At 59.0% G+C, this 57,671-nt stretch carries 50 protein-coding genes and 1 pseudogene (1 of these 51 only partly in view); 41 read left to right on the forward strand and 10 right to left on the reverse strand.

What is annotated here, in order from left to right:
* From GE107_RS17190 to sufB, 3 genes are all read left to right on the forward strand, one after another.
* Nucleotides 1–738, forward strand: the 3' portion of a protein-coding gene (locus tag GE107_RS17190; RefSeq protein WP_219641221.1) for a cysteine desulfurase. 477 nt of this gene lie to the left of the window's left edge; only the last 738 of its 1,215 coding nucleotides appear in the window; the start codon falls outside the window, past its left edge; its stop codon occupies nucleotides 736–738.
* The gene (gene sufU / locus GE107_RS17195) at nucleotides 735–1,184 is read left to right on the forward strand and encodes a Fe-S cluster assembly sulfur transfer protein SufU (protein ID WP_219641222.1); all 450 of its coding nucleotides are present in this window, start codon (nucleotides 735–737) and stop codon (nucleotides 1,182–1,184) included. Before GE107_RS17190 ends, sufU begins: the two co-directional genes overlap by 4 nt.
* A gap of 104 nt (nucleotides 1,185–1,288) precedes the next feature.
* On the forward strand, nucleotides 1,289–2,683 hold the full coding sequence (gene sufB, locus GE107_RS17200) for a Fe-S cluster assembly protein SufB (protein ID WP_219641223.1): 1,395 nt from the start codon (nucleotides 1,289–1,291) through the stop codon (nucleotides 2,681–2,683).
* Nucleotides 2,684–2,860: 177 nt separating this feature from the next.
* Here the strand turns inward: sufB and GE107_RS17205 are convergent, their stop codons facing one another.
* The gene (locus tag GE107_RS17205; protein ID WP_219641224.1) at nucleotides 2,861–3,634 is read right to left on the reverse strand and encodes an N-acetylmuramoyl-L-alanine amidase; all 774 of its coding nucleotides are present in this window, start codon (nucleotides 3,632–3,634) and stop codon (nucleotides 2,861–2,863) included.
* 387 nt (nucleotides 3,635–4,021) lie between these two features.
* Between GE107_RS17205 and GE107_RS17210 the strand changes: the two genes are divergently transcribed.
* The 11 genes and pseudogenes from GE107_RS17210 (at nucleotide 4,022) to GE107_RS17255 (ending at nucleotide 18,161) form a co-directional block, all read left to right on the forward strand.
* Nucleotides 4,022–6,286 carry a helix-turn-helix domain-containing protein gene (locus GE107_RS17210; RefSeq protein ID WP_219641225.1) on the forward strand — a complete coding sequence of 755 codons (2,265 nt, stop codon included), beginning with the start codon at nucleotides 4,022–4,024 and terminating at the stop codon, nucleotides 6,284–6,286.
* A gap of 226 nt (nucleotides 6,287–6,512) precedes the next feature.
* Nucleotides 6,513–8,141 (forward strand): extracellular solute-binding protein, encoded by a 1,629-nt coding sequence (locus tag GE107_RS17215; protein ID WP_219641226.1) that lies wholly within the window; start codon nucleotides 6,513–6,515, stop codon nucleotides 8,139–8,141.
* Nucleotides 8,142–8,231: 90 nt separating this feature from the next.
* A complete protein-coding gene (locus GE107_RS17220) occupies nucleotides 8,232–9,128 on the forward strand; it encodes an ABC transporter permease (protein WP_255570582.1) in 897 nt (298 codons plus the stop codon).
* Between the two features lie 27 nt (nucleotides 9,129–9,155).
* Complete coding sequence (locus tag GE107_RS17225; RefSeq protein ID WP_219641228.1) at nucleotides 9,156–10,028, forward strand: carbohydrate ABC transporter permease; 873 nt, start codon at nucleotides 9,156–9,158, stop codon at nucleotides 10,026–10,028.
* A 39-nt stretch (nucleotides 10,029–10,067) separates the two neighbouring features.
* On the forward strand, nucleotides 10,068–11,018 hold the full coding sequence (locus GE107_RS17230) for a sugar phosphate isomerase/epimerase family protein (protein ID WP_219641229.1): 951 nt from the start codon (nucleotides 10,068–10,070) through the stop codon (nucleotides 11,016–11,018).
* Between the two features lie 6 nt (nucleotides 11,019–11,024).
* Nucleotides 11,025–11,726, forward strand: a complete 702-nt coding sequence (locus tag GE107_RS17235) for a hypothetical protein (RefSeq protein WP_255570564.1) — start codon at nucleotides 11,025–11,027, stop codon at nucleotides 11,724–11,726.
* A 57-nt stretch (nucleotides 11,727–11,783) separates the two neighbouring features.
* Nucleotides 11,784–13,568 carry a hypothetical protein gene (locus GE107_RS17240; RefSeq protein WP_219641230.1) on the forward strand — a complete coding sequence of 595 codons (1,785 nt, stop codon included), beginning with the start codon at nucleotides 11,784–11,786 and terminating at the stop codon, nucleotides 13,566–13,568.
* A gap of 4 nt (nucleotides 13,569–13,572) precedes the next feature.
* On the forward strand, nucleotides 13,573–15,804 hold the full coding sequence (locus GE107_RS17245; RefSeq protein ID WP_219641231.1) for a glycoside hydrolase family 88/105 protein: 2,232 nt from the start codon (nucleotides 13,573–13,575) through the stop codon (nucleotides 15,802–15,804).
* A 25-nt stretch (nucleotides 15,805–15,829) separates the two neighbouring features.
* Nucleotides 15,830–15,919: pseudogene (locus GE107_RS26640) on the forward strand (5-deoxy-glucuronate isomerase); the annotation flags it as partial.
* A 105-nt stretch (nucleotides 15,920–16,024) separates the two neighbouring features.
* A complete protein-coding gene (locus GE107_RS17250; protein WP_219641232.1) occupies nucleotides 16,025–17,038 on the forward strand; it encodes a LacI family DNA-binding transcriptional regulator in 1,014 nt (337 codons plus the stop codon).
* 145 nt (nucleotides 17,039–17,183) lie between these two features.
* On the forward strand, nucleotides 17,184–18,161 hold the full coding sequence (locus GE107_RS17255; RefSeq protein WP_219641233.1) for a C40 family peptidase: 978 nt from the start codon (nucleotides 17,184–17,186) through the stop codon (nucleotides 18,159–18,161).
* A 47-nt stretch (nucleotides 18,162–18,208) separates the two neighbouring features.
* Here GE107_RS17255 and GE107_RS17260 read toward each other — a convergent pair whose 3' ends face one another.
* Both GE107_RS17260 and GE107_RS17265 read right to left on the reverse strand, forming a co-directional pair.
* Nucleotides 18,209–19,252, reverse strand: a complete 1,044-nt coding sequence (locus tag GE107_RS17260; RefSeq protein ID WP_219641234.1) for an HD-GYP domain-containing protein — start codon at nucleotides 19,250–19,252, stop codon at nucleotides 18,209–18,211.
* A gap of 163 nt (nucleotides 19,253–19,415) precedes the next feature.
* Nucleotides 19,416–20,138, reverse strand: a complete 723-nt coding sequence (locus tag GE107_RS17265; protein ID WP_219641235.1) for a molybdenum cofactor biosynthesis protein — start codon at nucleotides 20,136–20,138, stop codon at nucleotides 19,416–19,418.
* 114 nt (nucleotides 20,139–20,252) lie between these two features.
* On the opposite strand from GE107_RS17265, the gene GE107_RS17270 reads away from it, so the two are divergent.
* The 18 genes from GE107_RS17270 (at nucleotide 20,253) to GE107_RS17355 (ending at nucleotide 40,274) form a co-directional block, all read left to right on the forward strand.
* On the forward strand, nucleotides 20,253–20,735 hold the full coding sequence (locus tag GE107_RS17270) for a molybdopterin-binding protein (RefSeq protein ID WP_255570565.1): 483 nt from the start codon (nucleotides 20,253–20,255) through the stop codon (nucleotides 20,733–20,735).
* A gap of 25 nt (nucleotides 20,736–20,760) precedes the next feature.
* Nucleotides 20,761–22,215 (forward strand): bifunctional metallophosphatase/5'-nucleotidase, encoded by a 1,455-nt coding sequence (locus tag GE107_RS17275; protein ID WP_255570566.1) that lies wholly within the window; start codon nucleotides 20,761–20,763, stop codon nucleotides 22,213–22,215.
* A gap of 31 nt (nucleotides 22,216–22,246) precedes the next feature.
* Nucleotides 22,247–23,098, forward strand: coding sequence for an undecaprenyl-diphosphate phosphatase (locus GE107_RS17280; RefSeq protein ID WP_219641236.1), 852 nt, complete (start codon nucleotides 22,247–22,249; stop codon nucleotides 23,096–23,098).
* Nucleotides 23,099–23,288: 190 nt separating this feature from the next.
* Nucleotides 23,289–24,407, forward strand: a complete 1,119-nt coding sequence (locus GE107_RS17285; protein WP_219641237.1) for an HD-GYP domain-containing protein — start codon at nucleotides 23,289–23,291, stop codon at nucleotides 24,405–24,407.
* Nucleotides 24,408–24,536: 129 nt separating this feature from the next.
* A complete protein-coding gene (yfkAB, locus tag GE107_RS17290; RefSeq protein ID WP_219641238.1) occupies nucleotides 24,537–25,694 on the forward strand; it encodes a radical SAM/CxCxxxxC motif protein YfkAB in 1,158 nt (385 codons plus the stop codon).
* 66 nt (nucleotides 25,695–25,760) lie between these two features.
* Nucleotides 25,761–27,128 (forward strand): hemolysin family protein, encoded by a 1,368-nt coding sequence (locus GE107_RS17295; RefSeq protein ID WP_255570567.1) that lies wholly within the window; start codon nucleotides 25,761–25,763, stop codon nucleotides 27,126–27,128.
* Between the two features lie 28 nt (nucleotides 27,129–27,156).
* Nucleotides 27,157–28,191, forward strand: coding sequence for a sporulation integral membrane protein YtvI (ytvI, locus tag GE107_RS17300; RefSeq protein WP_219641239.1), 1,035 nt, complete (start codon nucleotides 27,157–27,159; stop codon nucleotides 28,189–28,191).
* A 149-nt stretch (nucleotides 28,192–28,340) separates the two neighbouring features.
* Nucleotides 28,341–28,562 (forward strand): spore coat associated protein CotJA, encoded by a 222-nt coding sequence (locus GE107_RS17305; protein WP_219641240.1) that lies wholly within the window; start codon nucleotides 28,341–28,343, stop codon nucleotides 28,560–28,562.
* Nucleotides 28,563–28,565: 3 nt separating this feature from the next.
* Nucleotides 28,566–28,877 carry a spore coat protein CotJB gene (locus tag GE107_RS17310; protein WP_219641241.1) on the forward strand — a complete coding sequence of 104 codons (312 nt, stop codon included), beginning with the start codon at nucleotides 28,566–28,568 and terminating at the stop codon, nucleotides 28,875–28,877.
* A gap of 12 nt (nucleotides 28,878–28,889) precedes the next feature.
* On the forward strand, nucleotides 28,890–29,459 hold the full coding sequence (locus GE107_RS17315) for a manganese catalase family protein (protein WP_219641242.1): 570 nt from the start codon (nucleotides 28,890–28,892) through the stop codon (nucleotides 29,457–29,459).
* 305 nt (nucleotides 29,460–29,764) lie between these two features.
* On the forward strand, nucleotides 29,765–30,781 hold the full coding sequence (locus tag GE107_RS27220; RefSeq protein WP_370636450.1) for a flotillin family protein: 1,017 nt from the start codon (nucleotides 29,765–29,767) through the stop codon (nucleotides 30,779–30,781).
* A 590-nt stretch (nucleotides 30,782–31,371) separates the two neighbouring features.
* The gene (locus GE107_RS17325; RefSeq protein WP_219641244.1) at nucleotides 31,372–32,922 is read left to right on the forward strand and encodes a sugar ABC transporter ATP-binding protein; all 1,551 of its coding nucleotides are present in this window, start codon (nucleotides 31,372–31,374) and stop codon (nucleotides 32,920–32,922) included.
* Complete coding sequence (locus GE107_RS17330) at nucleotides 32,919–33,959, forward strand: ABC transporter permease (protein ID WP_219641245.1); 1,041 nt, start codon at nucleotides 32,919–32,921, stop codon at nucleotides 33,957–33,959. Before GE107_RS17325 ends, GE107_RS17330 begins: the two co-directional genes overlap by 4 nt.
* A gap of 79 nt (nucleotides 33,960–34,038) precedes the next feature.
* Complete coding sequence (locus GE107_RS17335; RefSeq protein ID WP_219641246.1) at nucleotides 34,039–35,016, forward strand: ABC transporter substrate-binding protein; 978 nt, start codon at nucleotides 34,039–34,041, stop codon at nucleotides 35,014–35,016.
* A gap of 148 nt (nucleotides 35,017–35,164) precedes the next feature.
* On the forward strand, nucleotides 35,165–36,775 hold the full coding sequence (locus GE107_RS17340) for a helix-turn-helix domain-containing protein (protein WP_219641247.1): 1,611 nt from the start codon (nucleotides 35,165–35,167) through the stop codon (nucleotides 36,773–36,775).
* 1 nt (nucleotide 36,776) lies between these two features.
* A complete protein-coding gene (locus tag GE107_RS17345) occupies nucleotides 36,777–38,552 on the forward strand; it encodes a cache domain-containing sensor histidine kinase (protein WP_219641248.1) in 1,776 nt (591 codons plus the stop codon).
* On the forward strand, nucleotides 38,549–39,532 hold the full coding sequence (locus GE107_RS17350; RefSeq protein WP_219641249.1) for a substrate-binding domain-containing protein: 984 nt from the start codon (nucleotides 38,549–38,551) through the stop codon (nucleotides 39,530–39,532). The genes GE107_RS17345 and GE107_RS17350 overlap by 4 nt, the downstream gene beginning before the upstream one ends.
* Before the next feature lie 67 nt (nucleotides 39,533–39,599).
* A complete protein-coding gene (locus tag GE107_RS17355; RefSeq protein WP_219641250.1) occupies nucleotides 39,600–40,274 on the forward strand; it encodes an HAD family hydrolase in 675 nt (224 codons plus the stop codon).
* A 59-nt stretch (nucleotides 40,275–40,333) separates the two neighbouring features.
* Here the strand turns inward: GE107_RS17355 and GE107_RS17360 are convergent, their stop codons facing one another.
* From GE107_RS17360 to GE107_RS17380, 5 genes are read right to left on the reverse strand one after another with little or no spacing between them, the layout of a single operon-like run.
* Entirely contained in the window at nucleotides 40,334–41,506 is a 1,173-nt protein-coding gene (locus tag GE107_RS17360) for a YheC/YheD family endospore coat-associated protein (RefSeq protein WP_219641251.1), read from the reverse strand.
* Nucleotides 41,507–41,513: 7 nt separating this feature from the next.
* Nucleotides 41,514–42,671 carry a YheC/YheD family endospore coat-associated protein gene (locus GE107_RS17365; RefSeq protein ID WP_219641252.1) on the reverse strand — a complete coding sequence of 386 codons (1,158 nt, stop codon included), beginning with the start codon at nucleotides 42,669–42,671 and terminating at the stop codon, nucleotides 41,514–41,516.
* Entirely contained in the window at nucleotides 42,671–44,047 is a 1,377-nt protein-coding gene (locus GE107_RS17370; protein WP_219641253.1) for a YheC/YheD family endospore coat-associated protein, read from the reverse strand. The genes GE107_RS17365 and GE107_RS17370 overlap by 1 nt, the downstream gene beginning before the upstream one ends.
* Nucleotides 44,028–45,173 carry a YheC/YheD family endospore coat-associated protein gene (locus GE107_RS17375; protein ID WP_219641254.1) on the reverse strand — a complete coding sequence of 382 codons (1,146 nt, stop codon included), beginning with the start codon at nucleotides 45,171–45,173 and terminating at the stop codon, nucleotides 44,028–44,030. The genes GE107_RS17370 and GE107_RS17375 overlap by 20 nt, the downstream gene beginning before the upstream one ends.
* A complete protein-coding gene (locus tag GE107_RS17380) occupies nucleotides 45,148–46,515 on the reverse strand; it encodes a YheC/YheD family endospore coat-associated protein (protein ID WP_219641255.1) in 1,368 nt (455 codons plus the stop codon). The genes GE107_RS17375 and GE107_RS17380 overlap by 26 nt, the downstream gene beginning before the upstream one ends.
* Before the next feature lie 228 nt (nucleotides 46,516–46,743).
* Here GE107_RS17380 and fni point away from each other — a divergent pair, with 228 nt between their 5' ends.
* From fni to GE107_RS17395, 3 genes are all read left to right on the forward strand, one after another.
* Nucleotides 46,744–47,787, forward strand: a complete 1,044-nt coding sequence (fni, locus tag GE107_RS17385) for a type 2 isopentenyl-diphosphate Delta-isomerase (protein WP_219641256.1) — start codon at nucleotides 46,744–46,746, stop codon at nucleotides 47,785–47,787.
* A 347-nt stretch (nucleotides 47,788–48,134) separates the two neighbouring features.
* The gene (locus GE107_RS17390) at nucleotides 48,135–49,112 is read left to right on the forward strand and encodes an MBL fold metallo-hydrolase (RefSeq protein ID WP_255570568.1); all 978 of its coding nucleotides are present in this window, start codon (nucleotides 48,135–48,137) and stop codon (nucleotides 49,110–49,112) included.
* Between the two features lie 668 nt (nucleotides 49,113–49,780).
* Nucleotides 49,781–51,205, forward strand: coding sequence for a flavin monoamine oxidase family protein (locus GE107_RS17395; RefSeq protein WP_219641355.1), 1,425 nt, complete (start codon nucleotides 49,781–49,783; stop codon nucleotides 51,203–51,205).
* 85 nt (nucleotides 51,206–51,290) lie between these two features.
* On the opposite strand, the gene GE107_RS17400 is transcribed toward GE107_RS17395, so the two are convergent.
* A complete protein-coding gene (locus GE107_RS17400) occupies nucleotides 51,291–51,839 on the reverse strand; it encodes a phosphatidylglycerophosphatase A family protein (protein ID WP_219641257.1) in 549 nt (182 codons plus the stop codon).
* A 169-nt stretch (nucleotides 51,840–52,008) separates the two neighbouring features.
* On the opposite strand from GE107_RS17400, the gene GE107_RS17405 reads away from it, so the two are divergent.
* The 3 genes from GE107_RS17405 to GE107_RS17415 all read left to right on the forward strand — a co-directional run bounded on the left by GE107_RS17405 (nucleotide 52,009) and on the right by GE107_RS17415 (nucleotide 54,668).
* Nucleotides 52,009–53,187 carry a GerMN domain-containing protein gene (locus GE107_RS17405; protein ID WP_219641258.1) on the forward strand — a complete coding sequence of 393 codons (1,179 nt, stop codon included), beginning with the start codon at nucleotides 52,009–52,011 and terminating at the stop codon, nucleotides 53,185–53,187.
* Between the two features lie 99 nt (nucleotides 53,188–53,286).
* On the forward strand, nucleotides 53,287–54,033 hold the full coding sequence (gene rph, locus GE107_RS17410; protein ID WP_219641259.1) for a ribonuclease PH: 747 nt from the start codon (nucleotides 53,287–53,289) through the stop codon (nucleotides 54,031–54,033).
* Nucleotides 54,030–54,668: an XTP/dITP diphosphatase gene (locus tag GE107_RS17415; protein WP_219641356.1), complete on the forward strand. Its 639-nt coding sequence runs from the start codon at nucleotides 54,030–54,032 to the stop codon at nucleotides 54,666–54,668. Before rph ends, GE107_RS17415 begins: the two co-directional genes overlap by 4 nt.
* Nucleotides 54,669–54,734: 66 nt before the next feature.
* Here GE107_RS17415 and asnB read toward each other — a convergent pair whose 3' ends face one another.
* Nucleotides 54,735–56,591 (reverse strand): asparagine synthase (glutamine-hydrolyzing), encoded by a 1,857-nt coding sequence (asnB, locus tag GE107_RS17420; RefSeq protein ID WP_219641260.1) that lies wholly within the window; start codon nucleotides 56,589–56,591, stop codon nucleotides 54,735–54,737.
* Nucleotides 56,592–56,724: 133 nt separating this feature from the next.
* Here asnB and GE107_RS17425 point away from each other — a divergent pair, with 133 nt between their 5' ends.
* The 3 genes from GE107_RS17425 to GE107_RS26655 are packed head-to-tail and all read left to right on the forward strand — an operon-like array spanning nucleotide 56,725 to nucleotide 57,556.
* Nucleotides 56,725–57,075 (forward strand): hypothetical protein, encoded by a 351-nt coding sequence (locus GE107_RS17425; protein WP_219641261.1) that lies wholly within the window; start codon nucleotides 56,725–56,727, stop codon nucleotides 57,073–57,075.
* Nucleotides 57,069–57,416, forward strand: coding sequence for a hypothetical protein (locus GE107_RS17430; RefSeq protein ID WP_219641262.1), 348 nt, complete (start codon nucleotides 57,069–57,071; stop codon nucleotides 57,414–57,416). The genes GE107_RS17425 and GE107_RS17430 overlap by 7 nt, the downstream gene beginning before the upstream one ends.
* 8 nt (nucleotides 57,417–57,424) lie before the next feature.
* Nucleotides 57,425–57,556, forward strand: a complete 132-nt coding sequence (locus GE107_RS26655) for a hypothetical protein (RefSeq protein ID WP_255570570.1) — start codon at nucleotides 57,425–57,427, stop codon at nucleotides 57,554–57,556.
* Nucleotides 57,557–57,671 lie beyond the last annotated feature (115 nt).

The following is a 57,671-nucleotide window of genomic DNA, read 5'->3' on the forward strand; positions in this document are numbered from 1 at the left end:
ACCGAGCGCACGAAGATTGTGGCGATCGCCTACGCCTCGAACGTGCTCGGAACGATTCACCCGATCGCCGAAATCGCGAAAATCGCCCATCGGAACGGAGCCGTCATCGTCGTGGACGGAGCCCAAAGCACGCCGCACAAGCGGGTGGACGTCCGTGCGCTGGACGTCGATTTCTACGCTTTCTCCGGCCACAAAATGTGCGGACCGACCGGTATCGGCGCCCTGTACGGCAAGGCTCAGCTGCTGGAACGCATGGAACCGTTCGAATTCGGCGGCGAAATGATCGACTTCGTCGAGCTGTACGACTCTACATGGAAAGAAATTCCATGGAAGTTCGAGGGCGGGACGCCGATCATCGCGGGCGCGGTCGGTTTGGCCGCGGCGATCGATTTTCTCGAGCAAGTCGGCTTGGAGGAAATCGACGTCCATGAACGGAAGCTCACGCGATATGCGTTGGAACGCCTTTCGTCGATCGACGGATTGAAGATTTACGGGCCGCGCGAAAATCGCGTCGGGCTCGTTACTTTTAATCTCGGCGACGTGCATCCGCACGACGTGGCGACGGTGCTGGATACTTACGGCATTGCCGTCCGCGCCGGACATCACTGCTGCCAGCCGCTCATGAGATGGCTCGAGGTCAGCGCCACCGCGAGGGCGAGCTTTTATCTCTACAACACGGAGCAGGATGTCGATCGGCTGGCGGATGCGCTGGTCAAGACAAAGGAGTTTTTCGGATGAGCCAGCTGGACGACCTGTATCGCCGAGTCATTATGGATCATTATAAAACCCCGCGCAACCGCGGAACGATGGAGGACGGTTCCGTCACCGTGAACCTGAACAACCCGACGTGCGGAGACCGGATCAGCCTGCAGCTGCAAATCGCGGACGGCATCGTCAAGGACGCCAGGTTCACCGGCGAAGGCTGCTCGATCAGCATGTCGTCGGCATCCATGATGACGGACGCGGTGAAGGGGAAACGGACGGAAGAAGCGCTCGAATTGGCGGAGAAGTTCTCCGCCCTCATGAAGGGCGAGGACGTCAGCTTCGACGAATATGAAGATCTTGAGGCTTTGTCGGGCGTGAACAAGTTTCCCGCCAGGATCAAATGCGCGACGCTCGCCTGGAACGCGCTCCGCAAAGGCGTCGAGCACGGGCACGGTCAGCACGAGGGCATCGAACAATAAAACCTCGGGAAGAGGGGAGAGTTTGACTCCGTCAAACTCCCTATTCGCATCAGCGGGGAGAGTTTGACGGAGTCAAACCCCCTATTAGAGGAGGGACTGCCGACATGGCGAAGCAAATCGAATTCGAAGAGTACAAGTACGGTTTCCGCGACGAGCATAAAGCGATTTTCCAGTCCGGCAAGGGCTTGACGGAGGAGATCGTGCGCACGATTTCCCAAATGAAGGGCGAACCGGAATGGATGCTCAAGTTCCGCCTCAAATCGCTGGAGCAGTTCAACAAAATGGCGCTGCCGCGCTGGGGCGGAGATCTGGACGATCTGGACTTCGACGACATCCAGTACTACGTGAAGCCTTCCGAGAAACAAGGGAAGACGTGGGAAGAGGTGCCGGAGGAGATCAAGGCCACGTTCGACAAGCTCGGCATTCCGGAAGCGGAGCAGAAGTTTCTGGCCGGCGTGTCCGCCCAGTACGAGTCGGAAGTCGTTTACCACAGCATGCAGGAAGACCTGGAGAAGCAGGGCGTTATTTTCATGGACACGGACACCGCCCTTCGCGAGCATCCGGAAATCTTCAAGGAACATTTCGGCACGGTCGTACCGCCCGCGGACAACAAGTTCGCCGCGCTGAACAGCGCCGTATGGTCCGGGGGAAGCTTCATCTACGTTCCGAAAGGCGTCAAATGCGAAATCCCGCTGCAGGCGTACTTCCGGATCAACTCCGAGAACATGGGCCAATTCGAACGCACGCTGATCATCGCCGACGAGGGCAGCTTCGTTCACTACGTCGAAGGCTGCACGGCTCCGATCTACAGCACGAACTCGCTGCACAGCGCGGTCGTCGAGATCATCGTGAAGAAGGACGCCCGCGTCCGCTACACGACGATCCAGAACTGGGCGCCGAACATTTACAATCTCGTCACCAAACGCGCGGTCGCCGAAGAGAACGCGACGATGGAATGGGTCGACGGCAACATCGGCTCCAAGCTGACGATGAAATATCCGGCCGTCGTGCTCAAAGGCCGCGGCGCCAAAGGCATGGTGCTCTCCATCGCCGTCGCCGGCAAAGGCCAGCACCAGGACGCCGGAGCGAAGATGCTTCACCTGGCCCCGGACACGACTTCGACGATCGTCTCCAAGTCCATTTCGAAGCACGGCGGGAAAGTCACGTACCGCGGACTCGCCTCCTTCGGCCGGCAGGCGGAAGGCGCCAAAGCGAACATCAAATGCGACACGCTGATCCTGGATAACCAGTCTACCAGCGATACGATTCCGTATAACGAAATTCTGAACGACAACATTACGCTCGAGCACGAAGCGACCGTCTCCAAAGTGTCCGAGGATCAGCTCTTCTACTTGATGAGCCGCGGCATGTCGGAAGCGGAAGCGACGCAGATGATCGTCATGGGCTTCATCGAGCCGTTCACCAAGGAACTGCCGATGGAGTACGCGGTCGAGATGAACCGACTGATCAAGCTCGAAATGGAAGGCAGCATCGGTTAAGTCCGATATTCCAGAATTTCCCTGCTCTTCCTGGTCCGTTTGCATGCAAATACGTGTCTGCGGTGACTTTGACGCTCGCGTGTCCTAGTCGCTCGGACACGTTTTTTATTTGCGCCGGCTTCGGGCAGATGCAGGGCATGGCGCAATAGGCGAAAATCTGGATGAAGGCTGACGCCTTTAGGGAATCTTCAATTGCTGGCCGACGTACAAATCGACGTTTGGATCGATACGGTTCCATTTTGCGAGGGATTGTACGGACGTCCCGTATTTTCGGGCGATGAGCCATAAGGATTCTCCTTTTTGAACGGTGTGAATCCCGCCGGCAGCCGGAGAAACCTGGACGCGGGACCAGTCAAACAGCTTCCCGGGATCTTTTTTTCGTCCCGGAGCATACTCGTTATGCCCCACAATATGTTTTCTGTCCCGTTGAATGGCAGGGTGGCGTGACAAAATCGCGTTCAATAAGCGGTTTAAAGAGCGATACTGCGCATCGGTAAATCCGATATTCGTTTGGGCGATCGTTCCGTACTTCGCTAAAGGCATCATGGACTGCATTTCATCCGATGTTCCAATGGCCAGTAACTCAATTCCGATCGAATGCTCGTTCAAATGGTTTCGGTACTCCGGGAATCCGGGGAGATTCCCTTGGCCGGCGTGATAAGCAACGCGATCTTCGCTGACCAACCGGTATATTTCTCCGTTTCGCCCGATCATGTAGTGAGCGGAGACCTTCGTTTTGACGAACAACTGATACACATCGTTAAGATCGTACGGGTTTTGCGGTTTCTCAGCGGCATTCGAAATAAAATGAACCATCACATGCGTGACTTTTCCGGCGCGTTGCTTCGAATTTTGCGCTGGAAGATACAAATCCTGAATGGGAACCGTCCTTGTATTTGCTTTCATTTGCGTAAAACGGTCCTGAACGGCGTACTGCCCGCTTTCCGGCATCGGGGAAGGCTCCGCGTTCTGGTAGCGGCATCCGGACAAGAGCAAACATCCCGCCATGAGAGAAAATAATCTTCTCCGTTTCATGCTTCGCGCTCCTCTGCAATGAATCCTTATCGCTATTTCGATTACGGAAGGCCCAATCGGTTGGGAGATCGAGACCCATTCCGAGGTTCCTTTAGTTTGGATTACCGGGGACTCCATCATTCCGGCACATGACGATGTAAACCCTTTCATAAAAGGTAAAGGAAACAACGCATGATCTTGATGAAAGCGATTACGTGTTGTATAATTTGAAAAAGGTTAATCGCTTTACCCATCATGCTCAGCCCGTTTTCGTTCAGATGAACCGAAGCGGGTTCTATTCTTTTTAGGGGGCCATCTCGGATCATGAATCATAATTGGTATCGCCGGTTGTTGTTTTCTTACATGCCGACCCTTTTGGTTTCGTTCAGCATCCTGATCTTTCTGGCCGTTTCCATGATCAGCGAATTATCGGCCAAAGAAACGGCAAATGCGAACCGAGTCTTTGCCAAATATGTGACCGATTCCATGGAGACTTCCCTGAAAGGAATAGAGAGGGTCGTACTGGAGAAAATCGGGTATGACGATACGCTGTATCGTTTCTTCACGATGCAGGCTGCGGACGATTCGGGGCCGATCTATTATGACGCTTCCATCGTGCTGAGCCATATCTTGAGCGACAATCCCCTGATCGATTCGATCTATTTGTATCGAACCAAAGACAAGCTCGTCTTGACCCCAAACAAGATCTACCATCTGGACGATTTTCCGGACAAAGATTATATCGTTCAGTCGTTGAACCCTGCCGCCCCTACCCGTTGGTCCGCTGTAAGGGAGTACGCCGGTTTGGGCGAGGAAACGAAGGACAAGGTCATCTCGATCAGCAAGCATGCGCTGCTGCCGTTCGGCACGGAAGGAATCGTCGTCGTCAATGTCAAGGTGGATAACGTTCTGCGTATTGTCGACGAGATGATCAATCCCGACATCACGTTCATGAACGTCTACGCCGCCGACGGGAAACGGGTCTATCCGTTCAAGGAACCGGCCGCCGGCGTCCCATCGTCCGAGACCGCTCCCGATGCGGGGAAAACGATCAACCGTATCCACTCTGCTTATCTCGGCTGGGATTTTGAAAGCGGCGTGAAGGCCGGACGGATGTTCGGTTGGATGTCGGCGATTTCAAGCGTATGGATCGCGATCGGAATCGTCACCGTCCTGGGTGCGGTGGGGACCGTCCTATACGTAACCCGAAGAAACTACAAGCCCATCCAGAGCATCATGGGACAAATTTATGGCTTGCAGAGCCGTGGTCCGATGAAAGGAAAAGACGGCGACGAGTTCGCTTACATCGGAAAAGTGCTGGAAAATTTAATGGAGCAAACGTCGAAATACGAAAAGCAGTACAAGGAAGACCTGATCGTCCGCCGCAAGCAATTTTTCCAGGAGCTGATCTCGGACCGGAAGCCGCCCTCCCCCGCAGCTTGGGAATCTTATGCAAACCGGTTCCAGTTGCCGAACCGTTATCGCCATTTGCTGCTGGCCGTTGCGGAAATCGACCGTTATGCGGATTTCCGGGAAAATTACCGCGCGGAAGATCAGAGCTTGTTGAAGTTCGCGCTCACGAACGTCGTGCATGAATTTTCGGTTCCCGGGCGGTTAACGTTCTGGGCGGAGTGGGTGACCGACAAACGGCTCGCCCTCCTTCTCTTCATCGATCAACCGGACAATGCGGATACCGGGGATATCGCCGAAATACTGGACAAAATCCGCACCTGGGTCGCCGTCAATTTGAAATTCTCGATCACGATCGGTGTCGGCAGTCGGGTAACCGGGTTCACCGAGCTATCCCGCTCGTTCGATGAGGCCGTATTTTCGCTGCAGTATAAAATGCCTCTGGGGAATAACCGGACGATCCGTTACGACGAAGCGGCCGGGCGGCATCAGCTCGGGGATACGCAGAAATATTACGAGCAGATCGAGACGATGTGTCAGGAATTCCGGATTTCCGACGATTCCTGGCCGCTTCGGGTCGAACAATTCAGCCGCGATCTGCAGCAGGACTTGCTTAGGCATGATGAAGCGGACCTGCTGGTGCGGCATCTGATGCGCCTTTTCCGTCATTTGGCGGAAGGTCTTCCCCGGGAAATCCAGGCGCACTGGAGCGAGAAAACGCAGCCGTCGCTCGAACGCGCGCTGGAACGGGCCGAAACGTTGGAGGAGCTGATGCCGGAAGTGGCCGGTTCCTTGAAACAGCTGCACCAGCAATACGCCTCCATGCGAGATTCGAAGAACAACCGCCAATTGGTGAAGGAGATTCGGAACTATATCGAGGACGAATTCGGGAATCCGGATCTGTCCCTCAATTTGATCAGCGAGAAATTCGACTTAAGCGCCAAATATGCCAGCCAGTTGTTCAAAGAGCAATACGGCATGAAGTTCGTCGACTTTCTGGTCCATCTGCGCATGGAGCAGGCCAAGAAGCTGCTGCTCGAGACGGATGGCTCGATCCAGGACATTTCGGAGCAGGTGGGCTATACCCATCCGATCTCCTTCGGCCGGACGTTCAAGAAAGAGGTAGGCGTCACGCCGGGCGATTTCCGCAAATATATGCGGCCCGGCCAAGCGGAATAAGGAGATCGGCGGAGTTGCCGACAAAAGGTTAGTCCCCGGATTCCGGTTTGTTCCCGCAAGTAACGGTCATTTCCGTTTCGGTTTGCCGGGCCGAATCATGTTGATTGACCCCCGGCAGCCGGAAGCGATATAACTGAGCTCGAATCCGGCAGGCGGACCGCATCGGACGAACCAGCAAGCGAAAGCGCACCCGGTCGGAGGATACCTGATAAGGGAGTTGAAAGGGATGGGTAGAAAGATGTTCGGCAAAAAAATGGCGTCAACCCTTCTGGCAGCGCTTACGGCAATCGGTTTTTTGGCCGGCTGCTCAGGCAATGGCGGGAAAGACGCTGCAACAGGTACGTCGGGAAACGGCGGCAGCTCCGCCGGCGCGGCGAAAGAAGCCGTCACGTTGAAAGTCGAAGTGTTCGAGCGCGGCAATTCTCCAGCAGGCATGAGCGTCACGAATAACTATTTGACGAAATTCGTTCAAGACCATTTCGGAAAACCGAACAATATCAACGTGGAATACGTTCCGGTTCCCCGCTCCGAAGAAGTGGAGAAGCTGAACGTCCTGATGGCCAGCGGCGGCGACGTGCCGGACATCGTCTTCACCTACGACCAGAATGTGTTTTACCGTTATGCTCAGCAGGGAGGTTTGACCGATCTTACGGAGCTGCTCGACCAACAGGGGACGAACCTGAAAAAGTTCCTGGGAGAAGACACGCTCGCCTACGGCAAATTCGAAGGAAAGCAGTTTGCGATTCCGGCGAAGCGGGCGAATTTGGGCAAATACGCGTCCGCCATCCGCCAGGATTGGCTGGATAAGCTGGGGTTGCCGGTTCCGAAGACGACGGAAGAATTGTACAACACGTTGAAAGCGTTTAAAGAGAAGGACCCCGGCGGCACGGGCGGCAAAGTGATTCCGCTCGGCATGACGATCGCTCCCGCGCAGATCGACCCGCTCGTCTGGTCTTTCATCCAACCGACGACAGACGAACAGAAATTCACGCTGACCCAGCGGCTGGGCTCCAACGATTATCCGATCCTGCTGCCGGGCTTCAAAGACGCGCTTCAGTTCATGAACAAGCTTTACAACGAAGGGCTGATGAGCAAGGATTTCGGCCTCGACAAAGACAAGAAACAATTGTATCAGGACGTATCGAACGGTAAGGTCGGCTTCCTGAGCGAGGACGACACGAACCTTTACGACGACGGAAATAAAATCTCCTCCACGCTGGAGCAGAACGTTCCGGGCGCCAACCTGAAACCCGTGGACGTTTACACGAATTCGGAAGGCAAGCATGCGAAGCCGAGATACGCGCCGAACGGCATGTATATCATGATTCCGAAATCGAGCGAACGTGCGGCGGAAGCAATCAAATACTTGGATTGGATGGCAATCCCCGACAACCTGTTCCACATGCAGAACGGCGTTGAAGGAGAGAACTACACCCTGAATGAGAACGGCGTTCCCGTAGCGCCCGCGAACGTGACGGAAGAGACGAAAAACCGGTTGTACAACTCCGGAGATATGGCGATCATCTCCAACGGCCAGCAGCTCGGAAGCGATGACAAGAATCGGGAGGCGACAGTGCAGGCGATGAGTCCGAAATATCAGGACAAAGCGCGCGAATCGCTGAAAATCTCGAATTCGGACACGTTCCCGCCGGTTCTGCTGAGCAAACCGATCGAAGCGCAAACGAAATACGGTACGACGCTTCAAGACAAATACTTCGAAATTATCGTCAAGACAACGATGGTGAAACCGGACAAGTTCGAAAGCACCTACGAGTCGATGATGAAAGATTATATGGCAAGCGGCGGCCAAGCGATTTTGGACGAGCGGACCGCGCTGTATAAAGAATCGAAATAAGGGCAGTCAGCGGGCCGATGTTTGCGGGTGCGGGGGGCATTCCCCCGCCCCGTCTACGTCCGGTCGTGAAAGGAGGCACACCCCGTGAGCATGACCGTCTATTTACGCAGATATTGGCAGTTGTATGCGCTGCTTGTTTTGCCGCTTGCCTACTTTCTCGTATTCAAATACGGCCCGATGTACGGCATCCAGATCGCATTCAAGGATTTCAACTTTTTCCAGGGCATTAACGGCAGCGAATGGATCGGGCTGGAAGCCTTCAAAGAAGTGTTCGGAATGCGAGACTTTTATATCACGCTGCGCAACACGCTGATGCTGAATGGGCTTGATCTGCTCGTCTCGTTCCCGGCACCGCTCCTTCTGGCCATTATGCTGTACGAGTTGAAATCCATCTGGTTCAAGAAGCTGTCCCAAACGATTCTGTATATCCCGCATTTTATTTCCTGGGTCATCATCGGCGGCATCGTCTCACAAGTGTTCGGCACGCAGTCCGGCATGGTGAATAATTTCATCGCCGGTCTGGGCTTCGGCGAGATTCCGTTTCTGCTGGACAAACATTACTGGCTGTTTACCTATCTGATCGTCGGCGTCTGGCAAAGCGCGGGCTGGGGGACGATCATTTATTTGGCAGCGCTCACCGGCATCAACAAGGAATTGTTCGAAGCCGCCGAAGTGGACGGGGCCGGACGTTTGAAACGGATTTGGCATATTACGGTACCGGGTTTGAAACCGACGATCATTACGCTGCTGATTATCAACTTGGGGCACATGATCTCCATCGGCTTCGAAAGGCCGTTTAACATCGGCAACACGGCGGTACGCGAATATGCAGACGTGCTCAGTACGTTCGTCTACCGCGTCGGGCTTCAGTCCGGCCAGTACACGATCGCGACCGTCGTGGGCTTGTTCCAGGCCGTCGTCGGGCTCGTGTTCGTTCTCGGCGCGAATTACGCGTCCAAAAAATTGACGGATGAAAGCATTTTATGATCCGGAATCGGTGAAAGGAGGGGCGACATGAGGGCTCATACCGCGAACCGGGTCTTCGACACGGTCAACATTATCGTGCTTGCGGCCGGCGTCCTGCTGTGTCTGGCTCCGTTTTTTCATATCATCGCGATTTCGCTAAGCTCGAAAGAGGCGATCTTGTCCGGCAAGGTTAGCCTGTTTCCGGTCGCGTTCAACCTGGAAGCCTACAACCAGGTGATCAGCGACGCTTCCATGATCCGCTCGCTCGGGTTTACGGTGCTTCTTACGTGCGCGTTTACCCTTTCATGCATGCTCATGACGATCGCCGCCGGATATCCGTTATCGAAACGGAATTTGAAAGGCCGCAAAACGTTCATGTTCGTCATCGTGATTACGATGTTTTTCAGCGGCGGCGTCATCCCGGAATACGTGCTGGTCCGCAATCTGCATTTGCTCGATTCGATGGGGGCGCTTATTTTTCCGGGGTTGATCAACCCGTTCTATCTGATCATTCTGATCACGTTCTTTCACAATATCCCGTCAAGTTTGGAGGAATCGGCGGAAATCGACGGAAGCAGCCACTTCCGCACTCTTGTGAGCATCGTTCTGCCGCTCTCGATGCCGGTCATCGCGACGCTCAGCCTGTTCTATGCGGTGGGCCGCTGGAACGGGTTTACCGATACCCTCATGTATATCACGAGTCCGGAATTATACCCGCTGCAGCTCAAGCTGTACCAGCTCATTCAAAACAACTTGATTAACGATCTGGTGCAACAGGAAGGTACGCAATTCGTGAGATTGATGCCGGAAAGCTTGAAGGCGGCCAGCGTCGTATTCGCGACCGTGCCGATATTGCTTGTCTATCCCTGGCTGCAGCGGTATTTCGTAAGCGGCGTGATGCTCGGTGCGGTAAAAGGGTAACGCCGTTTCCTGACGGAGGACCGCGAACAGGAGGCGCTTATGGGGAAATCGAAAGGGGACTATTCGTTTTCCACCTGCTGGAACGTCAAACGGCATACCGTCGGCCGCGAAATGGTGGAGGAAATCCGCTCGCTCGGCTTCCGGCAGGTGGAACTGAATTATAACGTGACGACGGAGCTGCTGGCCACGATCGAGCCGATGATCGAACGCGGGGAGATCGGCGTCTCCAGCGTGCACAATACGTTTCCGCATGTCGGCGATCCCGACTACGGGACCGATTCCGTGCTGCTCGGCTTCGACGACGAGGAGAAACGGAAGCGGGCGGTCGAACTGCTCGTGAAATCCGCGGAGTATGCCGATCGATACGGAGCCAAGGCGGTCGTCGTCCATCCGGGCGAGGTGCCGTTCGACTACAACATCGATCACGAGCTGAAAGCCATTTACGAGGAGCAGGGACGGGATTCGGAAGCGTACCGGAACTTGTGGAAGGAAATGCTCGTCCGCCGGGAGTCGCTCAGCGGCCGGTATTTGCAGCGCATCCGTCGCAGTTTGGAAGAAGCGTGCGAGCGGATCGCCTCCCGCGGCTGGGACGTCGCGATCGGTATCGAAACGCGTTCCCGGTGCTACCAAATACCGACCTTGCGGGAGGCGAAAGCGGTCATCGATGGAATGATAGGCGCGCCGGTCGGATTATGGTACGATTTCGGCCACGGCATGATGATGGAACGAATGGGGCTGTACGATAACGCCCAGGACATCGATTTGATCAAGGACCACGTCGTCGGCGTTCATATTCATGAAACGATCGGGCTGTCCGACCATTGGTGTCCCTACGTGCAAAGCGGCGACAACACGTACTTCGACCGCTTTCTCCCGATTATCGCGGCGGCTCCGGTGAAAGTTTACGAGTTGAAAGCGGCGTGCCGGCCGGAAGAGATCGAGGAAAGCCACGATTTGTTGACCTCCAAGCTGGCAGCGTTTGGGGTGTAGGCGGCTATGGTACCTTCGTCGAAGTCCGGGATGGAGCCTATTCTTGCCTACACGCCGAAACTCTTTTTTGACCGGAAGGAACCGTTCTATCCGGCGCGGGTCGGCGTGTCGGTGCTGCGGGACGGGGAATCATCTCCGTCGTTTCGGCGCCGATTCGCGTTCAAGGACGATGCCGTCGATCATGTCATCGAATTCGCGATATATTGGGACTACGACATTCAGCATCTGTACGATTTGGAGCATGTCTGGGTGTACGTCCGAACGGACGGCAGCGTGGCGGACGGCGAAGCGAGCTTTCACGGCCGGTATTTGAAGGCGCTCTTGCCCGACCGGAGCAACCTGCACGGAACGAGACTGAAGCTATACTCGCAGCCCGGCAAGCATGCGTTTTCGCCTCTGCCGCTATTGTTCGAGCTGCTGCCGGACGCCCGCATCTGCACGAACGAGGAAGCGGGGAAGGACGGATTGACGCTTCCCGATTGGTATGGGGGACGCGTGAGAGCCGATGGAGAAACCGACCGGCTGATTCGAACCTATTTGCACACGTTTCGAAGGTTTACGCCTTCCTTCGAATTTATCGAATACGAGTTTGGCGAACCCGCCGAGACTTTCGTTCCTTGGGAACGGCTGTACGAGGAAATACCCGCGCGGATCGAACGGGAGCTGGCCGTCATTCGGGGCGAGCTGGAACGCGGTTCGAAGCGGTGAGAGTTTGAGCGGGGAGAGTTTGACTTCGACAAACTCCCTATTAGAGGAGAGAAAAAGATGTACGTGAAGCTGGTCGCGGTCAACGATCATTGGGCGAGAAACGGCATGGAGAACCAGGTGACGGACAGCGGCAGCCGCTATTTCGGGGGAGTGGCCGATCCCGAGAACGGCATCCCTTGGCCGAGCCACGGAGGCACTCCTATGGTCATGGCGCTCTGGGCAGCCGCTCTGATCAACAAGGACTCGGTTTACTACCACGATCAACAACTGTTATCCCGCTTGGCGTTAGGCGCTAAGTTCATGTTGCGGTTTCAGCATGGCGACGGGACGATTTCGCCGGGCTGGACGAACATGCACTCGCCTCCGGATACCGCCTTCGTCGTGGTCGGGCTGGCGCAGGTTTATCAGCTGCTGACCGCTCATGATTGGGAACCTCTGCGGGATGCGGCTGCAGACATCCGGCTGTTTCTGGAGCGCGCGATTCCGGCGCTGCTGACCGGTGGCTGCCATACGCCGAACCACCGTTGGGTGCTGGTTGCCGCGCTCGGGTTCATGTTCAGGCTGACGGGGCGGCCGGAATTGCGGGAACGTGCGCGGGAGTGGCTGGCGGAAGGAATGGACAACACGGAGGACGGAGAATGGACGGAGCGGAGCAACGGCATCTACAACGGGGTCAGCGACATCATGCTCGTCCATGCCGCCGATCTGTTCGACCTCCCCGAGCTCTTGGAGCCGGTTCGGCGCAATTTGCGGATGATGGCTTATCTGGTCCATCCGGACGGGGAAGTGGTGACCGACTATTCCGGCCGGCAGGATTTCGGACACCGCTACGATATGTCGAGCTATTTTCTCGTCTGCAGGCGGCTGGCGCACCGTGACCGGGATCCGTTGTTCGCCGCATTGGCGAAGCTCGCGGGAGAGGCGCTGGATCATCCGGGGTGGCTTCCCAACAATGCTTTGCTGGGGTTCTTGCTTCATCCGGAGCTGCGGGAAGAAGCGGTAGAACCGGGCGAATTGCCAGACCGTTATCGCGTCGTGATCAATGGGAATTTTCCGCGGGAGCGATATTTGAGCGGAATGGAGGCGGCCGGACACGGCGGACGGATCTACCATAGCAAGCTCCATCCCGAATTCGGCGCTCCGGTCGCCCGTCAGCGGGACGGTTCGACAAGCGTCACCGTCATGACCGAGACGAATTCATTCTTTGCGCTGCGTCACGGGGCGGCGCGTCTGCTTGCCGTGCAGATCGGCACGTCTTTCGAGCCCGGCTACGTCAAGATGGAGCGGCTTACGCCGACCGAGCGAGGCTACCGTTTGTCGGCGTCCGAAGCGAAAGGCTATTACGGTCCCGTTCCCGCGGTGTCGTTGCCCGAAACGGCAAGCGGTCCGGTGAGCCCGTGGTATTTGCTTCCCCATCATCTCCGCGTCGTTACCCACCTGCAGCATCACCGCGTCGAGGTCGAGCTGACGGAAAGCGAGGAAGGGTGGAAGCTGAGGGTCCATTGCGCGGTGCCGGATCCGATCCTGACGCAAATCCAGTTTGTCTTCGGCAAGGAAGGAGCCTTCGACGGAGACGGCCTTGCTCCGGCGGAGCCGGAAGCGTGGTTCTGGAAAGAAGGAACCGTCCGGTACACGTCCGGCGGCGATTGGCTCGAGCTGGACGGAGGGGCGCACGCGCATTGGGCGAAAGCCATCCAGGGCACGAGTTTTCCGGGAGGATGCCGGACGCTGGTCGTCAACCTGACGACGCCGTACGACCGGACGTTCGACATCCGGCTCTCGCCGCGGGACGCGAATGCAGCCGAAGCGGGAAGCCACTCGTCTGAAGAAACGGGGAGATGAACCGATGACCGAGTATATCGAGCCTCGAGAAAGCATCCGGTACGGGTTCGGAGATGACGACCGGCGAATATTGGAAACGTTGGCCGGCCGCTATGTCGGCGCGAATCCGCCCATCCCCTTCGCGCTGCGCGCTTTTTCCAAATCGGGCGTGCTGCAGAACGGGGAAGGGCTGTACGACATGGACTTGTCCGCCAAACTGCCGCAAGCGGGACAGGGCGATTATGCCTATGCGTTCGGGCTCGTCTGGAGCGATGGCGAACGATCGATCGACGGAATCATGGAGCCCCTTGGACCGGTTCGGCTGTATGTGAACGAACAACTTCTCTACCGGTCCGGAGCGGTGGACGAGATGAAGCCGGATGCCAGGGTCGCCGTGCCGCTTCTGTTCCGCAAAGGCTGGAACGCTGTCCTGATCGAAGCGCGAAAGACGGCAGCGGGCTTCGGCTGCCGGTTCGGAGCCGATGAGGCGAAGGTCCGGATTCTGCAGGTGCTGGCTCCGTTTGCCGGCCGATCCGGTGTTGCGGGGTGGGTTTACTCGGAACCGGTAAAAGCGTCCTCGTACGGTCCCGGAGGAAAGTTCCCCGATCCCATGCAGCCCGAAGAGGAGAGCGGATTGACCTGGCTGCCCCGAACGCGTTGGACGGCGGAGGAGGCGGCTCTTCCGGTCGGCGGTCGGCTGTTCGGACGACCGCGGCAGGCGGCTGCCATGTTCGGCTGGACCCGGCTGGCCGCGTCCGGGGTCTTGGTGCTGGAAGGGCGAGTGTTCGGACCGACGACGATTTGGGTGGACGGCAAGCCGATCTTGAACGTGGAGGAAGCGGGAGCGTTCCGAATGCAGGTGGAGGCCGGATACGGATCCCGTCAGCTGCTCGTTCGCTCCGTCGGCGGACCGGAAGGCTGGGGCTGGGAGTTGGCGGCGTTCGCGGGAGAAGATCGTTTGGCATTCGAAGCTCCGGTTCATGTTCATGGATACGATGGCCCATGGCTGTACGCGGGGCCGATCGATCCCGATGCGAAGCTGGAGCCTTCGTCGGTATGCGCGATCACCGCGCTGCTTCCCGCCATGGACCTCGATGGACAGCCGGCCGGATACGCCTATTGGTCGGTCGACGCTCCGCAGACGCGGGTGCGGCCATACTACGAGAACGCGATGCTGAGCAACAAATGGACGACCGGCGCCGCCACCAATTACGGCCGCTGGGATTATCCGCTCGGCGTTACGATGTACGGGCTGCTTAGAACGGCCCTGGAGTTGAACCGGCCGGATTTGTCCGATTACGCGCTCGGCCATATCCGCAGCTGCACGGACATGTACGAATATTCCCTATGGGACCGGGACGAGTACGGATTCCCTTCCGTCAACCATCAGCTGGTCCTGATCCGGATGCTGGACAACTGCGGTTCTTTCGGTTCGGCGATGCTGCAAGCCTATATGCAGACCGGGGACGAAGGTTTCCGCCGGATTGCGGACGTCATTGCCGACTTCATGCTCCGCAAGCTCGAACGCAGGGAAGACGGAGCGTTCTACCGGCTGTGCCCGGGGGAATACGCGGCCGACACGATGTGGGCGGACGATCTGTACATGAGCGCTCCGTTTTTGACCCGGTACGCGGTTGCGACCGGGGTATCGGAAGCGCTCGACGAAGCGGCGGGACAGTTCCTTCTGTTCAAACGCTATCTGTTCATGGACGGGGAAGGCGTCATGTCGCACGTGTTCGACTTCAAGTACGGCAAGCCGACGCGCGTGCCTTGGGGGCGCGGCAACGGCTGGGTTCTATTCTCCTTGTCCGAGCTGCTCGAGAAGCTGCCGCACGATCATCCGGACCGGGAAGCGCTGCTCGCTTTCTTCCGGGAGATGTGCGCGGGCGTTGCAGCCCTGCAAGGCGAATCCGGCTTATGGAGGCAAGTGCTGAACGAGCCGGAAGCTTACGAGGAAGCATCGTGCACCGCCATGTTCGCCTACGCATTCGCCCGGGGCGTGCGGTTCGGCTGGCTGGCCCGGCGGGCCGATTACGCATCGGCCGCGCTGAAGGCCTGGCGGGGCCTGACCGGAGGGGCGATCGACCGGCAGGGGAACGTGCACGGCGTATGCAGCGGATCCCGCTACTCTTTCTCGCCGGACTATTACATGCACGATTTGCGGACGGTCGTGAACGACAACCACGGCATTGGCATCATGATGCTTGCGGGCGTGGAAATCCGCCTCTTGAAAGCGGCGCTCGCCTCGGCGGAGTGATGAGTCGATCACGCGAAAAAGGGATACCGACGATCGTTCTCTCGACGAAACGCTCGCGGTGAAAAACGGCGAAGCCGTGTTGGTTCCGAGTCGCTGCCACCCGGTCTCGGCGCCCGGATCCCGGCCGGCCCCCGGTGAGCGCGACTCTTGCAAGATTTGGAATACCCGTTCATAATGGTTACACTGGATCAGACAGAATAAGGAATACGGGGAATCCTCCATGAAGGCGACCATCTACGATATCGCGAAAGAAGCCGGGGTGTCGATCACCACCGTCTCCCAAGTCATCAACGGGAAGGGTAAAATCAGCGAAGAACGCCGAAAAGAGATTTTCCGGATCATGGAGCGTCTCCATTACCAGCCCAGCGTGATCGCGGCGGCGCTAACCGGCAAAAAAACGTACACGCTCGGCTTGATCGTGCCCGACATTTCCAATCCGTTCTTCGCGGAAATGGCAAGAGCCGTCGAGGATCAAGGGCATCGCTCCGGATACAGCCTGATGATATGCAGCACGGACAACAAGGACGACCGCGTGCAAAGCTATCTGACCCTGATGCGCAAAAAGAGAGTGGACGGGATCATCATCGGCACCGGGATGGACGACGAGCGGATGCTGAACCCGCTTGTCGAAGCGGGAATTCCGATCGTGCTCATCGCCCGGGAAATGCCTTCGCAAGCCGTTCATACCGTCATTGTCGACGATGGGGTCGGGGGAGGCCTGGTCGCGCGTCATCTTCTGGAGCAGGGGCATCGCCGGATGGCCATTCTCGCGGAACATCCGAAAGTGAGCAGCAGCCGCAACCGCATCATCGGGTTCAAGCAGGCGGTGGATGAAGCCGGGATGATCTTGGAGAACAACGGAATCCGGTATTGCGATTACACGGTAGAGGACGGCAAACGCAAGGCGCTGGAACTGCTCGGGGAAGCCGTCAGGCCGACCGCTTTGTTCTGCTGCAACGATCTGCTGGCGATCGGCGCTCTGCAGGCTGCCAAAGAATTGGACATTCGAGTGCCGGATCAGTTGTCCGTCGTCGGATTCGACAATACGATTCTGGCTTCCGTTACCGATCCTCCGCTGACGACCGTGGCCCAGCCGATCGAACGGATGGGTAAAATCGCCGTCGATCTCCTCATGCAGGAGCTTACCGATCCGTCGGTCATCAAACAGCGGATCGTTCTTCGTCCGGACCTCGTGGTCCGGCATTCCGCTTCGTCATCGCGCCCTGATTTCTAGAGACCGTCCCGAGGGACGGTCTCTTGCCACTTCTATAGACGGATAGAATCCTGCCGGATGATAGAACGGGAGGGGATAAGGACGAGCTGGGAAAGCCATCCTAGGGGAGGAACTTTCTGAATTTCCTGACGGAGGCGAATCGAATATGAGACACGACCTCAAACGAATGGCGCGCGAGGCGGCGCGCAAAGGGGGGATCTTCGCGGCGATGGCCGGTCTGCTGGCCGGTTGCGTGACGAACCCGGGCGATACGCAAAATTTGAAACAGCACGGGGGCACGAATCGGACATTCATCAAATCCAAAGCGGAGTCCGAGGCCAACCGGGCCAAGGATCGCAGTACGGTTCCCGTACGGACCGTTCACAATTCCGCATACGTCGCGTTGTCGGACGTCGCGGCAGCGGCAGGGTTTCACGGCGCATGGCTGAAGGACGGCAGAACGTATGGAATCGGCGACCATGACCCGATATGGAAATTCCGGGTCGGAGAAAGCCGGTTCACGAAGGCCGGCAAATCCGTCCGGTTACCTGCGCCGGCGGTGCGGGAGCAAGGACGCTTGCTGGTGCCCGCCTCGGCGCTGGATTCGATGTTCGGCCGCGTAAACGCCCGAACGTCCGGCACGCAGGGCATTACGTTCCTGCCCCGCGCGACGGGCGGGGAAACGGGCGCGGACGGCAGCTCGCTTCCTTTCTCGGACGCGATCATCGCGAAAGAGGCCGTAGCCGGCCAGGCGGACGCCATCGTCGCTTACGCCAAGGAGTTCCTGGGCGTGCCGTACGAATTCGGAGCCGACCCTTATCCGGCGAGCCAAACCTTCGACTGCTCCTCGTTCGTTCAGCAGGTTTACGGCCACTTCGGAATTCGGCTGCCCCGGTCGTCCCAAGAGCAAGCGGCGGAAGGCGCTCCGGTCTCGCGGGACGCCCTGATGGCGGGGGATCTGCTGTTCTTCCATATCCCCAGCCGTTCCAAGAGCCCGGATGTCGTCGGACATGTCGGCATGTACATCGGGAACGGCCAGATGATTCATGCGAGTCCGTCTCCGCAGAACGGGGTGCAAATCACCGATATCAACAACCCGTTCTACCTGCGGGAGTTCCTTTATGCCAAACGGGTGCTGCCATAACGCAAGAGGTCCCGCCCGTCTTCCGACCGGGGGACCTCATTTTTCCGTTAAAGATAGACTTGCAAGATCTCATACCGGGGATCGACGGACAAATCGATGAATTCGTTCCCGGTCCGGATCAGCGGGTGGAAGAAATCCGTCGGATGGTTCATGACGATCGTCCCCGTGACGCCGCCGGACAGCTCGACTTTCTTGCCGATGAAGTTCGGGATCATATGGCGGATGAACGTGAAGGTCACTTCGGGATCCAGCTCTCTGAAGCTGACCCGGTGCAGCTCCTTCAGCACGACGAGCAGATCCCTCTTCTCTTGGTAAACGCGGGACGAAATCATCGCGCTGTACGTGTCCGCGACGGCCACGATTTTGGAGACCGGGTGAATGCTCTCTCCGGAGAGGCGGTTCGGATAACCGGTACCGTCCATCCGCTCGTGGTGCTGAAGGGCCGCAAGCGACAAGACACGGTCATTGAAGGAGTTTTCCAAAATCTCGTAGCCGTACTTCGAATGGTTTTGGATTTCCGCATATTCCTCCCGGCTCAGCTTGCCGGGTTTGTTGAGGATGGCGTCCGGTATCCGGCATTTCCCGATGTCGTGGAGAAAACCGGCTTTGCCGGCATGGACGGAGTGCGTTTCGTCCCAGCCGAGCCAGCGGGCGATGTAATAGCTGAGCATGCCGACCTGAACCGAGTGCTGATACGTATAATCGTCTTGGCTGTTCAGCAGGAGCAGGAGGGAAACGACATCCCGTTCCGCTTTGAAATTGTCGACGAGCGGCTGGAAGCTTTCCTTGAGATCCTCCTCGTGGACCTTTCCTTCTTCCAATGCTTTGCCGAATATATTCTCGATGCCCGTTACCGCTTCCTGATACATCGGACGAAGCAAGGGGTTGATGAGATCGCTTTCAATCGGTGATAGGAGCGTATCGGAAAACCGGGGCTCGATTTCCACATACTCGATCCGGTGCAGGTACAGTCGGGAAACGGCATGTTCGTTCAAAACCGCCCCTTTGGAGAGCACGAGCAGCCCGAAACCGGTAAACGTATCTTGGGAGAGTCGATCTCCGGGCTGCAAATCGGTCACGTGGACTCTCATGTCACACCTCGGCGAAGGTTCGGATTGGCGCATCGGATGGAAAGACATTCCAGACGCATGTGAGAAATATTTCCTGAACACCATGCTATCAAGGATTCCGGATGCGCGCAACCAAAAATGTAAATGCATGCCGAATGCTGGGCGGAAATGACGAAAAAAAGAGCTAAGCCAATGGATTCCAAGGGCCAAGCTGGTGCCCTTTCCATTCCGTGCCGTCCTCGTACACTTCCTTCTTCCAGATCGGCACGGTTTGCTTGAGACGCTCGATCGCGTAACGGCTCGCTTCGTAGGCTTCCGCGCGGTGGGCGGAAGAGACGGCGATGACGACGCTGGTCTCCCCGATGCCGACCTCGCCGATGCGGTGAACGATCGCCGTGATCGTACCCGGCCAGCGATCCGCGATCTCTTCTCCGATGCGGCGCATGGACGCTTCCGCCATGGGGACGTACGCTTCGTATTCCAGGGTGACCGTCCGCTTGCCCCCGGTCCATTCGCGCGTCATGCCGACGAAGGCGATCAAGGCGCCGTGATCCGGATGCGCGGCAAGCTCCGAAACGGCGTTCACGTCGATCGGGCCGTCGACGACGGCATAACGCGGCGCAGCCGAAGCGGCTTCGGCCCGTTCATCGCCGCCTCCGCCCGAAACCGGCGGCAGAAGCGCCAACTCGTCGCCGCGGTTCACGACCGCATCGTCATGCGCGTAAGCTTGATTGCAGGCCACGAAGGCCGGCGCGATGACTTCGGCCTGTTCCGGATAGGCTTCCGCCAGCCGTTTTTTCAACTGTCCCGCCGTCAGTTCGGCTTCCGGCCAGTCCACTTGAAGGGTCCTGGCGCCGAATCTTTCGGCCAGGCCCGCGAACAAAGCAATTTTCCATGGTTTCGTCATCTGGATGCGTCGCTTCCTTTCCCGTTCACTATTCCTTCTGCAAGCATACCATATCGGTTATGAAAGTGTTATGCTAGAAAGAAAACGAAAACGGCCGTCAGGGAGAGGATCCGATTGAGCGTTACCGTACGAATGACCGATGGAACCGCCGTCGCAACGTCGCCGATGGAAATGGCGGAGCTGGCGGGCGAGTCGTTTCCCGCGTCCGGCAGGGTACCGGGGACGGCGGGAGAAGGGTTTGATTTGGCCGCGTGGACGGCCGCGCTGTCGTCCCGTTTTCCTTCCGCGTTTGCCGCGCCTTCTGCGCCGACCCATCTCATCGTGAAGGCGGCGGACGAATTCGAGGCGGTCGTCCCTTGGGATCAGCTGAAGGGAGCCTTCTTCCTGTTTTCCCAGGACGGGGCGCCGCTCGCCAAAGGAGGTCCCTTGCGGCTCTATGTCCCGGACGGTACCAGCGCTTGCCTGAACGTCAAAAGCGTAACCGACATCCGATTCGCCGCAGACCCCGGACGGGGCAACGAAGCGTCTTACGGCTTTCGCAACGAGATTTCGCCCGTCCGTCTATCCCAAGGTTTCAAAGCCGGAAACCGAAGCTAGACGGGCCGACTTCCGGGGGGACTTGATGCTGGAAACGAAATCCCGCGTGACGCTGCTGCACACGAACGATATTCACAGCCATCTGGAACAGGCCGCGCGGATCGCCGGTTACGCGAAGTCGGTCCGGAAGACGGTCCCGGAGGACGAGCTGCTGCTGGTCGACTGCGGGGATTTCCTTGACCGCGCCCGCCCGGAAACGGAAGGGACGAGCGGCCGCGTGAACCGAAGCCTGCTTCAAGCGATCGGCTACGACGCGCTTGTACCCGGCAACAACGAAGGTTTGACCTATACGTTCGAACAATTGGATGCTTTCTATGAAGGGTTGACCATTCCGGTCGTATGCGCGAACTTCCGCCCAATGCGGCCGCACCGTCAAGTCCGTTGGCTCGTTCCGTCGCTGACCATTCGGAAATCCGGGTTGGACGTCGCGCTGATCGGCCTTACCGCTCCTTATAACGTCTACTACCAGCTGCTCGGGTGGCAGGCCGACGATCCGTTCGAATCGGCGGCCCGCGAGGTGGAGCGTTTGAGGAAGACGGCCGATGTCATCGTCGTCCTGTCCCATCTCGGGCTGCGTCAGGACGAACGGCTCGCTTCGCTCGTGCCCGGGATCGATCTCATTCTGGGAGCGCACACCCATCATTTGCTCGACAAGCCCGTATTCGTTGGGAATACCGCGATGTCCGCCGCAGGCAAGTACGGAAGCCACATCGGCCATCTCGTTCTGGAGCGCGGAGGGAAGCCGGGAGAAATCTCGATCGGCGGAGGGTGTCTCTCGACGGACGGTTGGCCGGCCGACGAAGAAGCCCGGGCGATCATCGCCGAAAGCCGCGGCGAAGCCAAACGCCGGATGAGCCGCGTCGTGGCCGTGCTGGACGAGCCGCTGCCTTGGTCTGCCGACGCGGAGTCGGAACTTTCCAACCTGCTGGCCGCCGCCGTCCGCAGGAAGGCGGGGGCGGAGATCGGCCTCGTGAACGCGGGACAGTTCCTGGGCGGTCTCCCCGCCGGCGAAGTGACGGAAGAAACGGTTCACGCCCTGTGCCCATCTCCGATCAATTGCTGCCGGATGAAGCTGTCCGGACGGGAGCTGCACCGGGTCATGGAGGAGGGGCTCCTACCGGAGTTTTACGGGCTTGAAATCCGCGGATTCGGCTTCCGCGGGCACGTGCTGGGCACGTTATGCTACGACGGCTTGGAAGCGGAAGCCGACCTGTCCCGCCCGCCGTACGAGCGGATCACGGGCGTGAGGGTGAACGGGCAGCCCCTTCAAGCGGACCGGGAATACGAAGTCGGCACGCTCGACATGTTCACGTTCGGCGTCGGTCATTTAGGACTCAAGGAAGGTCGGGACGTGGTTTACCTGCTGCCCGAATTCATTCGGGAGCTGCTGTGCGAAGCGCTCGGCGACCGCAGGCTGATCCGCGATGCGGGAAGGACCCGGTTACGGATGGCGAAGGGCCATCCGCCGCGGCGCCAATAGAAACGATATTAGGATAGGAGAGGAAGCTTGCATGCTGCATTGGTTCGATTCGATCATTCTAGGCATTGTCGAAGGGTTGACCGAATTTCTGCCCGTCTCGTCGACGGGACACATGATTCTGACCAATGAACTGCTCGGTTACGGACAGAATACCCCGGAGCAGCTCAAAACGTTCGAGATCGTCATCCAGTTCGCGGCCATCCTCGCGATCGCGATCGTGTACCGGAACAAAATTTTCCAGGTATTGGGCCTTGGAAGGACGGAATCCGCCAAAAGCCTGTCGGTGGACGCCCTTCCGAAACGCAGGCTGAACCTGATCCACGTGTTGCTGGGCATCGTGCCTCCGCTCGCCGTGGCCTTCCTGTTCCGCCACCCGATCAAGGAACTTGGATTCACGACCGTGCCCGTCCTGTGGGCGCTCGTCGTCGGGGGCATCTACATGTGGATCTCCGAATGGCTCTATGATTCCGGAAAAATCAAACGAACCGCCGAAACGATGGACGACATCTCCTACAAGCAAGCGCTCATCATCGGCTGCATTCAATGCATCTCCGTTTGGCCCGGGTTCTCCCGTTCCGGTTCTACGATCGCCGGAGGCATGCTGTCGGGGCTCAGCTACCGCGCTTCGGCAGACTTCTCCTTTTTCATCGCGATTCCGATCATGACGGCCGCGACCGGCTACGAGCTGCTGGAGAGCCTGGACCTCTTCCGTGCCGGCACGCTGGACGTCGGTTTCCTGCTCACCGGATTCGTCGTTTCTTTTGCCGTGGCTTGGATCGTGGTCGTGGCGTTCCTGAAGGTGCTGCAGAAAATTAAGCTCAAATATTTTGCCTGGTACCGGTTCGTTCTTGCCGCTTTGTTCTATTTGCTGGTGGTGCGGTAATCGGATGCGATGATCGCCCTCCTATCGGAGGGCGATCTCGTTGTTTGACGATTTATGTCGTTTTTTTTGCTTAGACGGGTTGCCGTAGGTACGGAAATCTCTTACATTAAACAGTAAGACGATTCCATCATCCGATTCGATACGTTTCGAACCGATGCGAACCGAATGCCAACAGGGGGAACATACAGGAATGCGCATGGTGCCGATATCGCTGTGCCGGCCCGGCATGAAGCTAGCCAAAAAAATCTTCTCCGACGACGGCATCGTGCTGTTGGCCGAGAGCGTGGAGTTGACGGCAACGCTGATCCGCCGGTTAGGGGAGTGCGGAATCAGCTTCGTCTACGTGCAGGATCCGAGGACGGAAGACGTCCGGATCCCGGAGTTGCTGAGCGACGAAACGCGGCGCAAGACGCTGGCCGAAATCCGCAACGTTTTTCGCGAATTCACGGAACAGCCCGGCAGGCGCAAGTCGGTTACGTATCCCTACATCGGGCGCAACATGCGCAAAGTGATTCAATTGATCATGGAGGATTTGAGCCGCAACGAGGACGCCATGATCATGCTGATGAACATGCAGACGGTCGACCATTACTTGTACGCCCATTCTTTGAACGTCTGCGTCTATACGACCATGCTCGGCATGGCGCGCGGATACGACAACGAACAACTGCTTGCGCTCGGTCTCGGCGCGTTGCTGCACGACGTCGGCAAAACGCAGATCTCGATGCAGGTGCTGCTCAAGCCGGGCATGCTCTCCTCCTACGAGTACGACGAGATGAAACGGCACACCGAACGGGGATTCTACTTGCTCAAGGACGAACCCGGAATTCCGCTGCTCGCCGCCCATTGCGCGCTGCAGCACCACGAGAGGCTGAACGGCACCGGATACCCGAGGGGGCTGAAGGGCGAAGAGATCCACGAATTCGCCAGGCTGATCGGCATCGTGGATTCCTACGATGCCATGACGAGCCATCGGATTTACCGAAGCGCGATGCTTCCCCATCAGGCCGTGGAAGCCTTGTACTCCGGGAGCGGGACGTTATACGACACGTCGCTGCTCAGCCTATTCCGCGAAAAAGTGGCGATCTATCCGATCGGGATAACGGTTCGGCTCAGCAGCGGCCATTACGGAGTGGTCGTCGATATCAACTCGGCATGCGTCCACCGTCCGGTCGTCCGGATCCTTAGCGACGAAGAGGGACAACCCTTGAAAGAGCCCTACGACATGGATTTGTCCAAGCAACTGAACGTAATGATCGCCCAAATCGATTTCGAGCAGCGGAATCTGGATGATCCGCTTCCGGTATGAGCGAAAGCGGAGGTCCGTCCGAACGCGGTGGTTTGTCGCCGCGGGCGGACGGGCCTTTCCGTTTGCTTTGTCTCCGTTCGACCAGTACAATTAACAGTAAATTACGACCAAGACAGGAGCAGACATCTCATGCAAGCTGCAACACCCCTCTCCGCCGGCAAGCTGCCTTATGCGGCACCCGCCGATTGGACGCCGATTTCGCCCGACTACGATCCGTGGGATCCGATCCGGTCCTTGCGTCGTTTCGGCCGCCACCGGCTGACGAGCGTAGAGCTTACCGTCACCCAGCTGTGCAACATGAGGTGCGAGCATTGCGCGGTAGGAGACAGCCTGACGATGAAGGAGGCGCCTCATCTTCCGCTGGATACCGTCCTGCGGAGGCTGGACGAGATCGAGCATTTGGAGACGATCAGCCTGACCGGCGGCGAGCCGACATTCCGTCTGGAAACCGTCCGGGAGCTGATGATCCCGGTGTTGAAATACGCACGTGCCCGCGGGGTCCGATCCCAGCTGAACTCGAACGTGACCCTCGATTACGGCCGGTACGACGAGATCGCACCTTATTTGGACGTCATGCATATTTCTTTCAATTATACGGAAGCATCCGATTTCCACCGCGTCGGCTTCGCCCGGTCCGGAAGCAAGGTGTCCGCGTCCGCGGCGGCGCGGATGTACGAGCGGATGATGGACAACGTCCGCAAGTTAGCCGATGGCGGCCTGTTCGTATCCGCGGAATCGATGATCAATTTCCGCACGGCGGCCAGAATGCCCGACATTCACCGCCTCATCGTCGAGATGGGCTGCCTCCGCCATGAAGTGCATCCGATGTATCCGAGCTCATTCGCCGCCGATTTGCCGATGTTGACCCGCGAGCAGATGCGGGAGGCGGTGGAAACGCTGCTCGACGCGAGGAACAAAGACTTGTGGATGTTGTTCGGCACCCTTCCGTTCTTCGCCTGCAGCGACAATCCGGAGGAACGCAGGCTGGTGCAGCGTCTCCGGACGGAGCCCGGCGTTACGGTCCGGGGAGACCCGGACGGCCGGAACCGGGTGAACGTCAATATGTTCAGCGGGGACGTGTACGTGACCGACTTCGCCTCCATCCCTCCATTCGGCAACATCCGCAGCGAGAAGCTGGAAGCGATATTCGACCGGTGGCAAAGCCACCCCCTGCAGCAAGGCGTGAACTGCCATTGTCCGGAAGCGGCGTGCTGCGGGCCCAACCTCCTCGTGTCCGACATGTACTACAAGAGCGTGGACTTCCGGAGCCGCCGGGCACAGCCCTGACCGGTCAAGGCTTCGTCGCATACGGTCGGTCCGGCCGGGGAGACGAACAGAAGGAGCGTAATCACTTTGGAAGAATTGCATTGGGGAAGCATCGCATTGAATTTGCTGCTCGTTCTTTTTTTGGTTTTCCTGAACGGTTTTTTCGTCGCGTCCGAGTTCGCCCTCGTCAGGGTGCGCCAAACCCGGCTTACGCAGCTGAAGAATGAAGGCAATAAACGGGCCTCTTACGCGCTGAAAGTCAACTCTCGGCTGGACGTCTACTTGTCCGCCACCCAGCTCGGCATCACGCTCGCCTCGCTCGGCCTCGGCTGGGTGGGGGAACCCGCGATCGCGGACCTGATCGTCATTCCGCTGCTGCATCAGTTCGGCATCATGGACGAGACCGTCATTCACAGCATTTCCTATGTGACGGCGTTCGCTTTGATCACGTTCCTGCATATCGTACTAGGAGAACTAGCCCCCAAGTCGCTCGCCATCCAGCGTTCCGTCGGCGTATCCCTCTGGCTGTCGTGGCCGCTTCTCATGTTCTACCGCCTGTTCCTTCCATTTATCTGGGTGCTTAACGGCGCGGCGAACCGGCTTCTGAAATGGATCGGCATCGAGCCGGCCGGCGAGCATGAAGCGGCCCATACCGAGGAAGAGATCCGGATTCTGATGAACGAGAGCGCCAAGAGCGGCATCATCGACAAGGACGAGTTGACGCTGTTCGATAACGTGTTCGAGTTCGCGGACCGCGTCGCCCGGGAGGTCATGCTGCCGAGGACGGACATGGATTGTCTCTTTACGAACCAATCAAATTCGGACAACATGAAAGTCGTGTACGCGACCAAACATACCCGTTACCCGGTTGCCGTGGAAGACAAGGACCAAATCATCGGGTTCGTGCACATTACGGATTTGCTGACGGCCGATCCCGACGAAGACCACGATCTGAACCGGTTCCTCCGGCCGATTCTCAGCGTGCCGGAGTCGATGGAAATCAGCAAGGTGCTGAAGCTCATGCAGCGCAGGAAGTCTCAGCTTGCCATCGTCATTGACGAATACGGCGGTACGGCAGGGATGATCACGGCCGAGACGATCCTGGAGGAGCTTGTCGGCGAAATGCAGGACGAATTCGACAACGAGCCGCCCAGCATCGTCGTGAAAGGGGACATTACGTCGGTAGAGGGGCGGATGCTGATCGAGGACGTCAACGACATGTTCGGTCTCGAAATCGAGGACGAGGAAGTGGACACGATCGGGGGCTGGCTGTTCAACCTCCTGGAGGGCAACATCTCCAAAGGCCAGAAGGTGACCCGGTACGGCTGCGTGTTCGAGATTGCCCAGACGGAGAGGCTTCGCGTCCAGAGGGTGCACATTTACCGGGTCAAACCGGCCGTTCAGGACTCGCCTGCTCTCAAGGGCGACGGACTGGTGCCCGGCGAGCAAGGATGAAGGATCGGGAGGCGGGGGGAGCAGGCCAATGCCGATGAGGCAATTCATGTTGATCGCGTTTGCGCTCGTGTTTCTTTATTTGCTGTTTACGACCGGGGCGCCGTTTCTGCTGGCGCTTGTCGTCGCCATTTTCCTGGAGCCGCTTACGCAGTTGCTGATGACGAAGGCCAGAATGAACCGCCTGGCGGCCTCGACCATCTCGAGCACGATTTTCACCGCGTTCCTGGTGGGGGCCGCGGCTCTGATCGGCATGAAGGTCGTCACCGAACTCACGGCCTTCATGCAGAACGTTCCGCAATATTTGCAGGACGCGAGCGGGTACGTAAAGGATCTGCTCGAGAGGGCGCAAAGCTTCTCGAGCGGCGGCGCCGAGCCCGTGCCCGGGCAGCTCGAAAGCTGGCTGTCCAAGGTGACCGAGGTGCTCACCGGCTTGTCCCAGAACATCACCGGATATTTGCTTAATTTCGCCAAGGGCATACCGAATTTCTTCGTGTTTTTCATCGTTTTCCTGGTCGCGGTGTACCTGTTCACGCTTAGCATGCCCCAAATGAAGTCGTCGTTCCTTTCCTTGTTCGAGGAGAGATCCAAGCAGCAAATGGACCAGGTGCTCGTCAGCCTTCGGAAGTCGGTATTCGGCTTTCTCCGGGCGCAGCTTCTGCTCAGCGTCATCACGTATATCATCTGCTTCGTCGGACTTATGGTCATCGGGACCGGTTATCCGCTTGCGATTTCCTTGCTCATCGTGGTCGTCGATATTCTGCCTGTCCTCGGCACCGGGTCGGTCATCGTGCCGTGGGCGGCGTACCAGCTTGTGGCCGGAGACGCCTTCACCGGCGTCGGCTTGCTGCTGCTGTTTATCGTCATTACGGTCGTAAGACGAGTCGTGGAACCGAAAATTCTGGGCGACGCCGTTGGGATCGGCGCGTTGTCGGCGCTGATCAGCCTGTATGTCGGATTCGAACTCGTCGGCGTTATCGGCGTCTTTCTCGGGCCGATCGTCGTCATCGTGTTCATCGCGGCACGGAAAGCCGGGTTGCTCGATTTCAAAATCAAGCTCGACTAACCGCGACAGAATCGGAATCCGCCCTTCAACGGGGGCGGATTTTTTTTCTTTTGGAGACAATTCGCCCAGACCGCGTTCATAGGATAGAAGCGGAGTGTCTAACCGGCGCGGCGTGCCATGCGGCGCGAACGCCAAGGAGGTAACCGAGCATGAGCAACGGACAATGGCGGGAGTGGTACCCGTACGTAAGTCCAAACGATCCATGCCCGCCGATTCGGGTCAAACGGTATATCGTGGCCCCGAACCAGTATATCCCTTATCAGCCGATGAACCTGCCGCAATTTCCGCTGGACGAAGCTTTGTACAGAGGCACCCTGTGGCCGGCGTTGTACAGTCCTTATCAGCCGCAGCGGGCGGAGAAGGGAGGGTAAGCGATGGATGAGCCGAATGTGCAGGCGGACCGGCCGGAGAAAGAGCCCGCGCGTCCCGGAGCCGGAGACGAAGCCTACCGCAAGCAACTGGAAGAGTTGCAGAAAATCGACTTCGTGCTGGTAGAACTGACGTTGTACCTGGACACCCACCCGACCGACATGCAAGCGATCCAGCAGTATAACCAGCTCGCCCAGAGGCGGAGGCAGGTATGCCAGGATTTCGAAATGCGATACGGTCCGCTGATGGCTTTCGGCCACAGCTTCTCCCGGTTTCCCTGGCAGTGGCCGGAGACGCCTTGGCCGTGGCAGGTGTGAGGAGGCGAGCGTATGTGGATCTATGAGAAGAAGCTGCAATACCCGGTCAAGGTGTCGAAATGCGATCCGATGATGGCGAAGTTCCTGCTGGAGCAATATGGGGGAGCGGACGGCGAGCTCGCGGCCGCGCTTCGTTATTTGAATCAGCGGTATTCGATCCCGGACCGGGTGGTCGGGCTTCTGACCGATATCGGGACAGAGGAATTCGCGCACCTTGAGATGATCGCCACGATGGTTTACAAGCTCACCAAGGATGCCAGCGTCGAACAGCTGAAGGCGGCGGGACTCGGCGACCACTACGCGAACCACGACCGGGCGCTGTTCTACCAGAACGCCTCCGGCGTTCCTTGGACGGCCACCTACATACAGGCCAAAGGCGACCCGATTACCGATCTGTACGAAGACATCGCCGCCGAAGAGAAAGCGCGCGCGACGTACCAGTGGCTGATCGACATGACGGACGACGTCGACTTGCAGGACGGACTCAAATTCCTGCGGGAGCGGGAAATCGTTCACTCTCTCCGCTTCCGGGAAGCGGTGGAAATCATCAAGGCGGACCGGGAGCAGAAGAAGGTGTTTTGAGCGCGGAAGCCCCCTAATGGAAGAGAGTCTTCTTCCGTAAGGGGGTTTTTTTCGGACGGGAGGGGGACAGCCCCGATCCCGAGCAGATCGCGGGGCGGGCTCAACGTGCGGGCACACTCGCTCATCTTTTCTTCTTGCGAGAGGAACTTTTTTCCCCGAATATCGTATGATTGGGAAGATTCGACATTTACATAGGAAGGAGCGGCTGCGGGACATGGAAACGCTCATGATCGTGCTCTTCTTTATCGGAGCGGGTTACGCGCTGCTGTCCCTGGTGGTCGGAGACTGGCTCGGCTTCGATTTCCATCCGGGAGACTTGCCGTTCTTTGGAGGAATTCGCCCGCAACGTGCAGGAAGTGGCGGCGAGCGACCTGAACAAAATGGGGCTGCAGATCGTTTCGTTCACCATCCGGGACGTGAGGGACAAGAACGGGTATCTGGACGCCCTCGGCCAGCCGCAGATCGCGTCCGTGAAGCGCGACGCGGAGATCGCGAAGGCCAATGCGCTGCGGGACGAACAGATCGCGAAATCCAAGGCGCTGGAAGAAGGCAAGAAGGCCGAATTCGCGGCGGAGACGAACATCGCGGAAGCGAACAAGGAAATGGAAGTGAAGAAAGCCGCGTTCAAGCAGGAGCAGGACAAACAGAAAGCGGAAGCCGACCAGGCCTACAAGCTCCAAGAGGTCAAGACGCTTCAGGCGGTCAAGGCCGAAGAGATGCAGATCCAGGTGATCGAGCGGGAAAAGCAGATCGAACTCGAAGCCAAGGAAATCGAGCGTCGCGAGCGAGAGCTCGTCGCGACGGTGAAGAAGCAGGCGGAAGCGGAGCGGTTTGCCCAAGAGCAGCGCGCGGAAGCCGAGCGCTACCAGATCGAGGCGAAGGCGCGCGCGGAGGCGGAAGCCGTCCGCCTGGCGGGCAATGCCAACGCCGACAAGGAGCGGGCGGAAGGAACCGCCGAAGCCGACGTGATCCGGCTGAAGGGCCTGGCGGAAGCGGAGGCGAAGGATAAGATCGCCGACGCCCTTCGCAAATACGGGGAGGCGGCGATCGTCGAGCTGATCGTGCAGAAATTCCCGGATATCGCGCGGGCCATCGCCGAACCGCTCTCCAAAACGGAGAAAATCGTCATCGTCGACGGCGGAGCAAGCGGGCCGAACGGCGGTGCCGGCAAGGTTACGGGTTACGTGACGGACCTGCTGGCGAAGATGCCGGAAACGGTAGGCGCGTTGACGGGCGTGGACGTGAACCAGCTGCTGAAGAGGCTGGCGGAGGGAAGCACGGCTATGAAGAAAGACGTGACGCCTCCCGCTTCTTCGCAATAATCCGATATTTTCCAATGTAAGAAGCTCCCCGGCCGGGAGCTTCTTTACTTGACATTAAAGAAATTATAAGTTTCCAGAGAGAGTGGTTTTGGAACAGAGGGGGAGCCTTTTATGGCGTTGATGTTCTGCTCGTCTTGAGAAACGGATTTTGCGACTTATAGTAGGTTGTGTCTTGTGGAGCTATGAGCGCTGTAGTGACTTCCGGAGACGTTAAATCTGTGAAACCCCCGACCACGAGAGCTGTAGTGACTTCCGGAGACGTTAAATCTGTGAAACCCCCGACTACGAGAGCTGTAGTGACTTCCGGAGACGTTAAAACCAATTTCAAGCTGAGGATCTCCAAGATCCGTTCGTGCCGATCCAGAGTCTGATTCAATTTGGATAAATCTTGTTGCGTTTTATCTCTCCGAATTTCCCCGAAATCCCCTTTCATTTCCTCGAAATTCCGATTCGTTGCAGGGGAGCGGCGAAGTAAGGTCCACTCTCCGATCCATCGTAAATTTCTCCCCTTTTTTGCGGAAGAAAATCCATTCTGAATCCGGTTGCAAACGGTTACAATGGGCGCAAGACAGAGGAAAGAGGGGTGTGAAATGAACGCCATTCCGCTCGTCGCGATGGAAGGAATCGAGAAACGGTTCCCGGGGGTCCATGCCCTGAAACAATGCCGGTTCGAGCTCAGGGCGGGAGAGGTTCATGCCCTGGTCGGCGAGAACGGGGCAGGCAAGTCGACGCTTATGAAGGTGCTGACCGGCGTCTACCGCAAAGATGCGGGACGAATCGTTTATAAAGGAACCGAAGTCGACATCCCGGATACGATCAAAGCCCAGCAGCTCGGCATCGGCATCATTCACCAGGAGCTCAACTTGATGCCTCACCTGACGGTTGCCCAGAACATCTACATCGGCCGGGAGCCGCGAAAGAAAATCCCGCTGTTTCTGGACGAAAAGGCTCTTCATGAACAGGTGCGCCACTTGTTCGGCAGGATGAATCTGGCGGTCGATCCGCGCGCGAAAGTTTCGGAGTTGACGGTCGCCAAGCAGCAGATGGTGGAAATCGCCAAAGCGCTGTCTTACCGGTCCGAAGTGCTGATCATGGACGAGCCGACGGCAGCGCTCACGGACAGCGAAATCGCAGAGCTGTTCCGGATCATCGCCAGATTGAGAGCCGAAGGAGTCGGCATCGTCTACATCTCCCACCGGATGGACGAACTCCGGCGGATAACCGACCGGATTACGGTCATGCGGGACGGCAGTTACATCGATACGGTGCGGACCGCGGACGTGGACATGGACCGGATCATCGCGATGATGGTCGGACGCGAGGTGTATCACGAGCCGAAGACGGGAGGCGCCGCCAAGCTCGGTGAGCCGGTGCTGGAGGTGACCGGACTGAGCCGCGGCAAAGCGATAAGGAACGTCAGCTTCGCGCTGCATAAAGGCGAGATCCTCGGATTCGCCGGGCTGATGGGCGCGGGCCGCACGGAGGTGGCGCGCGCCGTGTTCGGGGCGGATCCGATCGACGGAGGGACGATCCGGGTGCACGGCCGCGAGGTGCGGATCAAACAGCCGTCCGACGCCGTCCGCCACGGGATCGGGTACTTGTCCGAAGACCGCAAACGGTTCGGGCTGCTCGTCGACATGGACGTCCAGACGAACGTCGCGATCTCGTCTTACGCGAGATTCAGGCACCCGACCGGCTGGATGAAGCGGGACAAGATCGCGCAGACGGCGGAGGAAGTCGTCCGGAGCCTGAAGGTGAAGACGCCGAATGTGCGGCAGAAAGTCAAATTCCTGTCCGGCGGCAACCAGCAGAAAGTCGTCATCGGCAAATGGCTCACCCGCAACAGCGATATCCTCATTTTCGACGAGCCTACCCGCGGCATCGACGTCGGGGCGAAGAACGAAATCTATAAGCTGCTTGAACAGCTTGCCGCCCAGGGGAAATCGATTCTCATGATTTCCTCGGAGCTGCCGGAAATCCTCCGCATGAGCGACCGCGTCATCGTCATGTGCGAGGGAAGGATTACCGGCGAGCTGTCCCGGGAAGAGGCGACGCAGGAAGCGATCATGAAGCTGGCGACGCTTCATTCCGATAAGTCCGCCGGCCATGAATCCGTAACATCAGGGGGGAATCCGAAATGAAATGGGCCGTGAACGCAAGCGGCGAGAACAACGCGGGCGCCGAAACGCCGGCGGGCGCAAACCGGCGCTTCTCCTTCGCCAGAGGCGGCGTGCTCCAACAGCTGCTCGCTTTCGCCAGCCTCATTCTGCTCGTCATCGTCTTCTCGTTTTCTTCGGATAATTTCTTCGTATTCGACAACATCATGGGCATTCTGCTTTCGACAGCCGTGATCGGGGTGCTCGCCCTCGGCTCGACGTTCGTCATCGTAACGGGGGGCATCGATCTGGCCGTCGGAACGGTCATGACCTTCAGCTCCGTCATGACCGGCGTTATCATCACCTTCTGGGGAGCGCCGATTCCGCTGGGGATCATCGGAGGCATCGCCACCGGCGCGTTCTGCGGATTCCTCAGCGGCGTGGCGGTCGCCAAGATGAAGATTCCGCCATTCATCGTCACGCTGGCCATGATGATGATCACGAAAGGGCTGTCGCTCATTATCTCCGGCACGAAGCCGATCTATTTCACGGATGGACGGGCAAGCGGATTCAAGGATATCTCGATGGCTTCCGTGACCCATTCGCTGTTCGGAATCGAAATCCCCAACGCCGTCCTGATCTTCTTCGGCCTTGCCATCGTTGCCGGGTTGCTTCTCACCAAGACGATCGTCGGACGTTATACGTTCGCGCTCGGAAGCAACGAAGAAGCGACGCGCCTGTCGGGCGTGAAAGTAGACTTTTGGAAAATCGTCGTGTACACGATCACCGGCGTCTTCAGCGGCATCGCCGGCATTCTGATGGCATCCCGTCTCAACACCGCTCATCCGGCGCTTGGCGCCGGTTACGAGCTGGAGGCGATCGCCGCCGTCGTCATCGGCGGCACGTCGCTCAGCGGCGGACAGGGAACGATTCTCGGAACGGTTATCGGCGCCCTGATTACGAGCGTCCTCACCAACGGGCTTCGGATTCTGTCGGTGCCTCAGGAGTGGCAGACCGTCATCATCGGACTTGTCCTCGTAGGGGCCGTGTACGCCGACATTTTGCGCCGCCGCAAGGCTTGATTTTTCCGCGGCTTCGGTATTCCCTCCTTTCAGGAGCGACATACAACATTATCCAATAAGGTTAAGGGGAGAGCTGAGCATGAAAACGAAAAAGTTCGGTCTCATCGGGGTCAGTCTGCTGGCGGCGGCCATGGTTCTCGGAGCTTGCGGCAAAAAGAACGACAACGCGGCGGCTGGCGGCGGAGACAAAATGTACATCCCGGTCATCTCCAAAGGCTTCCAGCATCAATTCTGGCAGGCGGTGAAGCAGGGCGCCGAGAAAGCGGCCAAGGAGACGGGCGTCGAAATCACGTTCGAGGGACCGGAGACCGAATCGCAGGTCGACAAGCAGATCGAGATGCTGCAAGCGGCGCTGGACAAAAAACCCGCGGCGATCGCGTTCGCCGCGCTGGACAGCAAAGCGGCGATCCCGCTGCTCGAAAAAGCGAAAGCATCGAACATTCCGGTCGTCGGCTTCGACTCCGGCGTCGACAGCGACATTCCGGTCACGACGGCGGCCACGGACAACCTCGCGGCAGCCGGCCTCGCAGCCGATAAGATGGCCGAACTGATCGGCGGCAAAGGCGAAGTGGCGGTCATCGTCCACGACCAAACGAGCCGCACCGGCATCGACCGCCGCGACGGATTCGTCAAGCGGATCGAAGAGAAGTATCCGGACATCAAGATCGTCGACATCCAATACGGCGGCGGCGACCAGCTGAAATCGACCGACCTCGCCAAGGCGATCATGCAGGCGCATCCCAACCTCAAAGGCTTCTTCGGCGCCAACGAAGGCTCCGCGATCGGCGTGCTGAACGCGGTCGGAGAGCTGAAGAAGGACGGCCAAATCGTCGTCATCGGTTACGATTCCGGCAAGCAGCAAATGGACGCCATCCGCAGCGGCAAAATGGCGGGCGCCATCACCCAGGATCCGATCGGCATCGGCTATTGGTCCGTCAAAGCCGCCGTCCAGGCGGTCAAAGGGGAAAAAGTGGAGCCTTCCATCGACACCGGCTTCCACTGGTACGACAAGACGAACATCGATTCGGACGAGATCAAGCCTCTGCTGTACGAATGAGAGACCGTTTGGGAAACGCGAACGGGGGTCGTTGCCCGCAAGCCGGGCAGCTTGCCCTCGTTTTCCCATGTTCCGCAAACGCTTTCCATCGGGTATACTCGAACCGGAACGTAGAACGCTCCTGTTTTGTCTGCGAGGGGGGATTCCCGTGCACAAAATCATTTTGGTCGACGATGAAGACGAAGTCCGGGAAGGGATCAAAACGAAAACGCCCTGGGCCGCTTGCGGCTTCGAGCTTGTGGGGGACTTCGACAACGGGCGTGACGCCCTGTACGCCATGGAACGTTTGAAGCCGGATGCCGTCATCACGGACATTTGCATGCCGTATATGGACGGTCTGGAACTGGCCGGAGGCATCCGCGAGTTTCACCGCGGCGTCAAAGTGGCGATGCTTACGGGCTTCGAGAATTTCGAATATGCCCAGCGGGCGATCCGGCTCCAGGTGACGGACTATTTATTGAAACCGCTTAACCTGGAGGAGTTTACGCAGTTTCTCGATAAAATGCGCCGAGAATTGGACGAAGAACGCAGGCGCAAAGAGGATTTGTCCCTGCTGCGGAGTCAGCTGCACCAGTCCTTGCCGCTCCTGAAGGAACGCTGGCTGGATAAACTTGCCGCTTCTGCCGTGCTTCCGGCCGACCATGAACGGCGGTTCCGGGAATACGGGATCTCGCTTCCGGGCCCTGGGTATGCGGCCATGACGGCGGATATCGACGCCTGGCACTTTCCGGACGGTTCCGGGAACGAACCGGATGGCGAACTGCTCCAATTCGGCCTGTACAACATCGTGCAGGAAATCATCGAGCAGGAAGGGCTTGGAACGGTTTACCGGACGCGGGACGGGAAGGTTTCGGCGATCGTGTGCGGAGAAGAGGAGCGGATCGAACTCCTCGGCCATCAGCTGGCGGATTATATCCGCGGCAGCGCCGAGAAATATTTGAAGCTGACGGTGTCCGTCGGCATCGGCCGGCCGTGCGGCCTGCGGGAGCTGCCGGTCTCCTGCCGGGAGGCGCTGTCGGCGCTAGACTACCGGTTCTTGCTTGGCACGGGCCGGATTCTCTCGATTCGGGACATGGAGTTCGGGAGAAGCAAGGCCGAGCTCGAAGATAGCGGGGAACGGGAGAAGAAATTGATTTCGGCGATGCGCAGCGGCAGCAAAAACCGGGTATCGGATGCGCTCCGGGACGTCTTCGAAGGGCTCAAGGTTACGTTCGTCACGACGGAAGAGGGCTATTCGGCCGTTCACGGAATGCTGACCGCCTTGCGGAGCTGGATCTCCGGCACGGGTTTGGCGGAAACGGCCCCGGCGCTGGAGGAAGCGGCCGCCGCGGTGAACCGGATGCGGACGCTGGGCGAGCTGCAGCAGCTGCTGGAGTCCGCTTGCCTCCGGATTCTGGACGACCTGTCGGCCAAGCGCTCGGACGTCAGCCAAACGCAGATGATGCTGGCCGAACAATACATCCAAGAGCGCTACATGGACGAGAATTTATCCTTGAGCGGCTGCTGCCGGCACTTGTTTCTGAGCATCAGTTATTTCAGCACGCTGTTCAAGCAGCATACCGGGGAAACCTTCGTCGAATACTTGACCCGGGTCCGGATGGACAAAGCCAAGGAAATGCTGACGCTGACCTCCCTCAAAGCCTATGAGATCGCGCATCGGGTCGGCTATGGCGACCCCCACTATTTCAGCGTCATCTTCAAGAGGCATACGGGTTTGACCCCGAAAGAATACCGCGCCTCGCGGAAGGAGAATGCCTGAAATGGCGCAGCGCCGCCTGTTCCGGTTCAAAAGCATCCATACGAGCATGGCTCTCGCTTTCTCTTGTCTCATCGTGGGCATTACGGCGCTGCTGACGTACAATTCTTACCGTCTCTCCGCCTCGGCGGCCACCGGCAACGCGAAAATCTACACGGGCCAGCTCACCCAGCAGGTAAACGCGAACATTCAAACCTATCTGGACACGATGGCGAGCATCTCGGCCTTGGCGGGGAGCGGGGAAGAGCTGGAGAAGCTCGCCAGCCTCCCGGATCCCCAGTCCGAGGAAGGCGCCCGCAAGGCGGCGAGCATCAGCCGGTTTTTCCGCTCCGTCGTTCGGTCCCGGGAAGACATCTCGACCATTCTTTTCGTGGGCAGCAACGGTGCCGTCGTCTCCGACCGCGCCGAAGCGAAGTTCAAGCCGCTGGATGACATCACGGCCCAGGAGTGGTATCGGGGGGCGAGGGACAGCGGAGGGAAAGTGGCGATTTCCTCTTCCCACGTTCAGCATGTCTACAAGCGCGAGTATCCTTGGGTCGTCTCGATCAGCCGGATGCTGGGGCGTCCGGGCGAAGCCGGCAGCGGCGTGCTGATGGTCGATTTGAACCTGAACGTGATCAACAACCTCTGCCGGCAAATCCAATTGGGCCAGCGCGGCTACGTCTTCATTCTCGATCCCGCCGGAGATTTGATCTACCATCCGCAGCAGCAGCTGCTTTACAGCCGGCTGAAATCCGAGGATATTCCCTCTTTGCTGAACTCGAAAACCGGGTTGCTGACGAAAGGGAAAGGCAGGGACCTGCGGCTCTATACGATCGGGACGAACGATTACGGCTGGAAAGTGGTCGGCGTTACGTATCCGGACGAACTGGTCGGCAACAAAGGGGAAATCCGGAACACGTCACTCCTGGCGGGAGGGCTGTTTCTGGCCGTCGGCCTCGCGTTATCGGTATTGCTGTCTTACCGGCTGGCCAACCCGATCAAGCGATTGGAGCATCTCATGAAGAAGGTGGAGAAGGGAGATTTCAACATCCGGGTGGATGTGGAATCGACGGACGAGATCGGGAAGCTGTCGCGTTCATTCAACCTCATGATCGGCAAAATCAAGGACCTCATGGAGCAGATCGTGGAGGAGCAGGAGCAGAAGCGGATCAGCGAGCTCAAGGCGATGCAGGCCCAGATTCAGCCGCACTTTCTCTATAACACGCTGGATTCGATCATCTGGATGGGGGAAATGGGCAAGATGCAGGATGTCGTAAGAATGACGACCGCCCTGGCCAAGCTGTTCCGCGCCAGCATCAGCAAAGGAGACGAGCTCGTCCCCGTCGGTACGGAGCTCGAGCATATCCGAAGCTATTTGACGATCCAGCATATCCGCTACAAAAACAAATTTACCTACGAGATCGAGCTGGATCCGGACATTCTCTCCTGCTTAACGCTGAAGCTCGTGCTGCAGCCCCTTGTCGAGAACGCGATTTACCACGGGCTCAAGCAGCAGGCGATCATCGGGCATATCCGGATTACGGGGCGCAAGCATGACGGCGAGATCGAGCTTCGGGTTTCGGACGACGGAGCGGGAATGACCGAAGGGCAGGTCCGGGAGCTGACGGCCAAGCTGCGTTCGGGAGAAGATGGCCCCGGTGTCGGGTTGCCGAACGTGAACCAACGCATCCGGCTGACGTTCGGGGAGCCGTACGGGTTGGAAATCGAGAGCGAACCGGAGGAAGGAACGACGGTGATTCTCCGGTTTCCGGAGATTCCCGGGGAGGGAGCGGCATGAGAAGAACGTTCGGATGGATCGCCGCCGCGCTGCTGGTCGTCCTCGCGGCCTGGAAGCTTTACGAAAGCATATCCCCTCGGGCGGAACAGCAGAAACCGCTGCTCTTCGTTCCCAAAACGGTGGACGGGCGGTCGGATTTCTGGCGCGTGCTCGGCATGGGCGTCCAGACGGCCGCCAAAGAATTCGGGGTGCAAGTGCAGACCGTCGGCACGGTCGCGGAGACGGACGTCGACGGGCAGATCGCGCTGCTGGAGAGAGCCATCGAAGAACGGCCGAGGGCGATCGTGCTGGCCGCCTCCGATTACAACCGCGTCGTCCCCGTCGCGAAGCGCATCCAAGCGGCCGGCATTCCGCTGATCACGGTGGACGCGGGTCTGAACGGAGGCATCGCCGCCAGCTTCGTCGCGACCGACAATTACGAGGCGGGGCGCAAAGCCGGGGAAGCCGCTTTACGCTTGCTCCCGCAGGACGCGACGATCGCCGTCGTGAGCTTCGTCAAAGGCACGGCGACCTCCATGGAGCGGGAGCGCGGCGTCCGGGAAAGGCTCGCCGAAGCGCCCGGCGTGAACGTGCTGGAGGAAACGTATTTCTCCGACGGCTCGATCGACAAAGCATACCGTATCGTGTCCCGGCTGCTCCGGGAGCGGCCGGACATCCAAGGATTCGTCTGCCTGAACGAGCCGACGACGACCGGAGCGGCCAAGGCTCTCCAGGAGTCCGGCAGGGCGGGTGAAGTCAAGCTCGTCGGTTTCGACAGCTCGACCGACGAGATCGATTACCTGGAAGCGGACGTCATTCAGGCGATCGTCGTGCAGAACCCGTTCAACATGGGCTATCTGGCCGTTCGCGCCGCCGTGGACGCCGCCCGCGGCAAGCGGACCGAGCCCGTCATCGACACGGGGTCGGAGGTCATCACCAAGCAAAACTTGTACAACAAAGAGAACCAGAAGCTGCTCTTCCCGTTCGACGATCCGGATTAAATGGGGCGAAAGCTTGTCCCGGCCCGGATCTTGGATTATGATGGTTTCAAAAAACGGGAGATCCGCCATGAATCGTCTGCCCCTGCCGGAAGCCGTCATTTTCGATTTGGACGGCACGTTGTTCCGGACCGAAACCTTGCTCGAAACCGTACACCGCCGCGTATTCGAGACGCTTCGCCACGAGCGCCTGTACCTCAAGGAAACGCCGCCGATCGAGAAGCTGCTCGGCTCGCTCGGCATGCTCCTGGAAGACATCTGGAAACGGGTAATGCCGGACGGCTCGCCGGAGGCGCATGCTCGCGCGAATGAGTTGTTGCTGCAGTACGAAATCGAAGAGCTCACCCTCGGCCGCGGCTCGTTGTATCCGGGCGTCAAGGAGACGCTGAACGCCTTGCGCGGCCGGGGGATTCGGCTGTTCATCGCCAGCAACGGCCTGGAGCCGTATGTCAAAGGGGTTCCCGAGGTCAAGGGGATCGCCGGGCTGTTCGAAGGGACGTACAGCGCCGGGGAATTCGGGACCGCCTCCAAAGTCGATCTCGTCCGCCGGCTGCTGGACACGTTTGAGGTGAAGAGCGCTTGGATGGTCGGCGACCGGTCGTCGGACGTGGAGGCCGGCAAGAAGAACGGATTGGCCGTCGTGGGCTGCGATTACGCCGGCTTTCGCCGCGAAGGCGAGCTGGACGGCTCCGACGCGGTCATCCGCGCGTTCCCCGAGCTGCTGGAATGCTTGCCGGAAGCCTGAGGGGTAAATGCGGAAAACCCCGGATCGCCTTCGTATGGCGAGGTCCGGGGTTTTCCCGTTCAATCCTCCGCTGCCGAAGCGGCGGTATTCGCTTTATCGGCCTCTCGTTCCGGCAAGTAGAGAGATGGCGATTCCTGCTGTCTGCGATGCAGCCACAGCGCATATTCGATCGGGCGAGTGATCGCACGTCGGTACACGTCCCGTTCCCCCGCATGGAAGAACACTTCCCGGGCCGGCTTCTGATTGACCTCGAGCAGCCATACCTGTCCTTTCCGGTCTATCGCCAGGTCCAGCGCCAGCTCGCACAGCGTCCCGTAGGTCGCTTCCAAGGTTTTGGCCACCTCGATGCCGAACGATTCCGCGGACGTCCGTATCTGGCTGATTTCGGCTTCGCTTCCGACCCATTCCCGCAGCAGCGACTCCATCGCGGCTGCCGTTCCGCCGCCGTGCAGATTGGAAGTGACGCTGTTCCGGGGGCCTACCCGGCCGGCGCAGCCGGTTACTTCCCATTCTCCCCGGCCGTTTTTCTGCACCAGCATCCGATAATCGTGTACCCGTCCTCCGGGAAGCTTGATTTGAAGGCCTTGCTGCACGAGATAACGGTCGCCGCGGCGGTCCCAGGCGCGGATCATCGCGGGCAGCTGTTCTCGCCGAACCACCCGGGGCGGAACGATGGTTCGGGAATGGTTTCGCCCCTGCAGCAAATAAGTGCCGCCCAACCTGCGCTCGATCCGGAGAATGCCGCGGCCGCCGGTTCCGTTGATCGGTTTGAAATAGACGGTTGCGAACCGTTTCAGCAGGGCAGTGACGTCGGACGGGGATTCGTACAACCGGGTGGCGGGGAGATGGGAATGGAGTGCCGGCACCTCGCTCAGCACCCGGTAAATCGTCCATTTGTTCCGGAGCGGCCGGTTCAGGAACGGGAGATCGGCATATTTGCGCCGGAAGGCGAGCAGCCTGTCGAAACGATCGGTCCTTTGGTAACGGGCCCTGTCGTAGATCAAGTGGGGCATACGCGTCCACAGGCGGCCCCATCTTTTCTTGTCCGGCTGATAGACATGCGCGTAGATGCGACCGGTCTGCTCTTCGACGTCATCCGGCGTGAAGACGATGACGTCCAGTCCCGCCCGCTTGCCGGCAATCGTCATTTTTCGGAACATCGCCAGCTCGTCGATCCTTTTGCGGTCGTTGAGATAGACGGTGAGGATGCCCAGTACCGGCGGTCTTGCCATCCGAAGTTCACCTCCTGCCTGTCTGTTTGGTTCCCCGGTGAAGGAAGAAGCTGTAGTGGAAGATGCGCTGCAGAGATTTTTGCCGGATATCCGTTTCGTCGAATTTCATTGGTTTCGAGTTGGCTTCCAGAAACCATACGTTTCCGTTCGTGTCCACGCCGAGGTCCATCGACATTTCCCCGAGACGGGAGCGGGAAGCCCGTTCGATTTGCCTGGCGATCAGAAGGATCGCTCTCTTGACATTCGCCAGCACCTGTTGCGCCTTCTCGGCTCCGAATATCCCGGTCAGGAGCTTCTCCGGGTCGTCGATGTTGCCGCCCCTGGGCACGTGCGTCGTGATGCTGGTATTTCCCGCGACGCGCGCTCCGATGCCGGTCAGCTCCCATTTGCCCGCTTGGTTCTTCTGGGCCAGCGCCCTCAGATCGAAAGGCCGGTCGTCCACGGAGACAAGCGCGATGCCCTGCTGGGCGATGTAAGGTTCGCCGATCGTCTCCGAGTATTCGGAGACCCGGTGCCACAGGCTGCGCATCGTGGAGCAGCGGTATGTCCGGCTTCCCCGTTCCTCCTGAATCTGCAGCCGGTAGGGCAGATGTTTTTCCGGCTGCACCTTCACCGTCATGATCCCGACCCCCGCCTTGCCTCGAACGGGCTTTAAATAAAGCAGGCGGTGACGTTTCAGCAGCCCGGCGAGCACGAAGACGTCGGTGAGCTTTTTCGTGTCGGGGATGAACCGACGGGTCGAAGGATTGTTGTATAGCCAACGGAAGAGAAGCCATTTGTTGAAAAAACGGCGGTTGAACATTTTGATGCCCGGCTGTCTCGAAATCAGCGCCAGCTTCCGCTTGACGTTCGGCTGCCGTTCGTCTTCCCGGAGCGGGATCCGGTTGTAAACGATGTTGGGGCGCGGAAACTTCTCCTGGACCCAGGCTTCCTCTTCCGGACGGTACGTATAGCCGACCACCTCGGGCGATTTGAGCTTGAGATCGTTGATCGTCACGACGTACGTGGTGACGCCCAATTCGCGTCCGGTCTGGATCAAATCGGCGAAGTTGGCCCGGTTGCCCCGGAACGACTGGATTTCGTCATCGACGGTCAGGATGGCCACGACAGGCCGGTCGTCGGCCAAACGCGCGACGGGAGAGGCGCGGTAAGCCTTGATCCGCATCAGCTCTCCTCCCCCGTCCGGAAATTGCTCAGGTAAAGGCAATGTTCGAGAATGTATTGCAGGGAAGCGCGGCCTTGATCCTTGAGCGCGGGATGCTGGAAGATGGACCGGCCGGGTTTGGCGTTCGCTTCGAACATCCAGACCGCGCCGTCCCGGTCGATGCCGATATCGAGTCCCAGTTCCCCGAGCGTATGGCTGTAGTTCCGTTCGATCGCCTCCGACAGCTTGACGGCCGTCGCCTTCGCCGCCTCCAGCACGGCCTGCGTTCGTTCCCCGAACGTGATGCCGAGCGCCTGCTCCGGCGTCATCAGGGATCCGCCGTTCTTGATGTGCGTCGTGACGCTGCCGCGTCCCGCTTTCTTGGCGCCGATGCCGGCCACGACCCAGCGGTTGTTTCCGTCCTTGTGCATATGGAACCGGAAATCGATGGGACAATTCTCGATTTCCACCAAGCGGATGCCCTGCTGCGCGACGTATTGGCCGAGCTCGCTCCCGTGCTTGGCCCGGAGCATCTTCATAAGGCCGCTGAATTGGTTGAATCGGAGCAGCACGTTCGAGCCGTTTCTCCGGTATCTGATGAAATAGCCTTTTCGGGGGTGGTACGTCAGCCGGTAGATGCCGACGCCCAGGCTTCCGCCGGACGGCTTGTAATAGATGAAGTGGTGCTTCTCCAGCATTTCCCGGATCCGGTCGGGGCTCGGATTGTGGACCGACTCGGGAAGGTGCCCCAGCGCTTCGGGATCGTTCTCGAGCATTTTATAGACGTCGGACTTGTTGAAGAAGCTCCAGTTGAAGAACGGAATCCGCTTCCGCACGAACCTCTCCCGCAGGGACGTGAGCGCCGCGCTGGTCTCCGCTTTCCGGCTCGGCAGCCGGTTGTAGACCACGTCCGGAAACGGCACGACGCGCCGCTGCCACCCTGCTCCGGACTGATAGAACCACCCGTGCACGGTCTCCTGCTGCCAATTGATGTCGCGGGGGGTGAACGCGAAGAAATAGGCGTGATTCCGGCCGAGCTGCAGCAGCTGCTTCATGAACCCGGTACGATAGCCGAAGGGCGCCGCCGCCGAAGACGACGCGCTGTCGGTAAGCACGCCGATCAGCGGCCCGAGCTGGAGTTCGCCTTCTTCTTCGTTCTGGATATGGATGAGTCCGGACATCGGGACCCGAACCGAATGGCGCAGGCCGGCCGACATATAGACATGGTTGCCTTTCCTTTTGATCGTGCGCACCGTAGCGGGAACGGTGTCCCGGCCGAGCTTGACGTTAACCGATTTCCGTCCGCCGAGCCGGAGCATCTTCGCGAGGGAACTCGAGAGCCAGACGATGCGTTCGGGCTGCTGCGTGAAATGGACGTTACAGATGGTCAAACTCATGAATTACCCTCCCAGGTGGTCGAAGCAGGATATACCTTGCGTAGGCGATCGGCCGCGCCGCCGCGTCTTCCGCTGCCGCCCGGCTGACGCTGGCCATGGCGTGCCGCCCTGGTTTGGAGTTGGCTTCCAGAAACCACAGCCCGCCGGTGCGGTCGATCCCGAAATCGAGACCCAATTCAAAGAAATGGCCGTAGTGCTGCTCGAGTCGCCGGACGATAAGCCGGCAGCCGTCCCGAATTTCCTTCATCATCGCGGAGGCCGCGGCGGGACCGTGCCGGGCGGCCAATAAGTCTTCCGCGGGCGTTGCGGTTCCTCCGCCATGCAAATTGGCCGTAACCGTTCCGGGATTTCCGGAGCGTGCCGCGGCTCCGGTCACCGCCCAGCGGCCGCGGCCGTTCTTCTGCACGAGTACGCGGATATCGCAAGGTTCTCCGCCGGTTCCGGTCAGATCCAGAAGCGGCTGCATGAGATAGGTGCGGCCTCCGATCCAGCGGTGAAGACGCCTCAAGGCTTCCTTCTCGTCCGCGAACGCCAAGTCGAAGGGACGGTTGTCTTGAAGGCGGCCTCGCACGCGTACCGTTCCTCCTGCCTGGCGGGAGCAGGCCGCGACCCGCCGCCCTTGGCTTCCGCAAGCGGGCTTCAGGAAAGCGGATCCGCCGCAGCGCTTCAGCCAATCGGCCAGCGAAGCCGGACCGCCGTAGATTTCGGTCGGCGGAAGCAGGCGGGAGAGCTCGGGATCTTTGTTCAGGACGGCATACACTCGGCCTTTATCCGGCAATTTCCCATTCAGATAACGGAACGGCCGTGCGTCTTCCAGCTTGCGGACGGCCTGGCGGAACCTGGCGCGACCTTCTCCGGTTTCCGGCCAGGAGCGGTCGTAGACGAGCGGGGGAATCCCGTACCGGCCCGACGTCCACTCCCGGTCCTTGTCGTCCCGCGTCCAGCCGCGAACCGTTTTCTCGTGCGGAATCCAGGTTCGCGGATCGAATGCGAAAACGAACAGTCCCGCCTTCTTGCCTCGATGCAGGAGTTCGCGAAGAAAGGGGCTTTCCCCGAATGGAGGCTCTCCCGGCCGTTCGCAGACGAGGATGCCGAGGGCCTCAGAAACCGGATAAAAATCGCGCATATTGAATCATCATCCGCACCGACGGGCGGATTTTCCCCTCTGTTAGTGGTGTATTGTCGTTTTTGGAAGGTTTGGAGTTCACTTCAAGCAACCAGATCCGGCCGGCGGTATCGATGGCCAGGTCGATGCCGAGCTCGCCGAAATGCGCCGGGATGTAGGTGTCGATGCCTCTGGCGATGTCCAGAGCGGCCCGATGAAGGCGTGCGGAAGCGTCTCCCCGGTAGAGGACGGGAAGATTGGATTTGGCGATGGCTTCCCTGGCTTTGGAAAGGGTGCCTCCCCGGGCGAGGTTCGATACGAAATGGTCGTTCCCCGCGGTGCGGCTGACCACGGAGGTCACCGTCCATTCCCCGTCGGCGTTTTTCTGGGTCAAGGCTCTGAAGTCGACCGGGCGGCCGCCGATTTCGATCAGGCTCAGCCCTTGCTGGATTAAATATCGCACGGATTTCATTTTTCCGGAGATGGAAGCGTACAGCTTCGGCAAGCTGGAGAACGTAAGCTTGCGGGTTCCGTTCACGGTCGCGTAAGACGCCTGCCAGCTCTCCGCGCCGGTCTGGGTGATGCGGATAATTCCTTTCCCGAGGCTTCCCCGAACCGGTTTCAGAAAGACGCTGGGATAACGGGTACACATGCTTCGGAACATGGCGAAATTATGGAGGGAATGGGATTCAGGCAAGTAACGCTGAAGGCCGGGGTCCTTCTTCAAGGCTTCGAACACTTCGGATTTGTCGAGAAATTTTTCATTGAACACGCGGGAGCCGTAGCGGACGTTGATTTCTCTCATGAATTGCTGCACGTCGGGAAGGTTCTCCAATTTGCGGGTCGTCAGCCGGTTATTGACAACGTTCGGTACCGGCAGGACCATCCGGTGCCATCCTTCGTTGTACACCCAGCCTTCCACGGCCGCTTGACTTGACCCCAGGGCTGCGGGAGTGAAAAAATAGACGTAAGCGCCTTGTTTGCGGCAGGCGTCCGTCAATTCCCGGCAGAACATCGTGATGTCGCCGAACGGCTTGTCGGGCTGCGCAGGGTATTCGCGGCTGACGAGAACGCCGATCAGAGGCCCGAGCGAAAGGGTCCGGGTTTGCGCGCGGTACTGCAGCCGAAGGGTGACTCCGGTATGGAGGCCCATTCTGCGGAACAGCGTCTGGCTGATTCTCAGTCCTTCATAACGGGGCACGGGGACAACGGTGACGGGGTGCCGAAAAGAACCGAACTGAAGCGTAAGCGGCTGCCCCGCCGGTATTTTCGACTTCTTCATCAGCGGTTCCCCAAGCATCAGGACGTCGTCGGACAGAATGCCGGAGCTGATGGCCTGGACGTTGATTTTCGGGGCGGACATATGTGGTTCTCCTTCCACCGTTTCTCGGCCATGGCCAAATCTTTCGCGGGCAGCCAGATCGGGAGCCCGCGACAATACTCCATCATATGAGGACATCTAGTTATCGGTGATTGGCCGAATGCCCGCGGAAAAGGCGGGAACCGGTTGTCCTGCGGGGAAACGGGTTCAGGCGGCCCAGGGCGGTATCGGGATCGGATCGTACGGGAAAATGCAGCACGGGAGTGACGGATGGTGGAGAAAATGACGGAAAATACGGCTCGGCGCAAGGCGGAGCATATTCGGATCTGCCTGGAAGAATCCGTGCAGGGCCGAGGGGTGACGACCGGTTTCGAGGATTACCGGCTGCGCCACTCGGCGCTTCCGGAGATGGCTTTCGCGGACGTGAGCCTGGAAACCTCGTTCCTTGGCAGACGCCTGCGAACGCCGCTGCTCATCAGCAGCATGACCGGAGGGACCGGCGAGACCGGGCAAGTCAACCGCCGTTTGGCGGAAGCCGCGGAAGCCCGGGGGTGGGCAATGGGACTCGGCTCCCTGCGGGCGGCATTGGAGCGGGAAGAACTCGCGGCCACGTTCGACGTTCGGAGGGAGGCTCCGAGCGCATTGATCTTCGCGAACCTCGGCGGCGTGCAGTTGAATTACGGCGTCGGTCCGGACGACTGCCTCCGTGCGGTCCACATGGCGCAAGCCGATGCGCTGGTGTTTCATTTCAACGCCTTGCAGGAGGTGTTCCAACCCGGCGGGAATACGGATTTCCGCGGACTGTACGGGCGGTTGGAGGAAGTCTGCCGCCGATTGACCGTGCCCGTCGGCGTCAAAGAGGTAGGCTGGGGCATCGACGGAGCGACGGCAAGGCGGCTTTCCGACGCGGGAGTCGCGTTTATCGACGCCGCCGGTGCCGGGGGAACTTCCTGGAGCCAGGTCGAGAAGCATCGGCAGACGGATCCGCTGTTGCGCGTGGCGGCCGAAGCTTTCGAGGGCTGGGGCATTCCCACGGCCGACTGCGTCCGGGAAATCCGTGCCGAGCTGCCCGATGTTCCGCTGATCGCCAGCGGGGGCCTGGCCAGCGGCGTCGATGCGGCGAAAGCGCTCGCCCTCGGGGCCGACCTGGCCGGTTTCGGGCGTTCGCTGCTCCGGGAAGCCGCGACGGGCGGAGACCTGCACGGGAAGCTCGAACGGGTGGAATTGGAACTTCGGATCGCGATGTTCGCTTCCGGGACAAGGAAAGTCGCGGACTTGCGCTCGCCCGGCACGCTGCGGCAGATTAACGGATAAAGGCAGACTTATCGTTCTTGCCGCAGCCCGGAAAAACCCGGTTAGAGCGCCGCAAACCGGTCTTCTGAGCGTTGCAGCCCGGAAAAACCCGGTTAGGGCGTCGCAAACCGTTCCGCTGAGCGCTGCAGCCCGGAAAAACCCGGTTAGAGCGCCGCAAACCGGTCTTCTTAGCGTTGCAGCCCGGAAAAACCCGGTTAGCGCGCCGCAAACCTCTCTATTGAGAGTTGTTGTTGTGATGAGACCGGCATAACGTGTTTTTTTGAGAGCGATGGTGGGAGGGTTCCGAGTAAAGGGATCCGGCAATTCGCTCCATGAGGTTTATTTTACTGGGGATGGTGGAATGCGGGATGATAGGGGAAGTAAGCGAACATCAGGGCGGCCTGCTGCAGGTGAAAGTTCCGCTCCCTTATTCGCTGAAATGGGTAAACGCCTATTTGTTGCCTGGGGAAGACGGCTGGACGTTGATCGATCCGGGTTTGCGCACGCCGGAGTCGGAGCAAGCATGGACCAGGGTTCTGGAAGCACGGGGAATCGGTTGGGACCGGATCGCGCGGATTGTCCTGACGCATCACCACCCCGATCATTACGGGCTTGCGGGGTGGTTTCAGGTACGCACCGGCGCGCCGGTATGGATGTCCAAGACCGCCCGGGACACAGCCCTCATGATGTGGGGGGAAGGAGAGACTTTCTCCGGGCGGTTGCTCGAGGCATTCCGGGAACATGGCCTTCCAGAAGAATTGGGAGATGCCATGCGGGAGCACTTGCGGGGCTTCCGGGAACGGGTATCGCCGCAGCCTTCCGGGGTGACGATTCTGGAAATCGGACGAAAAGTCCGTATGGGCGGCATCGAGTGGGAACCGATAGGCGGCGAAGGACACGCTCCCGGACACCTCTCGTTCTATGACCGGCAAAGCCGCCGTTTGATTTGCGGCGACCAGGTGATGCCGGACATCTCCCCCAATATCGGTTGGTTGCCAGGCGGGGACGCGGATCCTTTGGGTTCCTTCCTGGATAGTTCGAGGAAGATGTTGGAGTTGGACGTGGAACTTGCTTTCCCGGGACACCGGGACCCGTTCGCGAACTTCCGCGGGCGGGTGGACGAACTGCTCGGGCACCATGAACGAAGGCTGGACAAAATCGAGGGATTGATCGGGACGGAGCCGGCCAGCTCGTTCGAGGTGTGCGAGCGGCTGTTCGGGCCGCATTTGCGCGGCAATTCCCACCATCTTCGGTTCGGGTTGGCGGAAACGATCGCCCACCTCGTGCACCTTGAAAAGCGTGGAAGATTGGAGAGGGCAGGCGACCATTGGAGTCGCAGGCTTTAAGACCGGTTGACGCGGAATAGGCGGGGCAGGAAAAGGCTCCAAATTGTTTGTTTTGGAGAGGGATGCCGTTCGGAGCGCGGAATGAGGATGGCCTCCGCGGCATCTATCCGTTGTTCGTTTCGGACGGAGCTTGGCTCCGCCGGTTCCTCCCGTTCGTTCGCCGCGAAAGAGCTTGCGGCTTCCGTTCCCTCAACCGGAACCGGCGATTCGGACGCAGCTGCCGCTTCAACTTGCAGGATGCGATCTATGGACAATCGCCTTTCCAATTCTTCTACGCGTTGGGCCAGCATAAGGTTTTCATTTTGGAGCCGGAGAATGCATTCATTCAGGACCCTCAGGGTGAGCCTCGGCTTCCTTGGTCCATCATCCATGCCCTCATGATGTTCCATGGCACAGCCTCCTTATAAGAAATGCTAGATTCGTAGTCTCATCGTACAGGAAAGCCGGTAAAGATACTGTCGAAGACCGCTGTCAAACGGCAATCTTTCTTCGTCGCGAATCGAGGCTCTTCCCGCCGTTGACGCGTATGATCCGGACGGTCGCGTAACCGTTGCGGCGCTCAGGTCTAGGTGCATTCCCGTCCGAATAAAATGGAATGCGTCTTGGCTGCGGAGGAGCGTGATGGCCCGTTGGAACCGTTAATCCCGACCTCGTTGCCCCCGAATGAAATGATCCGAATCATCCGGCACGGACTTCCGAAAACGAAAGTGCCGAAAAACATCGTCTTGATTGGCGCGGGTTTGGCCGGTCTGGTCGCCGGTTCATTGCTCAAAGAAGCGGGTCACGGCGTGAGAATCCTGGAGGCCGACCACCGGGCGGGAGGCCGCGTGTATACCCTGCGGGCGCCGTTCTCCGACGGTTTGTATCTGAATATGGGCGCCATGCGCATTCCCGAATCTCATTTTTTGGTTTTGGAGTACGTCCGAAAGTTCGGTTTGCCGCTTCAGCCGTTTGTCAACGAGACGCCGGAAGACATCCTCTATGTCAACGGAACCAAGGCCCGATTGAAAAGTTATCTGTCGAACCCGGATGTCCTGCGCTATCCGGTTGCTCCGCGCGAGAAGGGGAAAACCGCCCAGCAGCTCTTGGACATGGCGGTACTGCCCATCCTTCATTATATCCGTCAAGATCCGGTGCGAAATTGGCCTCGGGTCGTGAAGGCATACGATCGCTATTCGATGCATGCATTTTTGAAATACGGTTCTGCTTATTCCGACGGAGCCATTGAAATGATCGGGGTGCTTCTTGGGATAGAAGGATTCATGGAAGAATCTTTCCTGGACATTTGGCGGTTTTTGATGCCTCTGCAGGGCCGCCGCTTCTACCAGATCGCAGGCGGAAACGATTTGCTTCCCCGAGCCTTTCTTCCGAAATTGCGGGAAGATATTCTGTTTCGGCACCGTGCGACCCGGATTATCCAGCATTCGCATGGCGTAACGATTCGCGCGGATCGGGAAGGAACCTCGAATGCTTTGGACGTAACGGGCGATCTGGCGATCGTCACGGTTCCTTTCACGGTTCTGAAACGGATGGAGATAGAGCCGCGCGATTCTTTTTCGCACCTCAAAAGGAAAGCGATTCGAGAGCTGCATTACATCCTGGACACGAAAATCGGGATCGAGTTCAAAAGCAGGTTTTGGGAAAGAGGCGGCCAAACGGGGGGCAGAACCGTGACCGATTTGCCGATCCGTTTCGCTTATTATCCAAGCGATGGAATCGGCACGCAAGGCCCGGCCGTCATCTTGGCCAGCTATACGTTGGGCGACGACGCGATGACGTGGGACGGCTTATCAAGCGAAGATCGCGTTCGGTATGCCCTGAGGAATCTCGCTGTCATTCACGGGGATCAGGTTTATCGGGAATTTATTCGGGGCGCTTCCTTCAGCTGGTCCCAGAACCCCTATTCTTGCGGCGATTGGGTCATATTCAAACCGGGGCAGGAGACGGAGTTGTTTCCCTGTCTTGCGGCTCCTGAAGGAAGGGTTCACTTCGCCGGGGAACATACCACCCTTACCCACGGTTGGATGCAAGGGGCCATCGAGTCCGGCCTGCGGGTTGCGGTCGAAGTGAATGATGCGCCGAAAAAAGGTTGAGCAGGCATTCCCCTCTGCTCAACCTTTTTTCATCGATTTCTATCCCTCGCGAGAACCTATCCGCTTCCGAACAACCCCTATGCGGTCATTCCCCTGCCTGCTCTTGCCCTTCGGCGATCGCCTCGCGTTCCGCTTGCTTGCGGTGCGCGATCCGGCTGGATGCCGCCGCCGCGATGGCGCCGACGATGTCGTCGAGGAACGTATGGATCTCCCCGTCGTTCTTGTCGTTCAGCTTCTTCAGGACGCCCGGCTTGAATTTGTCGATGTAGCCGAAATTGGTGAATCCGATGCTGCCGTATACGTTGACGATACTAAGCGCCAGCACCTCGTCGCATCCGTACAATCCTTCATCGTATTTGATCATGTCTTGAAGCGGAGGCAGCAGCTTGCCTTCCTCCGCCAGCATATCCAACTGGATGCCTGTAAGCACCGCGTTCTGAACCTCGCGCTTGGACAGCACGGCTTCCACGTTGGTGACGCACTCTTCCAGGGTTAATTCGGGAAAATAGTCTTTCTGAAGCAGCATGACCAGCTGCCCGATCTGCTCCTTGCTCACGCCGCGCTTCGTCAGCCACTCTTCCGTGGCCCTGGCGACCTCTTTGCTGTTGAGACGATACAAGTTCGGTCTGGACAACGAACAACACCTCTTTCCGAAACTTTGGGCTTCCCGCGCTCGTCCGGCGTTTAAGGACAAACAATCATATTTGCCCCGGGGGCTCGTATACATAGTACTACAAAAAGGGTGAAGGCGGAACGGCCGCTCCATGGGCGACGTTCCCGCCCCCCGTTCGGGAGGAAACGCCATGAACCGTAAATCGGGCCGACGACTGCAAAATCTGAAATGGACAACCGTCCTGCTCCTGCTGCCGCTCGTATCCGCATGCACTTCATCGGGCAGCGGTTCCGGGAAATCGGCCGCCATCGATCCGCCGCCGACGCTCCTCGAAGAATCGATGCTGCAGGAAGCGGAGCCGACGAAGGATGCTGGGGCGTCTCCGGAGACTTGGGCGGATCCTTCCGGGGAGCCGTCTGCCGAACCGGTGTCCAAGCCGGTGTCGAAGCCGGAGTCCAAGCCGGCCGTGGGCAACGCCGCCCCGGAGGATTCGGTGACCGTTTACCTGAAAGACGAGAAAGGGTATCTCGCCCCCATGACGCTCCGTCCGGCTGCGGAGGACAACGCTTCCGAATCGGTGCAGGCTGCGGCGGACACCGCCTTGGCCTGGCTGACGAAAGATCCGAAGCGCATCGATCTGCTGCCGGAAGGCTTCTCCGCGGTTTTGCCGGAAGGAACGCAATTCGAGTCCGTGAAGCCGGATACGGAAACGGGCACCGTCTCGATCGATTTTGCCGCCCCCTTACCCAGCATGCCCGCAGATGAGGAACGTAAAATGCTCGAAGCCCTCGTCTGGTCGATGACGGAGATTCCCGGCATGGATAAGGTGAAGCTGACAGCCCAGGGCAAGCCGATCTCGCTTCCCGCTTCCGGGATTCCGGCGGATGGGACGCTGACCCGAGGCATCGGAATCAACGTCGAGCAGGCGAAAGGAGTAACCCTATCCAAGTCCATGGGCGTGACCCTGTACTTCTCCTCGCAATCTTCGAGCGGCGAAGGCTATTTCGTACCCGTTACGCGCCTGATCGACAGAACGCCCGACCGTCTCGAGGCCGCTTTGAACGAGCTGATCAAAGGTCCGCTCGAAAGCGATGATCTTCGTCCCGTTCTCTCCCCGGACGTGACCGTAGACAAACTGACTCCGAAGGCCGATACCGTGAACGTGTCGCTTCGCCAGGAAGGCTGGTCGCCGAACGACCCGGTGCCCTCCGATATGATGGAAGCCCTCGTGCTCACGATGACCGAAGCGGCAGGGGCGCCGATGGTCAAAGTGACGATCAACGGCGTCGACAAATTCCTCGATTCGGACCAGCGGTCCTACGAACGCCCGGTCACCCGTCCGACGGCCGTGAACATGCTGAAACAGTAATGCCTGCCGAGATGGGATTCCGGATGCTTTTCCCGCCCGACTTTGGTAAAATGGGGGAGGTTTCGAACCCAGGCAAGTTGACGGCAGGAGGAAAACAGGATGAGGGCCGACGGAAGGCAGACAGACGAACTGCGCCCATTCAAGGTGACGCTTCAACCCAATAAATACGCGGAAGGCTCGGTGCTGATCGAAGCCGGGGACACGAAGGTGCTGTGCACGGCTTCGGTCGACGAGAGAGTGCCTCCTTTTCTCAAAGGGCAAGGCAAAGGATGGGTCACGGCGGAGTATGCCATGCTGCCCAGAGCTACGCAAACCCGCAATCAGCGGGAATCGATCAAAGGAAAGCCGGCCGGCCGCACGATGGAAATCCAGCGGCTGATCGGCAGGGCGCTTCGTTCCGTCGTTCAGCTCGACGCTCTCGGCGAGCGGACGATCACGATCGACTGCGACGTGCTGCAGGCCGACGGCGGAACGAGGACGACCTCCGTCACGGGAGGGTTTCTCGCGCTCGCCCTGGCGATCCACAAGTTGTCCGGCACGGTGGCGTTCGCCCGCTATCCCTTGACCGATTATTTGGCATCCGTCAGCGTCGGGGTACTGCAGGAGGCGATCCTTCTTGATTTGAATTACGAAGAAGATTCGAAGGCCAAGGTGGACATGAACGTCGTCATGACGGGGGCTGGCTCGTTCGTCGAGGTGCAGGGAACGGGCGAGGAATCTCCATTCACCCGCGCGGAGCTGGACGGCATGCTCCATCTCGCGGAATCGGGAATCCGGAAGCTCGTGGATTGGCAGAAGACGACACTGGGAGAAGCCGGCTTACGAATCGGCGAATCGAAACCGTGATCGGGCCGGGAAGCGTGCTGGTCGTGGCGACCCGGAACCGGGGCAAGACGAAGGAGTTCCGCGAAGCTTTCGCAAGCATAGGTATCGAGGTTCGGGATCTGAACGAAACGGAAGCCGTTCCCTCGATCGAGGAAACCGGGGAGACTTTTCATGAAAACGCGCTGATCAAAGCGAAAACGGCAGGGGAAGCCCTCGGATTCCCGGTGCTCGCCGACGATTCCGGGTTGTGCGTAGATGCCCTCGGGGGCGCTCCCGGCGTTTACTCCGCCCGTTATGCCGGCGAAGGAGCTTCCGATCGCGACAATAACGCCAAGCTTCTTCGGGAATTGTCAGCCATAGGAGCCGAAGGGCACCGCGATTCCGCCGGCGCCTCCGAAACGTTCGGTCCCGCCCGTTTCGTGAGCTCGCTCGTCCTTTACGATCCCAAAAGCGGTGCCTGCTTTTCGGCAGAAGGCAAGGTGGAGGGTCTGATTCTGAAGGAGCCGAGAGGCTCGGACGGCTTCGGCTACGACCCGCTCTTCTGGCTTCCCGAATTCGGCAAAAGCATGGCGGAGTTGACGGTGGAGGAGAAGAACGCCGTCAGCCACCGGGGACGCGCCCTACGCGAATTGCGAAGACAGATCCCATCGAACTGATACGATAACGCGCAACCTCCGGCTTGCCATCAGGCAGCCGGAGGTTTTTCTGCGAATGGCCGGGGGCTAGGTTACGAGTTTGACTTTATAATGACGAAGCCAGAATTCCATCTGAAGCAAATACGCGAACAGCTGAGGACCGGACATCAGTTGCCCGAACCAAGGCAAGTGCGAGGAGGCGTCCGTCTGCGCGGCGATTTCCCTGACCCGCCCGGCGTCGATCAAGGGCAGCAGGGGAGAGGCGGGATCGTCCAGCCGCTCCAGCAAGCGGGTTCGAACCGCGGACAAGTAGTTGGGATTATGGGTTTTCGGATACGGGCTTTTCTTGCGGTAGAGCACATCGTGGGGCAGAACGCCCTCCAGGGCTTTCCGGAGCACCCCTTTTTCCCTGTTCCCGGTCATTTTGATTTCCCAGGGGATGTTCCATACGTATTCGACGAGCCGATGGTCGCAGTAGGGCACGCGGACCTCCAGACCGACGGCCATGCTCATCCGGTCTTTCCGGTCGAGCAGCGTCGGCATGAATCTCGTGATGTTGAGGTAGGACATGCGACGCATGTTCCGCCGTTGCGAATCTTCGCCTTCCAGGTGCGGCACTTCCGCGACGGCCTGGGCATACCGGTCTCCCAAGTACTCTTCCGGCCGGAGAGCTTGCCGCAATTCGGGAGAGAGCAGACCGGTCCGAAGTCCGGCTGCCAGCGACCAGGGAAACGTCTCCGCCTCCAAGGCGTCTTGCCGGTGAAACCAGGGGTAACCGCCGAAGATTTCGTCCGCCGCTTCGCCGGATATGGCGACGGTGGCGTTCTTCTTGATTTCCCGGCAGAACAGGTAGAGGGAAGCGTCAATGTCTGCCATGCCGGGCAAATCCTTCGCCAGGACGGCGGCTTCCAGCGCTTCGACCAATTCGGGCGTGTCGAACTGGACGCCGTGATGAACCGTGGACAGGTGCCGGCTCATGCGCTCGATCCAAGGCGCGTCGGCGTTGGGCTGGAAGTCGTGCGCCTGAAAATGCTTGTCATTGTCTACGTAATCGACGGAAAAGGTATGAACTTGACCTTGCCCTGTTCTTCCGTAATAGCGGACGGCGAGGGCGGTAAGCGCGCTGGAATCGAGACCGCCCGACAGCAGCGTGCACACCGGTACGTCCGAAACGAGCTGACGTTCCAGCGTGTCGGCCAGCAACTCCCCGACGCAACGCGCGGTCTCCTCCGCGTCATGCTCGTGGGGCCGGCTTTCGAGCCTCCAATAAGCGGCGGTCCGCAAACCGTCGCGGTCGTACGTCAAGCAATGCCCCGGCAGCAGCTCCCGGAAGCCGCGCCATACCCCATGGCCGGGCGTTCGGGCCGGCCCGATGACGAACAGCTCCGCCAAGCCTTCCGCATCGACTTCGGGCGTAACATCCGGGTGAGCCAGGATCGCTTTCGGCTCCGATCCGAACAGCAGCCTTCCCTCCGAATGGAGATAAAAAAGCGGTTTGACGCCAAGCCGGTCCCGTGCCATGAACAGCGTTTCCTCGTCCGTTCTCCAAATCGCGAACGCGAAGATCCCGTTGAATTTGTCGACGCATGCCGGTCCCCATTCCACATAGCTGAGCAGCAGCACTTCGGTGTCGCACGTGGTGCGGAAGCGGTAGCCGAGCCCGGCCAGCTCGTTTCGCAGCTCGGTCGCGTTGTAGAGCTCGCCGTTATAGACGACGACGCAATCTTGGTCTTCCGCGGACTTGACCGGCCGAACCATCGGCTGCGCCCCGTTCGCGGGGTCGATCACGCTCAGTCTCCGATGCCCGAACGCACAGTGACGGGACAACCAGGTGCCCGAGGCGTCCGGTCCGCGCAGCTCCAGGGTCTCGGTCATTTTCTCGATCGTGTCGGCTCGTTTCGTCAAATCCTCGTTCCAGTCGATCCATCCGGTGATGCCGCACATGGGCTTTTCCTCCTCCCGCTGTAGGACCGATCAACCGATCATAAGATGGATATGCGGAAAAAGGGATAACATGTATGTCCGGGGGGAGAAAATACGTATCGAACCGTGTCGGAAGGGAGCGAAGCGCAGAGTCATGCAAGACGAACGCAAAACGTACTACGTATCCGTCGGAGCGGGGCAGGTGCTGGAGGATAAGGAGGCGGCCGCATTCGAATTCGAAATCCGCGCGAACGAAGAGGAGCTGAACAAGCTCCAGGAGCTGTTCGAGGAAACTTCCAGCGCGGACGAGGCGGCGGGGCTGCATTTCATGGGGCCGATCACGGTCGAAAGCGCCGAAGACCGAAACTCGGATTACGACGCGCAGATTCAACAAATCTACGAATGGATCCATCAATTGGGGACGGAACGAACGAAACGGCATATCGAATCGATGGGCATTCTGGATCCGCAGCACGGGCGGGATCCCGTCGTGCCGTCATGTTGACGGTCCGGCAAGCGTCGTTCCGGGGAATCCGGGACTCAGGAGGCCGGCGGCTGGCGGAAGTCGAGGTGCGGACAGGTCCAGGAAACCAGGCGTTGCTCGCCTATTTCCGGGAAGGACCGAAGGGGTACCAGCTCGTCAGGGTGCTCGCCAACGACGCCGACACCGAGACGGATTGGTTCGATAACGCCCAGCATGAAGCGTTCCGCGACGTGACGATGCAATGGTTTCACGGCCCCAGTCATGCGGGAGGGGATGACCGCAACGCGTTCGCCGAGCAAGTGCTCGATACCGGCGGGGTGCGGGCAGACCTGGACTTGCATTTCGGCCGCGGCGGGAGGTGAACGGGGGCATGCCCGAACGTTTCAAGAAAAACAAAGGCAACATGATCCGCAGCCGGGGAGAAGAGTTCGTGGAGGAGACGCTGCGAAAAAACGTCAAACATCCGGCCCAGAACAACCCGTCCGAAGAAGCGCAAAGATAAACCGTTTTCTGCACCCAATCGGCGGCTCAGGGGTTCTCCTTGCGAGGGAGAGCCCTGCTTGTTTTTGGCAGAGCGGTGATGCACGAAACAGAATTTGGACTGGCTCCGGAATCGG

The sequence above is a fragment of the Cohnella sp. CFH 77786 genome, assembly GCF_019400745.1.
Taxonomy (GTDB): Bacteria; Bacillota; Bacilli; order Paenibacillales; family Paenibacillaceae; genus Cohnella.

Coding starts and splice junctions, on each gene's coding strand:
- sufU (WP_219641222.1), top strand. CDS start 735: ATGAGCCAGCTGGACGACCTGTATCGCCGAGTCATTATGGATCATTAT.
- sufB (WP_219641223.1), top strand. CDS start 1,289: ATGGCGAAGCAAATCGAATTCGAAGAGTACAAGTACGGTTTCCGCGAC.
- GE107_RS17205 (WP_219641224.1), bottom strand. CDS start 3,634: ATGCCGGAAAGCGGGCAGTACGCCGTTCAGGACCGTTTTACGCAAATG.
- GE107_RS17210 (WP_219641225.1), top strand. CDS start 4,022: ATGAATCATAATTGGTATCGCCGGTTGTTGTTTTCTTACATGCCGACC.
- GE107_RS17215 (WP_219641226.1), top strand. CDS start 6,513: ATGGGTAGAAAGATGTTCGGCAAAAAAATGGCGTCAACCCTTCTGGCA.
- GE107_RS17220 (WP_255570582.1), top strand. CDS start 8,232: ATGACCGTCTATTTACGCAGATATTGGCAGTTGTATGCGCTGCTTGTT.
- GE107_RS17225 (WP_219641228.1), top strand. CDS start 9,156: ATGAGGGCTCATACCGCGAACCGGGTCTTCGACACGGTCAACATTATC.
- GE107_RS17230 (WP_219641229.1), top strand. CDS start 10,068: ATGGGGAAATCGAAAGGGGACTATTCGTTTTCCACCTGCTGGAACGTC.
- GE107_RS17235 (WP_255570564.1), top strand. CDS start 11,025: ATGGTACCTTCGTCGAAGTCCGGGATGGAGCCTATTCTTGCCTACACG.
- GE107_RS17240 (WP_219641230.1), top strand. CDS start 11,784: ATGTACGTGAAGCTGGTCGCGGTCAACGATCATTGGGCGAGAAACGGC.
- GE107_RS17245 (WP_219641231.1), top strand. CDS start 13,573: ATGACCGAGTATATCGAGCCTCGAGAAAGCATCCGGTACGGGTTCGGA.
- GE107_RS17250 (WP_219641232.1), top strand. CDS start 16,025: ATGAAGGCGACCATCTACGATATCGCGAAAGAAGCCGGGGTGTCGATC.
- GE107_RS17255 (WP_219641233.1), top strand. CDS start 17,184: ATGAGACACGACCTCAAACGAATGGCGCGCGAGGCGGCGCGCAAAGGG.
- GE107_RS17260 (WP_219641234.1), bottom strand. CDS start 19,252: ATGAGAGTCCACGTGACCGATTTGCAGCCCGGAGATCGACTCTCCCAA.
- GE107_RS17265 (WP_219641235.1), bottom strand. CDS start 20,138: ATGACGAAACCATGGAAAATTGCTTTGTTCGCGGGCCTGGCCGAAAGA.
- GE107_RS17275 (WP_255570566.1), top strand. CDS start 20,761: ATGCTGGAAACGAAATCCCGCGTGACGCTGCTGCACACGAACGATATT.
- GE107_RS17280 (WP_219641236.1), top strand. CDS start 22,247: ATGCTGCATTGGTTCGATTCGATCATTCTAGGCATTGTCGAAGGGTTG.
- GE107_RS17285 (WP_219641237.1), top strand. CDS start 23,289: ATGCGCATGGTGCCGATATCGCTGTGCCGGCCCGGCATGAAGCTAGCC.
- yfkAB (WP_219641238.1), top strand. CDS start 24,537: ATGCAAGCTGCAACACCCCTCTCCGCCGGCAAGCTGCCTTATGCGGCA.
- ytvI (WP_219641239.1), top strand. CDS start 27,157: ATGCCGATGAGGCAATTCATGTTGATCGCGTTTGCGCTCGTGTTTCTT.
- GE107_RS17305 (WP_219641240.1), top strand. CDS start 28,341: ATGAGCAACGGACAATGGCGGGAGTGGTACCCGTACGTAAGTCCAAAC.
- GE107_RS17310 (WP_219641241.1), top strand. CDS start 28,566: ATGGATGAGCCGAATGTGCAGGCGGACCGGCCGGAGAAAGAGCCCGCG.
- GE107_RS17315 (WP_219641242.1), top strand. CDS start 28,890: ATGTGGATCTATGAGAAGAAGCTGCAATACCCGGTCAAGGTGTCGAAA.
- GE107_RS17325 (WP_219641244.1), top strand. CDS start 31,372: ATGAACGCCATTCCGCTCGTCGCGATGGAAGGAATCGAGAAACGGTTC.
- GE107_RS17330 (WP_219641245.1), top strand. CDS start 32,919: ATGAAATGGGCCGTGAACGCAAGCGGCGAGAACAACGCGGGCGCCGAA.
- GE107_RS17335 (WP_219641246.1), top strand. CDS start 34,039: ATGAAAACGAAAAAGTTCGGTCTCATCGGGGTCAGTCTGCTGGCGGCG.
- GE107_RS17345 (WP_219641248.1), top strand. CDS start 36,777: ATGGCGCAGCGCCGCCTGTTCCGGTTCAAAAGCATCCATACGAGCATG.
- GE107_RS17350 (WP_219641249.1), top strand. CDS start 38,549: ATGAGAAGAACGTTCGGATGGATCGCCGCCGCGCTGCTGGTCGTCCTC.
- GE107_RS17355 (WP_219641250.1), top strand. CDS start 39,600: ATGAATCGTCTGCCCCTGCCGGAAGCCGTCATTTTCGATTTGGACGGC.
- GE107_RS17360 (WP_219641251.1), bottom strand. CDS start 41,506: ATGGCAAGACCGCCGGTACTGGGCATCCTCACCGTCTATCTCAACGAC.
- GE107_RS17365 (WP_219641252.1), bottom strand. CDS start 42,671: ATGCGGATCAAGGCTTACCGCGCCTCTCCCGTCGCGCGTTTGGCCGAC.
- GE107_RS17370 (WP_219641253.1), bottom strand. CDS start 44,047: ATGAGTTTGACCATCTGTAACGTCCATTTCACGCAGCAGCCCGAACGC.
- GE107_RS17375 (WP_219641254.1), bottom strand. CDS start 45,173: ATGCGCGATTTTTATCCGGTTTCTGAGGCCCTCGGCATCCTCGTCTGC.
- GE107_RS17380 (WP_219641255.1), bottom strand. CDS start 46,515: ATGTCCGCCCCGAAAATCAACGTCCAGGCCATCAGCTCCGGCATTCTG.
- fni (WP_219641256.1), top strand. CDS start 46,744: ATGGTGGAGAAAATGACGGAAAATACGGCTCGGCGCAAGGCGGAGCAT.
- GE107_RS17390 (WP_255570568.1), top strand. CDS start 48,135: ATGATAGGGGAAGTAAGCGAACATCAGGGCGGCCTGCTGCAGGTGAAA.
- GE107_RS17395 (WP_219641355.1), top strand. CDS start 49,781: ATGATCCGAATCATCCGGCACGGACTTCCGAAAACGAAAGTGCCGAAA.
- GE107_RS17405 (WP_219641258.1), top strand. CDS start 52,009: ATGAACCGTAAATCGGGCCGACGACTGCAAAATCTGAAATGGACAACC.
- rph (WP_219641259.1), top strand. CDS start 53,287: ATGAGGGCCGACGGAAGGCAGACAGACGAACTGCGCCCATTCAAGGTG.
- asnB (WP_219641260.1), bottom strand. CDS start 56,591: ATGTGCGGCATCACCGGATGGATCGACTGGAACGAGGATTTGACGAAA.
- GE107_RS17425 (WP_219641261.1), top strand. CDS start 56,725: ATGCAAGACGAACGCAAAACGTACTACGTATCCGTCGGAGCGGGGCAG.
- GE107_RS17430 (WP_219641262.1), top strand. CDS start 57,069: ATGTTGACGGTCCGGCAAGCGTCGTTCCGGGGAATCCGGGACTCAGGA.
- GE107_RS26655 (WP_255570570.1), top strand. CDS start 57,425: ATGCCCGAACGTTTCAAGAAAAACAAAGGCAACATGATCCGCAGCCGG.